This is a genomic window from Massilia sp. 01N410 (assembly GCF_056399665.1).
Genome location: NZ_JBFTRV010000027.1, coordinates 1 through 54499, shown reverse-complemented (window position 1 = coordinate 54499; position 54499 = coordinate 1). Strand labels below are relative to the sequence as shown.

At 65.4% G+C, this 54499-nt stretch carries 56 protein-coding genes and 1 pseudogene (1 of these 57 cut by a window edge); 28 read left to right on the top strand and 29 right to left on the bottom strand.

The window, feature by feature from the left end; genetic code table 11:
* Positions 1-92, top strand: partial view of a hypothetical protein gene (locus tag AC1DOP_RS25185; protein ID WP_477253991.1) — the final stretch only. The gene continues 100 nt to the left of window position 1, outside the view; only the last 92 of its 192 coding nucleotides appear in the window; its start codon lies beyond the left edge, outside the window; the stop codon is at positions 90-92.
* Between the two features lie 51 nt (positions 93-143).
* Here AC1DOP_RS25185 and AC1DOP_RS25180 read toward each other — a convergent pair whose 3' ends face one another.
* Positions 144-1049, bottom strand: coding sequence for a methyltransferase domain-containing protein (locus tag AC1DOP_RS25180; RefSeq protein WP_477253989.1), 906 nt, complete (start codon positions 1047-1049; stop codon positions 144-146).
* Between the two features lie 121 nt (positions 1050-1170).
* Here AC1DOP_RS25180 and AC1DOP_RS25175 point away from each other — a divergent pair, with 121 nt between their 5' ends.
* On the top strand, positions 1171-1953 hold the full coding sequence (locus AC1DOP_RS25175; RefSeq protein ID WP_477253987.1) for a ComF family protein: 783 nt from the start codon (positions 1171-1173) through the stop codon (positions 1951-1953).
* A gap of 32 nt (positions 1954-1985) precedes the next feature.
* Here the strand turns inward: AC1DOP_RS25175 and AC1DOP_RS25170 are convergent, their stop codons facing one another.
* Complete coding sequence (locus AC1DOP_RS25170) at positions 1986-2606, bottom strand: hypothetical protein (RefSeq protein WP_442124236.1); 621 nt, start codon at positions 2604-2606, stop codon at positions 1986-1988.
* 187 nt (positions 2607-2793) lie between these two features.
* Between AC1DOP_RS25170 and trmL the strand changes: the two genes are divergently transcribed.
* Positions 2794-3264, top strand: a complete 471-nt coding sequence (gene trmL / locus AC1DOP_RS25165; RefSeq protein ID WP_477253985.1) for a tRNA (uridine(34)/cytosine(34)/5-carboxymethylaminomethyluridine(34)-2'-O)-methyltransferase TrmL — start codon at positions 2794-2796, stop codon at positions 3262-3264.
* Between the two features lie 90 nt (positions 3265-3354).
* Positions 3355-4950 (top strand): dienelactone hydrolase family protein, encoded by a 1596-nt coding sequence (locus AC1DOP_RS25160; RefSeq protein ID WP_477253983.1) that lies wholly within the window; start codon positions 3355-3357, stop codon positions 4948-4950.
* A 16-nt stretch (positions 4951-4966) separates the two neighbouring features.
* Here AC1DOP_RS25160 and rfaE2 read toward each other — a convergent pair whose 3' ends face one another.
* Both rfaE2 and AC1DOP_RS25150 read right to left on the bottom strand, forming a co-directional pair.
* Positions 4967-5449 (bottom strand): D-glycero-beta-D-manno-heptose 1-phosphate adenylyltransferase, encoded by a 483-nt coding sequence (gene rfaE2 / locus AC1DOP_RS25155; RefSeq protein WP_477253981.1) that lies wholly within the window; start codon positions 5447-5449, stop codon positions 4967-4969.
* 56 nt (positions 5450-5505) lie between these two features.
* Positions 5506-6687, bottom strand: coding sequence for a PilT/PilU family type 4a pilus ATPase (locus tag AC1DOP_RS25150; RefSeq protein ID WP_477253979.1), 1182 nt, complete (start codon positions 6685-6687; stop codon positions 5506-5508).
* Positions 6688-6807: 120 nt separating this feature from the next.
* Here AC1DOP_RS25150 and AC1DOP_RS25145 point away from each other — a divergent pair, with 120 nt between their 5' ends.
* Complete coding sequence (locus tag AC1DOP_RS25145) at positions 6808-7755, top strand: hydrogen peroxide-inducible genes activator (protein ID WP_442124231.1); 948 nt, start codon at positions 6808-6810, stop codon at positions 7753-7755.
* Here AC1DOP_RS25145 and AC1DOP_RS25140 read toward each other — a convergent pair.
* A complete protein-coding gene (locus AC1DOP_RS25140) occupies positions 7733-8308 on the bottom strand; it encodes a hypothetical protein (RefSeq protein WP_442124230.1) in 576 nt (191 codons plus the stop codon). The genes AC1DOP_RS25145 and AC1DOP_RS25140 overlap by 23 nt on opposite strands.
* A 134-nt stretch (positions 8309-8442) precedes the next feature.
* Here AC1DOP_RS25140 and ubiA point away from each other — a divergent pair, with 134 nt between their 5' ends.
* From ubiA to AC1DOP_RS25105, 7 genes are all read left to right on the top strand, one after another.
* Positions 8443-9297, top strand: a complete 855-nt coding sequence (gene ubiA, locus AC1DOP_RS25135; protein ID WP_442124229.1) for a 4-hydroxybenzoate octaprenyltransferase — start codon at positions 8443-8445, stop codon at positions 9295-9297.
* A gap of 40 nt (positions 9298-9337) precedes the next feature.
* Positions 9338-9658: an ElaB/YgaM/YqjD family protein gene (locus AC1DOP_RS25130; RefSeq protein ID WP_442124228.1), complete on the top strand. Its 321-nt coding sequence runs from the start codon at positions 9338-9340 to the stop codon at positions 9656-9658.
* Between the two features lie 13 nt (positions 9659-9671).
* Positions 9672-10064, top strand: coding sequence for a phage holin family protein (locus AC1DOP_RS25125; protein ID WP_442124227.1), 393 nt, complete (start codon positions 9672-9674; stop codon positions 10062-10064).
* Positions 10057-10347, top strand: a complete 291-nt coding sequence (locus AC1DOP_RS25120) for a hypothetical protein (protein WP_442124226.1) — start codon at positions 10057-10059, stop codon at positions 10345-10347. Before AC1DOP_RS25125 ends, AC1DOP_RS25120 begins: the two co-directional genes overlap by 8 nt.
* 126 nt (positions 10348-10473) lie before the next feature.
* Positions 10474-10989, top strand: coding sequence for a DUF4142 domain-containing protein (locus AC1DOP_RS25115; protein ID WP_442124225.1), 516 nt, complete (start codon positions 10474-10476; stop codon positions 10987-10989).
* Complete coding sequence (locus AC1DOP_RS25110; RefSeq protein WP_442124224.1) at positions 10986-11528, top strand: cytochrome b; 543 nt, start codon at positions 10986-10988, stop codon at positions 11526-11528. Before AC1DOP_RS25115 ends, AC1DOP_RS25110 begins: the two co-directional genes overlap by 4 nt.
* Positions 11529-11697: 169 nt before the next feature.
* On the top strand, positions 11698-12858 hold the full coding sequence (locus tag AC1DOP_RS25105; protein ID WP_442124223.1) for a GGDEF domain-containing protein: 1161 nt from the start codon (positions 11698-11700) through the stop codon (positions 12856-12858).
* Positions 12859-12870: 12 nt separating this feature from the next.
* Here the strand turns inward: AC1DOP_RS25105 and AC1DOP_RS25100 are convergent, their stop codons facing one another.
* The 4 genes from AC1DOP_RS25100 to AC1DOP_RS25085 form a co-directional block, all read right to left on the bottom strand.
* Positions 12871-13590 carry a hypothetical protein gene (locus AC1DOP_RS25100; protein ID WP_442124222.1) on the bottom strand — a complete coding sequence of 240 codons (720 nt, stop codon included), beginning with the start codon at positions 13588-13590 and terminating at the stop codon, positions 12871-12873.
* A 111-nt stretch (positions 13591-13701) separates the two neighbouring features.
* Complete coding sequence (locus AC1DOP_RS25095; protein ID WP_442124221.1) at positions 13702-13896, bottom strand: DUF1059 domain-containing protein; 195 nt, start codon at positions 13894-13896, stop codon at positions 13702-13704.
* Positions 13897-13968: 72 nt separating this feature from the next.
* Positions 13969-14784, bottom strand: coding sequence for a pyrroline-5-carboxylate reductase (gene proC / locus AC1DOP_RS25090; RefSeq protein WP_442124220.1), 816 nt, complete (start codon positions 14782-14784; stop codon positions 13969-13971).
* 16 nt (positions 14785-14800) lie between these two features.
* Positions 14801-15502: a YggS family pyridoxal phosphate-dependent enzyme gene (locus AC1DOP_RS25085; protein WP_442124219.1), complete on the bottom strand. Its 702-nt coding sequence runs from the start codon at positions 15500-15502 to the stop codon at positions 14801-14803.
* Positions 15503-15665: 163 nt separating this feature from the next.
* Between AC1DOP_RS25085 and AC1DOP_RS25080 the strand changes: the two genes are divergently transcribed.
* From AC1DOP_RS25080 to AC1DOP_RS25065, 4 genes are all read left to right on the top strand, one after another.
* Positions 15666-16709, top strand: a complete 1044-nt coding sequence (locus tag AC1DOP_RS25080; protein ID WP_442124218.1) for a type IV pilus twitching motility protein PilT — start codon at positions 15666-15668, stop codon at positions 16707-16709.
* 9 nt (positions 16710-16718) lie between these two features.
* Complete coding sequence (locus AC1DOP_RS25075; RefSeq protein ID WP_477253973.1) at positions 16719-17855, top strand: PilT/PilU family type 4a pilus ATPase; 1137 nt, start codon at positions 16719-16721, stop codon at positions 17853-17855.
* A 104-nt stretch (positions 17856-17959) separates the two neighbouring features.
* Positions 17960-19774 (top strand): L-lactate permease, encoded by a 1815-nt coding sequence (locus AC1DOP_RS25070; protein ID WP_477253971.1) that lies wholly within the window; start codon positions 17960-17962, stop codon positions 19772-19774.
* A 35-nt stretch (positions 19775-19809) separates the two neighbouring features.
* Complete coding sequence (locus AC1DOP_RS25065) at positions 19810-20292, top strand: glutathione peroxidase (protein ID WP_477253969.1); 483 nt, start codon at positions 19810-19812, stop codon at positions 20290-20292.
* 207 nt (positions 20293-20499) lie between these two features.
* On the opposite strand, the gene AC1DOP_RS25060 is transcribed toward AC1DOP_RS25065, so the two are convergent.
* The 7 genes from AC1DOP_RS25060 to AC1DOP_RS25030 are packed head-to-tail and all read right to left on the bottom strand — an operon-like array spanning position 20500 to position 28152.
* Positions 20500-22566, bottom strand: coding sequence for a glycoside hydrolase family 97 protein (locus tag AC1DOP_RS25060; RefSeq protein WP_477253967.1), 2067 nt, complete (start codon positions 22564-22566; stop codon positions 20500-20502).
* A 51-nt stretch (positions 22567-22617) separates the two neighbouring features.
* On the bottom strand, positions 22618-23304 hold the full coding sequence (locus tag AC1DOP_RS25055; protein ID WP_477253965.1) for a pentapeptide repeat-containing protein: 687 nt from the start codon (positions 23302-23304) through the stop codon (positions 22618-22620).
* Between the two features lie 27 nt (positions 23305-23331).
* Positions 23332-23646 (bottom strand): hypothetical protein, encoded by a 315-nt coding sequence (locus AC1DOP_RS25050; RefSeq protein WP_477253963.1) that lies wholly within the window; start codon positions 23644-23646, stop codon positions 23332-23334.
* Between the two features lie 38 nt (positions 23647-23684).
* A complete protein-coding gene (locus AC1DOP_RS25045; RefSeq protein WP_477253961.1) occupies positions 23685-24332 on the bottom strand; it encodes an NMCC_0638 family (lipo)protein in 648 nt (215 codons plus the stop codon).
* The gene (gene glcF / locus AC1DOP_RS25040; protein ID WP_442124210.1) at positions 24329-25570 is read right to left on the bottom strand and encodes a glycolate oxidase subunit GlcF; all 1242 of its coding nucleotides are present in this window, start codon (positions 25568-25570) and stop codon (positions 24329-24331) included. Before glcF ends, AC1DOP_RS25045 begins: the two co-directional genes overlap by 4 nt.
* A gap of 6 nt (positions 25571-25576) precedes the next feature.
* The gene (gene glcE / locus AC1DOP_RS25035) at positions 25577-26647 is read right to left on the bottom strand and encodes a glycolate oxidase subunit GlcE (RefSeq protein WP_477253958.1); all 1071 of its coding nucleotides are present in this window, start codon (positions 26645-26647) and stop codon (positions 25577-25579) included.
* Between the two features lie 23 nt (positions 26648-26670).
* On the bottom strand, positions 26671-28152 hold the full coding sequence (locus AC1DOP_RS25030; protein ID WP_442124208.1) for an FAD-linked oxidase C-terminal domain-containing protein: 1482 nt from the start codon (positions 28150-28152) through the stop codon (positions 26671-26673).
* A 74-nt stretch (positions 28153-28226) separates the two neighbouring features.
* Between AC1DOP_RS25030 and AC1DOP_RS25025 the strand changes: the two genes are divergently transcribed.
* The 4 genes from AC1DOP_RS25025 to AC1DOP_RS25010 are packed head-to-tail and all read left to right on the top strand — an operon-like array spanning position 28227 to position 30641.
* The gene (locus tag AC1DOP_RS25025) at positions 28227-28781 is read left to right on the top strand and encodes a cob(I)yrinic acid a,c-diamide adenosyltransferase (protein ID WP_442124207.1); all 555 of its coding nucleotides are present in this window, start codon (positions 28227-28229) and stop codon (positions 28779-28781) included.
* A gap of 13 nt (positions 28782-28794) precedes the next feature.
* Positions 28795-29949, top strand: coding sequence for a rhomboid family intramembrane serine protease (locus AC1DOP_RS25020; RefSeq protein WP_477253956.1), 1155 nt, complete (start codon positions 28795-28797; stop codon positions 29947-29949).
* Positions 29946-30317: a hypothetical protein gene (locus tag AC1DOP_RS25015; RefSeq protein ID WP_477253954.1), complete on the top strand. Its 372-nt coding sequence runs from the start codon at positions 29946-29948 to the stop codon at positions 30315-30317. The genes AC1DOP_RS25020 and AC1DOP_RS25015 overlap by 4 nt, the downstream gene beginning before the upstream one ends.
* 12 nt (positions 30318-30329) lie before the next feature.
* Positions 30330-30641: a 2OG-Fe(II) oxygenase gene (locus AC1DOP_RS25010; RefSeq protein ID WP_477254007.1), complete on the top strand. Its 312-nt coding sequence runs from the start codon at positions 30330-30332 to the stop codon at positions 30639-30641.
* Positions 30642-30729: 88 nt separating this feature from the next.
* Here the strand turns inward: AC1DOP_RS25010 and AC1DOP_RS25005 are convergent, their stop codons facing one another.
* From AC1DOP_RS25005 to AC1DOP_RS24990, 4 genes are read right to left on the bottom strand one after another with little or no spacing between them, the layout of a single operon-like run.
* The gene (locus AC1DOP_RS25005) at positions 30730-31677 is read right to left on the bottom strand and encodes an MYG1 family protein (RefSeq protein ID WP_442124203.1); all 948 of its coding nucleotides are present in this window, start codon (positions 31675-31677) and stop codon (positions 30730-30732) included.
* 13 nt (positions 31678-31690) lie between these two features.
* Positions 31691-33562, bottom strand: coding sequence for a 1-deoxy-D-xylulose-5-phosphate synthase (gene dxs / locus AC1DOP_RS25000; RefSeq protein WP_477253951.1), 1872 nt, complete (start codon positions 33560-33562; stop codon positions 31691-31693).
* Positions 33563-34471: a polyprenyl synthetase family protein gene (locus AC1DOP_RS24995; RefSeq protein WP_477253949.1), complete on the bottom strand. Its 909-nt coding sequence runs from the start codon at positions 34469-34471 to the stop codon at positions 33563-33565.
* Positions 34468-34737 (bottom strand): exodeoxyribonuclease VII small subunit, encoded by a 270-nt coding sequence (locus tag AC1DOP_RS24990; protein WP_442124200.1) that lies wholly within the window; start codon positions 34735-34737, stop codon positions 34468-34470. Before AC1DOP_RS24990 ends, AC1DOP_RS24995 begins: the two co-directional genes overlap by 4 nt.
* A 401-nt stretch (positions 34738-35138) precedes the next feature.
* Here AC1DOP_RS24990 and AC1DOP_RS24985 point away from each other — a divergent pair, with 401 nt between their 5' ends.
* The 3 genes from AC1DOP_RS24985 to AC1DOP_RS24975 are packed head-to-tail and all read left to right on the top strand — an operon-like array spanning position 35139 to position 38046.
* Positions 35139-36254, top strand: a complete 1116-nt coding sequence (locus AC1DOP_RS24985; RefSeq protein WP_442124199.1) for an aromatic ring-hydroxylating oxygenase subunit alpha — start codon at positions 35139-35141, stop codon at positions 36252-36254.
* Positions 36254-37171, top strand: a complete 918-nt coding sequence (locus tag AC1DOP_RS24980; protein ID WP_442124198.1) for a DMT family transporter — start codon at positions 36254-36256, stop codon at positions 37169-37171. The genes AC1DOP_RS24985 and AC1DOP_RS24980 overlap by 1 nt, the downstream gene beginning before the upstream one ends.
* 11 nt (positions 37172-37182) lie before the next feature.
* Positions 37183-38046, top strand: a complete 864-nt coding sequence (locus tag AC1DOP_RS24975) for a sulfurtransferase (protein ID WP_477253946.1) — start codon at positions 37183-37185, stop codon at positions 38044-38046.
* 102 nt (positions 38047-38148) lie between these two features.
* Here the strand turns inward: AC1DOP_RS24975 and AC1DOP_RS24970 are convergent, their stop codons facing one another.
* From AC1DOP_RS24970 to polA, 4 genes are all read right to left on the bottom strand, one after another.
* The gene (locus AC1DOP_RS24970) at positions 38149-38280 is read right to left on the bottom strand and encodes a hypothetical protein (RefSeq protein ID WP_442124196.1); all 132 of its coding nucleotides are present in this window, start codon (positions 38278-38280) and stop codon (positions 38149-38151) included.
* A 96-nt stretch (positions 38281-38376) separates the two neighbouring features.
* A complete protein-coding gene (locus AC1DOP_RS24965) occupies positions 38377-39126 on the bottom strand; it encodes a ZIP family metal transporter (RefSeq protein WP_442124252.1) in 750 nt (249 codons plus the stop codon).
* 107 nt (positions 39127-39233) lie between these two features.
* Positions 39234-40046, bottom strand: a complete 813-nt coding sequence (locus AC1DOP_RS24960; RefSeq protein ID WP_442124195.1) for a dienelactone hydrolase family protein — start codon at positions 40044-40046, stop codon at positions 39234-39236.
* Between the two features lie 89 nt (positions 40047-40135).
* The gene (gene polA / locus AC1DOP_RS24955; RefSeq protein WP_477253944.1) at positions 40136-42898 is read right to left on the bottom strand and encodes a DNA polymerase I; all 2763 of its coding nucleotides are present in this window, start codon (positions 42896-42898) and stop codon (positions 40136-40138) included.
* A gap of 153 nt (positions 42899-43051) precedes the next feature.
* Here polA and AC1DOP_RS24950 point away from each other — a divergent pair, with 153 nt between their 5' ends.
* From AC1DOP_RS24950 to AC1DOP_RS24940, 3 genes are read left to right on the top strand one after another with little or no spacing between them, the layout of a single operon-like run.
* Positions 43052-43537, top strand: a complete 486-nt coding sequence (locus tag AC1DOP_RS24950) for a hypothetical protein (protein ID WP_442124193.1) — start codon at positions 43052-43054, stop codon at positions 43535-43537.
* A 51-nt stretch (positions 43538-43588) separates the two neighbouring features.
* Positions 43589-44548, top strand: a complete 960-nt coding sequence (locus tag AC1DOP_RS24945) for a homoserine kinase (protein WP_477253941.1) — start codon at positions 43589-43591, stop codon at positions 44546-44548.
* Complete coding sequence (locus AC1DOP_RS24940) at positions 44545-45318, top strand: BPSS1780 family membrane protein (protein ID WP_442124191.1); 774 nt, start codon at positions 44545-44547, stop codon at positions 45316-45318. The genes AC1DOP_RS24945 and AC1DOP_RS24940 overlap by 4 nt, the downstream gene beginning before the upstream one ends.
* A gap of 38 nt (positions 45319-45356) precedes the next feature.
* Here the strand turns inward: AC1DOP_RS24940 and AC1DOP_RS24935 are convergent, their stop codons facing one another.
* The gene (locus AC1DOP_RS24935) at positions 45357-47687 is read right to left on the bottom strand and encodes a UvrD-helicase domain-containing protein (RefSeq protein ID WP_442124190.1); all 2331 of its coding nucleotides are present in this window, start codon (positions 47685-47687) and stop codon (positions 45357-45359) included.
* Positions 47688-47892: 205 nt separating this feature from the next.
* Between AC1DOP_RS24935 and AC1DOP_RS24930 the strand changes: the two genes are divergently transcribed.
* Both AC1DOP_RS24930 and AC1DOP_RS24925 read left to right on the top strand, forming a co-directional pair.
* The gene (locus AC1DOP_RS24930; RefSeq protein ID WP_442124189.1) at positions 47893-48435 is read left to right on the top strand and encodes an SRPBCC family protein; all 543 of its coding nucleotides are present in this window, start codon (positions 47893-47895) and stop codon (positions 48433-48435) included.
* A 126-nt stretch (positions 48436-48561) separates the two neighbouring features.
* The gene (locus AC1DOP_RS24925) at positions 48562-49032 is read left to right on the top strand and encodes a hemerythrin domain-containing protein (protein ID WP_442124188.1); all 471 of its coding nucleotides are present in this window, start codon (positions 48562-48564) and stop codon (positions 49030-49032) included.
* 206 nt (positions 49033-49238) lie between these two features.
* On the opposite strand, the gene AC1DOP_RS24920 is transcribed toward AC1DOP_RS24925, so the two are convergent.
* From AC1DOP_RS24920 to AC1DOP_RS24905, 4 genes and pseudogenes are all read right to left on the bottom strand, one after another.
* Positions 49239-51338 (bottom strand): M13 family metallopeptidase, encoded by a 2100-nt coding sequence (locus AC1DOP_RS24920; protein ID WP_477253938.1) that lies wholly within the window; start codon positions 51336-51338, stop codon positions 49239-49241.
* Between the two features lie 140 nt (positions 51339-51478).
* On the bottom strand, positions 51479-51970 hold the full coding sequence (locus tag AC1DOP_RS24915) for a porin family protein (RefSeq protein ID WP_477253936.1): 492 nt from the start codon (positions 51968-51970) through the stop codon (positions 51479-51481).
* A gap of 223 nt (positions 51971-52193) precedes the next feature.
* Entirely contained in the window at positions 52194-53984 is a 1791-nt protein-coding gene (locus AC1DOP_RS24910; RefSeq protein ID WP_442124968.1) for a M56 family metallopeptidase, read from the bottom strand.
* A 269-nt stretch (positions 53985-54253) separates the two neighbouring features.
* Positions 54254-54499, bottom strand: a pseudogene (locus AC1DOP_RS24905) (S-(hydroxymethyl)glutathione dehydrogenase); the annotation flags it as partial.

Below are 54499 nucleotides of genomic sequence, written 5' to 3'. Positions count from 1 at the left end.
TTAGCGTGATGACTGCTTCAGTCGAAAAAAGTGTCATTGATTATACTGAAATCGCTAATTTTTATTCAAGGAAAATTACCTCAACCGCATGATGATGCATGATGCACTGCGGCAATTTCTCGCGCTGACTGCGGACGCGGCGCTTACTGGCGTGGCTGGAAACGCACGATCGCCTCGCCCGCCGCCGTGACTTTCGGCGCCGGCCGGAAGGCGTGGCCGTAGATGATCTCGAAGGTCAGGCCCAGTTTGCCGTCCGGACGGCGCTGGCTTTCCAGGGCATCCAGCATGCGCTGCCAGGCCGCGCGCCCGACCAGGCCGCGGCGGCGCGTGGCCAGCGGATTGCCGCCGAAGGCGCGCACGTCAAGCAGCAGGGCCTGCGCGCTGTCGTAGGTGACCGTGATCTGCTCCATGTCCATGACCGGCGTGGTGAAGCCCGCCTCCACCAGCTGGTCGCCGAAATCGTGCATGTCGACGAAGGGCAAGGTGTGCGGGGTTTCGTCCATCGCCGCAAAGGCGTTGCGCAGCTCGAGGAAGGTATCCGGGCCGAAGTTCGAGAACATCAGCAGGCCGTCCACGCGCAGCACGCGCCGCCATTCCGCGAACACGCGGTCCGGCTGCGGATGCCAGTGCAGCGCCAGGTTCGACCATACGAGGTCGACCGAGTTCGGACCAAGAGGCAGCTGGCCGAAGTCGGCGCAAACGAGATCGATGCCGCTCTTGGCCGGCAGCAAACGGCTGAGGAAGGAGCGCGGCGCCTGGCCGGCCCCGGCGGCGGCACGCAGCGTCGCCGGCACCGCGTCCACGCCCAGCACCTGGGCGGCGGGATAGGCTTTCTGCAGCGCGGCGAGATCGGCGCCGGTGCCGCAGCCGGCATCCAGCACCTGCTGCGGAGAATTCTTCACGAGCGACAGGCGCTCGAACATGCGTCCGGCGATTTCGCGGCGCAGGAAATCCGAGGGCGCCACGCGGGCGGGGTCGGCAAACAGCTGCTTGATGCGCGCCGGGTCGATCGGCGCACTCATCTTGGAGGGGGATTGGGGCGAAGCCATGGGTCAACTGCGGTCAAATTGGGACATGGCGGCAGTGTACATGATGGGGCCTGAACCGTTTGGCGACAGGCTCCTTATGCTCCGACACCCGCTGCCCCCGCTCCGCCGCTGGCCACGCGCCATGCTGGATCTGCTGCTGCCCTCGCAGTGCGCCCTGTGCGGAGGCGGCTGCGACGACGTCGTCTGCGCACCCTGCCGGGAACATTTTTGCCAACCGGCAAAAAATCGCTGCGCCCGCTGCGGCAATCCGTTAGTTACCCCGTCGTTCCCGCGCCCTACCTCGTCGTCCCCGCGCCCTACCCCGTCGTCCCCGCGAAGGCGGGGACCTCAGTTCCGCGAGCATAACGACAACAAAGAAAGCACCTGCCCCACCTGCCAGACCTACCCACCCCACTACGACGCCACCATCTTCGCCATCGACTACACCCCACCCCTGGACCACCTGGTCCTGCAACTGAAATTCAGCGCCCGCCTGCCGCTGGCCCCCTGGTTCGCCCGCATGCTGAGGGACGCCGTGCTGGCCCGCCCCGGGCACCCATTGCCCGACCTGCTGTGTCCAGTACCGCTGGGCCCAAACCGACTGGTCGAGCGCGGCTTCAACCAGGCCCTCGAAATCGCGCGGCCGCTGGCCGCCTCGCTGGGCGTGGCCCTGCAGCCGGCGCTGGCCTCACGCCGGGTCGATACGCGCGCCCAGTCCGGCGTCTCGCCGCACGAGCGCGCCGACAACATCCGCGATGCCTTCGTCATCGAAGACCCGGACCTGGCGGACGGCCGCCACGTCGGCATCGTCGACGACGTCATGACCAGCGGCAGCACGCTGGACGAGCTGGCGGCCACCTTCAAGCGCTTCGGCGCCGCGCGCGTGACCAATCTCGTGTTCGCGCGCACGCCGCCGCGCGCCTGAGGCGGCGGCGGTTGACACGGCGCGCGGACAGCTCAGGGCCCGGGGTGCGGATTGTCGGGCAGCGAAGGCAGCGCGCTCAGGTACTCGTAGACGGCGTGCAGGTCATGCGTGGTCATCTTGCCGACCGTCGGCCAGGGCATCACCTGCAGGATCTGGCCTGCCGGATCGTGGGGATTGTGGCCGGTGCGCAAGGTCTGCACGAATTCGTCGCGCGTCAGGCCCGCCGGGCGCCCCTTGCTGTCCGGCGTCAGGTTGGCGGCGGTGATGGTCGGACCGAACATGCGGCCGCCCGACATGTATTGCTCGGCATTGATGCGCTCAGGCTGGCCCTGGAAGGGATCGCCGCCGGGGGAATAGCTGGGGTGGGTGTGGCAATCGACGCAGCCCATTGTGTTGACGATATAGCTGCCCTGCCAGACCATGCCGCGCGACTTGCCCTTCAGGTTCAGGATGACGCCGGCCGGCACGATTTCCCGGCCGCGCTGGACGCGGCCGTCGTTGTCGTCCAGTGTGGGGCTGGCAGCGCTGGCGCTGGCATTGGCGTTGGCGTTACCGTTGCCGGGGCCGGCGCCGGCAAGCAGCGGCAGGGCAGCGGCCGAAGCCAGGACGATGGCCGCCCAGCGATGGCGGCGGGAAAAACCGGATCCGTTCATAGTTGCTCCTCGTGTCGAAGTACACCGTTGGGCCGAAAACGAATCCACTCAGTATAGGCAGAGCCTGTCAATACGCCAGGCGAATTCTGCCCATCGATCCTGATAGGACGACTTTGCAACGGCGATGCCGTTCTGCGCTATGCTCCCGCTTTCAAGGCATCCTGCCGTCGCCTTCAAGGAGAAGAATTTGTTTCACGTAGTACTGGTCGAACCCGAAATCCCACCGAACACCGGCAACGTCATCCGCCTGTGCGCCAACACCGGCGCCCAGCTGCACCTGATCGAGCCGCTGGGCTTCCCGCTGGACGACGCCAAGATGCGCCGCGCCGGCCTCGATTACCACGACTACGCGACCATGAAGGTGCACAAGAACTGGGACGCCTTCCTGGCGGACGCACAGCCGGACACCAGCCGCATGTTCGCCATGACCACCCACGGCTCTTCTCCCTTCGGCGACGCCGCCTTCAGGCCCGGCGACGTGTTCGTGTTCGGCGCCGAGTCGCGCGGCCTCGATCCGGCCCTGCGCGAATCCTTCCCGCCGGCCCAGCGCATCCGCCTGCCGATGATGCCGGGAAACCGCAGCCTGAACCTGTCGAACACGGTGGCGGTGGTGGTCTACGAGGCCTGGCGCCAGAACGGCTACGCGGGCGGCGCCTGAGTTCAACGCCGGGCTGGTAAATCTACCAGCTATGCCGCTCGCGGGCCAGCGTCTAGGATGAGGGCCTTTCCATTTCATCCATTTTTCGCGATGCCCAAACTTCTCGTCCTCCTGCTGCTGGCCGCATCGGGCGCCGCCGGCGCCGCGGCCAGCGCCGCTGCCGGCGGCGCTGGCCCCTTCGTCTTCTCGAACGACCCCGGGCCCTGGCCGGTCGGCGTGCAGGTCAAGTCGCAGTACGACTACAGCCGCGTCTACCGCCCCTCCTTCGACATGGTGACCGGCCAGCTTGAAACCCATGAGCGCGCGCGGCCGATCCAGGCTATCACCTGGTATCCGGCCAGCGCCAGGGGCAAGCCGCTCACCTGGCGCGACTACATGGCGACCAAGGCGACCGAAGATGCGCCCTGGCTCTCCGCCGCCGAGGTGCAGGCCGCGACCGAGACCACCATCGCCGGCAACACCGCCGGCCTGGCGCCCGCCGCGGCGAAACGCACGCTGGCGCAGCCGATGTGGGCCAGCAAGGATGCGCCCGCAGCCGCCGGCAAATTCCCGGTGGTGATCTACGCGCCCAGCTTCAGCGCCTCGGCAACCGAAAACGTCGACCTGTGCGAATACCTGGCCAGCCACGGCTACATCGTGATCGCAAGCAGTTCGATGGGGGCGCGCACCAGGGCCATGACGAGCGACCTCGAGGGCCTGGAGGCGCAGGCCGCCGACATCGCCTTCCTGATCGGCCAGGCCAGCCGGATGCCGCAGGCCGACGTGTCGCGCATCGCCGTGGCCGGTTACAGCTGGGGCGGGCTGGCGAACGTGCTGGCGGCGGCCCGCGACGACCGTATCCGCGCCCTGGTGAGCCTGGACGGTTCGGTACGCTACTGGCCCGAGTTCGTCGACGGCGGCAAGGACGCGGCCAAGTATGCGACGCCGGCGCGGCTGGCGGTGCCGATGCTGTTCGTGGCCCGTGAGCGCGACTCGCTCGAAACCCTGGCGAAGAAAAAGAAGAAGCTCGACTTCAACCTGTTGAACCAGATGACCTATGCCGACATGACCGTCGTGACGATGCATCCGATGGCGCATGCGGACTTCGCGTCGGACGGCCTGCGCTTCGTGAACGACAAGCGCTTCGGCGAGTACTCGCGCGACGAAGTCTCGATGGCGCACAGCTGGACCGCGCGCTACGTCGAACGCTTCCTCGACGCCTACCTGAAGAACGACGCGAATGCCATGGTCTTCCTCGACAAGCAGCCCTCGGCCAACCAGGCGCCCGCGCACATGATGTCGGTGGAGCGCCGCAAGGGCGCGGGCACGGCGCCGACGCTGGAGGCCTTCGTGCGCACCCTGCAGACCGGCGGCTACGAGCATGCGCAGGATGTCTACGACAGGATGCGTGCTTCCAGCCCGGAGTTCAGCCTGGAGCCGGTCTGGCTGAACGTGTACGGCTACCAGCTGCTGCGCAGCGGGCGCGTGAAGGAGTCGGTGCCGATCTTCCGCCTGGGGACGAAGCTGGCGCCGGACTGGGGCGGCATCGCCGACAGCCTGGCCGAAGCCTACGAGGCGGCCGGCGAGCACCAGCTGGCGATCGACGAATACCGCCGTGCACTGTCGCTCGATCCGTCGATCGGGCACTCCATCGAACGCCTGAAGGCGCTGGAAACGGGAGCGCCGGCGAAGGCCGCCGGCGGCTGAATCCTGGCTGCCGGGCTTATCCGCCGAACTGGCGGATTTTTGCGACCAGCCTGGTGGTCGAGCGGTCGTGCGCGAAGTCGATCGCGACCGCCTTGCCGCCCTGGGCGATGACTTCCTTCCCCTCCGGGATCTCGGTCATGACATAGTCGCCGCCCTTGGCGTAGATGTCGGGGCGGGCTTCCTGCACCACCTCGAGGGCGGTGTCCTCGTCGAACTCGACCACCAGGCTGACCGATTCCAGCGCGGCCAGCACGGCCATGCGGTCGGCCATGGTGTTGAGCGGACGGTCGTCGCCCTTGCCGAGGCGCCTCACGGAGGCGTCGGTGTTGACGGCGACCACCAGCGAAGCGCCCAGTTCGCGGGCCTGGGCCAGGTAGGTGACGTGGCCGCGGTGCAGGATGTCGAAGACGCCGTTGGTCAGCACGACGGGTTTGGGCAGGGCGGCGACGCGTTGCTGGAGGGCGGCGCGGGTGGTGAGTTTTTGTTCGAAGGTGGGCATGGGAACTTGGGGCAATAATGCTGGGGGCATTATTGCACCTTCGCGGGGACGACGTGTTAATTATCGCCCTCTTCCGGCTCTTCTTCCAGCATCATCGACAGCTCGGCCTTCGAAGTCCCACCGTCGCCGCCCGGTGCGCGGCGTTCGCCCGAGAGCTTGATCTGCAGGCGCAGGCCGTTGGCCGAGTCGGCGTTGCGGATCGCTTCGTCGTAGCCGATGTAGCCGGCGTTGTAGAGCTCGTACAGCGCCTGGTCGAAGGTGCACATGCCCAGTTCGCGCGACTTGTGCATGATTTCCTTGATGCCGTGGAAGTTCCCCTTCAGGATCATCTCGCTGATGGTCGGGGTGTTCAGCAGGATCTCGATGGCCGCCTTGCGGCCCTTGCCGTCCTCGGTACGGATCAGGCGCTGGGAGACGATGGCGCGCAGGTTCGCGGACAGGTCCATCAGCAGCTGCGGCCTTCTCTCTTCCGGGAAGAAGTTGATGATCCGGTCCATGGTCTGGTTGGCGTTGTTCGCGTGCAGCGTGCCGAGGCAGAGGTGGCCGGTTTCGGCAAAGGCGATCGCGTGTTCCATGGTCTCGGTGTCGCGGATCTCGCCGATCAGGATCACGTCCGGCGCCTGGCGCAGCGTGTTCTTCAGTGCGTTGTGCCAGGAGTGGGTGTCGACGCCGACCTCGCGGTGGGTGACCAGGCAGTTCTTGTTCTTGTGGACGTACTCGACCGGGTCCTCGACCGTGATGATGTGGCCGGCCGAGTTGGCGTTGCGGTAGTCGATCATGGCCGCCAGCGTGGTCGACTTGCCGGAGCCGGTGCCGCCGACGACCAGCACCAGGCCGCGCTTGGTCATCACGACGTCCTTCAGCACGTCCGGCAGGTCGAGCTTCTCGAAGGTCGGGATCTCGGAAGCGATCGTGCGCACCACCATGCCCACGCTCTGCTGCTGCACGAAGACGTTGACGCGGAAGCGGCACACGTTCGGCAGCGAGATCGCGAAGTTGCACTCCATCTCGGCCTCGAACTCGGCGCGCTGGCGCTCGTTCATCAGCGACAGGGCCAGGGCGCGTGTCACCTCGCCGGTCAGGCGCTGGCTGCTGAGCGGCTTCATGGCGCCCTGGTGCTTCATGCTGGGAGGGAAGTCGGCGGAGATGAAGAGATCGGATCCGCCCTGCTGCTGCATGACGGTCAGCAGCTTGTGCATATACGCCTGGGCTTCCGCCGGGCCGAAGGTGGAGGACATGGTGGCCTTTTTATTAACAGCGGGCAACATCGCCCGGAGCGGCCCATTATATCGACAGGTTTCCCGCTAAAATAGTGTTCACCTACTTAACAAGCGGCAACCGTTGTAATCCTGAAGCTCATGACCCTGACCGAACTCAAATACATCGTTGCCGTCGCGCGCGCCAGGCATTTCGGCCACGCCGCCGAGGCCTGTTTCGTTGCACAGCCAACCCTGTCCGTCGCCATCAAGAAGCTCGAGGACGAACTGGGCGTGACGCTGTTCGAACGCGGCGGCTCCGAAGTCTCGGTGACGCCGCTGGGCGCCCAGATCGTGGCCCAGGCCGAGCGTGTACTGGAACAGACCGCCGCCATCAAGGAACTGGCCAAGCAGAACAAGGATCCGCTGTCGGGCCCGCTGCGCCTGGGCGTGATCTATACCATCGGCCCCTACCTGCTGCCGCCGCTGGTGAAGAACCTGATCGACAAGGTGCCGCAGATGCCACTGGTGCTGCAGGAGAATTTCACGGTCAAGCTGCTCGACCTGCTGCGCCAGGGCGAACTCGACGCCGCCATCATGGCCCTGCCGCTGCCGGAACACGGCATGGCGGTGCAGCCGCTCTACGACGAACCCTTCGTGGTCGCGATGCCGAAGAATCACCCCTGGGCCACGCGCAAGGACATCTCCGCCGAAGACCTCAAGAGCGAGACCATGCTTCTGCTGGGCGCCGGCCACTGCTTCCGCGACCAGGTGCTGGAAGTCTGCCCGGAGATGGCCAAGTTTTCCTCGCCCAGCACCGGCAACGGCATGCAGCGCACCTTCGAAGGCTCGTCGCTGGAGACGATCCGCCACATGGTCGCCAGCGGCATCGGCCTGACCGTGCTGCCGCGCGCCTCGGTGCCGGACATGAAGGACCCGAACGGCATGCTGACCTTCGTACCCTTCCAGGATCCGGCGCCGTCGCGCCGCGTGGTGATCGTCTGGCGCAAGAGCTTCACGCGCCGCGCCGCGATCGACGCCGTGGTCAATGCCGTCGCCGAATGCGGCTTGCCGGGTGTGGAGATGGTCACGTTCCAGGACGTGGCCTGAGACGCGGCTGAACAGCGGGCACCGCAATGACGGCAGCGGCCGCCGGCGCCGGTTCGGGATGAAAGCCGGGCAGCTGGCAGGCGCCCGGCGCGGCCGGCTGGCGCGCCAGGATGTTTTCCAGCAGTTCCGTGCTGCGGCGCGGCGCGGCGGCGCCCACGGTGCAGCGCACCGGCTCCCAGGTCACGCCGGTCAGCCGGAATTCCATCGTCTGCACCTGATAGCCGTGTCCGCCCTGTTCGACGGCCACCACGACGATGTCGCCATTCACGGCGCCGAGCGCGAAGCGGCGCTGGGGCAGGCCGCCCCCCGGCACGTCGCCGGCATTGAAGCGGTCGCCGCGGTCGGCGATCCCGCCCTCCTCGCCCAGGCCCACGCCAAGCAGGGCCTGGATGCCGGCCGGCAGCTCGCGCAGCGACTGCGCCTCGGTCCAGTCGGCCGCGCCGCGATCAGCATCCCCTCGGCCGGCGCCGGCGCCCGCCCTGGCAGCCGCATCGGCCAGCGCACAACAGCCGAGCCCGATACCTGCCGCCACCACGATACTTGCGAGCTGCATCTCGTCCCCCCTTTTTTATTGTCGAAAGCCGGCATCGTAGCCCGCTCGAGCCCGTCATACCTTGTGCATAGTCGATCGTGCGCCATGAACAGGCTAAAATCCTGATCTTGCAAATTTTCAATTCAGAATCCGCGATGAACAAGCTGGCGCTCTACTTCCGCCTGATCCGTGCAGACAAGCCGATCGGCATCCTGCTGCTCCTGTGGCCGACCCTGTGGGCCTTGTGGATGGCATCCGGCGGGCGGCCCGACCCGATGGTGGTCGTCATCTTCGTGCTCGGCACGGCCCTGATGCGCTCCAGCGGCTGCGCGATCAACGATTACGCCGACCGCGACTTCGACCGCCACGTCAAGCGCACCGTCGACCGCCCGCTGACCAGCGGCCGCATCAAGGGCTGGGAAGCGCTGATGGTCGCGCTGGTGCTGGCGATCCTGTCCTTCCTGCTGATCCTGCCGCTGAATACGCTCACCAAGCAGCTCTCGGTGATCGCCGTGATCGTGGCCGGCAGCTACCCCTACTTCAAGCGCTTCTTCGCCATTCCCCAGGCCTACCTGGGCATCGCCTTCGGCTTCGGCATCCCGATGGCCTTCGCCGCCGTGCAGGACAGCGTGCCGGCGGTGGCCTGGTGGCTGCTGGTGGCGAACGTGTTCTGGGCCGTGGCCTACGACACCGAGTACGCCATGGTCGACCGCGACGACGACCTCAGGATCGGCATCCGCACCTCGGCGATCACCTTCGGCAAATACGATGTAGTCGCCGTCATGCTGTGCTATGCGGCGGCGCTGGGCATCGACCTGGTGTGCGGCTGGATGCTTGGCCTGCGCTGGTGGTTCGTGGGCGGCGTGCTGGTGGCGGCCGCGATGGCGCTGTATCACTACACCCTGATCCGCGGACGCGACCGCATGCGCTGCTTCGCCGCCTTCCGCCACAACAACTGGCTGGGCGCCGCACTGTTCGCCGGCGTCGCGCTGGATTATGCTTTAGGTTAATATTGACACTAATACACACCCACTTTCGACGAGGTTCACCATGATGGAAAAAATCCCGACCCAGACCGGCGCACGCGACCAGCTGCTGTCCGACCTGAAGACCGTCATCCATGACGCCGAAGCCTGGCTGCGCCACAGCGGCTCGCTGACCGGCGAAGAGCTGAAGGCGGCCAAGGCCAAGTTCGAACGCACCCTCGTCAAGGCCAAGGACGACATCATCCGCCTCGAAGAAGTCGTGGTCGAGAAGACCAAGGTCGCCGCCAAGGCCACCGACGAGTACGTCCAGGAAAACCCCTGGAAGTCGGTCGGCATCGCCGGCGCCGTCGGCGTCGTGATCGGCATGCTGATCGCCCGCAAGTAATCGGGCTGACCCCGTGGCGATCCTGGCGGCGGCAAGCCGTATAACCGCGACCCTGGTGGCCATGGTCGGCACGCGGCTGGAGCTGGCCGCCGTCGAATTCCAGGAAGACGCGCGCCGCCTGCTCGGCTACCTCGCGTGGGCGCTGCTGGCGGTGTTCCTGGCGGCCGGCAGCTTCATGCTGGTGGCGCTGTTCGTGATCCTGCTGTTCTGGGACGCCTACCGCCTGCAGGCGGTGGCCGGCATGGCCGTCCTGCTTGGCGCCGCTGCCTTCCTGATCGTGTCAAACGTACGCGCCAGGCTGAACGCCCAGACGCCCCTGTTCGCGGCCACGCTGGCCGAACTGCGCAAGGACGTCGAGTACGTGCGCCACACGGCCCACGCGCACGCGGAGGCCGCCAATGAATAAACCCTCCCTCGCCGCGCGCCGCGCGGAACTCGTCGAACGCTGCGCCGAGCAGCGTACCGGCCTGGCCTACGAACTACAGTCGCTGCGGCCGTCGAATGTGCTCGACCATCCGCTTGCCGGCTATGTGGCCGGCCACAAGAAACTGGTGCTGGGCGCCCTCGGCGCCGGGCTGGGCATGGCGCTGCTGCGCCGCAAGCGCCTGCTGGCGCTGGCCGCATCCGGCACCTCGGCCTGGCGCATGGCCCAGGGGGCGCTGGCGATGCTGGCGCGGCTGCGCCGGTAAACACCGTACGCAAGCCCACAGTGAATCGCAGAAACTACATTTGGTGTTGTGTCTAGTTTCAATCGGAACTCGTCGAAATACCTGTCGTGTTAGTGTTTGACTACCGAACACTCCTGCGAGGAAAACATGTCCAACGTCGTCGTTCGCCTGGCCGCAGCCGCTGCGGCGCTGTCTCTTGCCCATGTCGCCGTCGCTGCCGACCTGAGCCACAAGGATGAGAAATACATGACCAAGACCGCACATGGATTGATCTCCGAAGTCGCGATGGGTGAAATGGCCCAGAAGAATGCCGCCGATGAGCGCGTCAAGCAGTTTGGCAAGCGCATGATCGACGACCACGGCAAGGAGCTGGCGAAGCTGAAGCAACTGGCCAGCCAGAAGAAGGTGACCTTGCCCGACGACATGGATCATGGCCAGAAGAAGGAATTCGACAAGCTAGGCAAGCTGAGCGGCAAGGATTTCGACAAGGAATACGTGAAATACGAGGCCAAGGATCACAAGGAAGACGTCGAAGACCAGGGCAAGGAAATGAAGGCGACGTCGGACCCCGACCTGAAGAAATTCGCGACTGCCTCCTACGATACCGTGTCCAGGCACAAGGAAAGCATCGACGAGCTCCACCGCACACTGGGCGGAAAATGACAAGCCATGGCGCCGCAGTCTATACCCCGACGGCGAAAGCCCTGCACTGGACGATCGTCCTGCTGGTCACGATCCAGTTCGTGACGGCGCTGGCGATGCCGGATATCGGCCCGCACACGCAGCCCGACACCTGGATCGGCCTGCATTTTTCGATCGGTGTGCTGATACTTGTCGTGATGGCGGCGCGCCTGGTCCACCGTCTGATGTACCCGGTGCCGCTGGAAGCCTCACAGGCGCCAGCGTGGGAACGTGTGGTCGCCCTGTTGATACATCGGCTGTTTTACCTGATCCTGCTGACCGGTCCCTTGCTCGGCTGGGCATCGGCTTCTGCGCATCGCCTGACGGTAAGCCTGTTCGGATTGATCACGCTACCGTCGATTGCCGCACCGAAAGCACGCTGGGCGCTCACTGCGGGTGACGTGCATGCCACCGCCATGTGGGTTTTGCTGGCCCTGGTAGCCATGCATGCGGCGGCAGCGCTCTATCACCATGTCGTCCGCCACGATGCTACCTTGCGGCGCATGTTACCGGTCGAATAAGGGTTAGCCGGCGCATCGCGCAAGGTCCGCGATCGGGTCGATTCCATCCCGACGTGATAGTTTGTGATTTTTTCAATCAGGCAACCTGTTATGCTGGACAGACCGGCGACCCGTCCACCGGCGGACGGTCGCAACAAGCGTGTCTTCTAACCCAGCGCCAAGGCATGTCGTGAACACCCATCAGTCAATCAGCAAGTCGGACCTGGCTCTCGCTCGCGAAACCGGCTTTTCGGAATGTGCGATTGCGCTTCGTCGCGCACTCACCACCACGCCAGTCGGATGGCTGCTCGCCGTATGGTTCTGCTGGGGCCGTGTTCCCATCCATTCCATCGCCTTGTGGCTGGGGTGTGCTGCCGCGGTATGGGCTGGCAGTCTGGCGGTCTTGCAGCATATGATCGTCGTCGGCTCCCAGCTGGCGCTTCATCGCAATCGGCTTCGCTGGATCGCCGGGCTGGACGGCTTTGGCTGGGGTCTGCTTACCTGGTTCTTGATCGGGTATGACCCCACGCTCGACGCTACGCTGATGGCGCTGTTGTGCGGCGTCACGTCGATCAATGCACAGGTGTATGGCACCTATGTGGTGGCCTATTTCGGACAAATCGGCATCCTGTGGAGCATGGCGGTATTCGGGTTATTGCTGCTTACCAGCAGCCAGGGTGCGCTCGATTACGTTGCCGGCCTGAGCGTTTTCATCGCCCTCACCGCCTACTACACGCGCGCGATCTCACAACGCTTGATCGAAGGAATTCGCTTGCAGCACGCTAATGCCTCGCTGGCGTCGCAACTGCGCACGGCGCTCCACAAGGTCGAACTCGACGCGGCGACCGACGCGCTGACAGGGCAAGGAAACCGCCGGGCACTCGATGAAGAACTCAAGCGCCAGCTCGAGCGGCGCGCTGCCTCCGGCATAGCTTTTTCCATCCTGATGCTCGACATCGACTTCTTCAAGAATATCAACGATGAATTCGGCCACATGGTTGGCGACGATGTCTTGCGTGCTTTCGCGCAGAGGCTACGCGAATTCCTGCGTTCGGACGATTTCTGTGCGCGCTTTGGCGGCGAGGAGTTCGTCGTCGTTCTGCCGGACACGCCCTTGGCCGCAGCGCTGGAAATCGGAGAACGGATCTGTAGAGGTATTGCACATGCTCCCCTGTTGACCAAGCCGAGAGTGCAGGCAACGGTGTCGATTGGCGTAGCAACAATGGAGCCAGGACAGAACATCTGTGAACTGTTTGCCGCGGCGGATGCTGCCGTCTACCTAGCCAAGAACGGGGGGCGCAACCAGGTGCGCTCCCACATGCACATGCCGGTACAAGTCGACGGCATATGAAGCCGGCCGCTTTTACTGGACCAGGTGGCCGCCCAGCGTGTAGCTGATGCGGGCGTTGTCGGACCAGGCCTTGTCGCCCAGTTTTGCCGGATGCTTGTCCTTCGCCGACTGCACCAGGCGGCGCCCGCCGTCCTCGATCGTCACGCTATCGTAAGCGCCCTTCGGCGCCTCGACCTTCGTGGCTTCCAGCTCGTCGCAGATATTGAAGCCGAACAAGCTTGCGGCCCCGAGCGCCGCCCGGACCTTGAGTCCTTCCCCTTTCGCCATCGCCATCTGCGCCGCGCAGGCCAGGCGCAGGTCGCCCATGCGCTGGACGCCGTCCGGCAATCCAGGCGAGCGCACCTGCACCAGCGGGTGGTTGAATTCGCCTTTCGGGAAATTGCGGTTCACGACCACCATGGCGCCGTCGTCCTCGGCCAGGGTGCCGCGTGTCAGCGAGAAGCTGGTGTTGGACGCCATCGGCAAGGGAAGGCGGTGATCCGCGCCGACGATCTCGACCTGGTTGCCGCCCTGCGCGGCATCCACTTTCGGCAGGCGGAAGCTCATCGTGGCGCCCGGCGCCTGTTCGGCCGCGCGCTTTTCGAACACGCTCCGGGCCTTTTCCAGCAGGCTGAAACGCCATGCCATCGGCTTGGCTTCATCCGCATCGGTCTTATGCCCGACATTGATCGAATCGTTGGCGTGGACGCTGCCGGCGAGGGCCAGCAGGACCAGGAAAGAAGGGACGCGCATGAAAATAGCCCGGTTGCTTAGTAGATACTGAACATTAGCACGCCAGTATCCCCACCACCCGGGCGGTACGACGAACGGGCGATTTCGTGCGATGGCCGGTGCTAGCCCGGATTAATCGGGCGGCCTGCCCTCGTGCATGATCTTTTTCAGCTGCGTGCGCAATTCGGGCGTATCCGCATGCTTGTGCACGGCAACCGCATGCTGGGCAGCGGCTTCGATGAGCTCATCTTCACGGTCGGACGCGATCGTGATGCTGCAATTCATTTCGCTCGGAAACTCACGACAATCGATATATTTACGCGTCATGGCGCTCTCCTGGCTTGAGGTATTCAAGCGAAGTATAGGCCGCCCTGCACGGACATCAAGCGGAGAAGCCGCTTATCCCCTGCCCAGCTCCTCGCCCAGCTCGCGCCCGCGCGCCGCCGCCGCCTTCATGGCATCGACGATGGCCTGCTTCACGCCGGACGCTTCCATGCTGGCGATGGCCGCGTAAGTCGTGCCGCCCTTCGAGGTGACGCGCTGGCGCAGCACGTCGGCCGGCTCGCTGGACTGCGCCGCCAGCTGGGCTGCCCCGCTAAAGGTTGCCATCGCCAGCTCCCTGCCCTGCTCGGCGGACAGTCCCATCTCGACGGCCGCCTGCTGCATCGCCTCGAGGAAGAAGAAGACATAGGCCGGACCGCTGCCCGACACCGCCGTCACCGGATCGATCAGCTCTTCCGACTCCAGCCACACGGTCTTGCCGACCGCGCGCAGGATGCTGTCGGCGGCCGCCTTTTGCGCCTCGCTGACGCCGGCCATCGCCACCATCCCGGTGATGCCCTGGCCGATCAGGGCCGGCGTGTTCGGCATGGTGCGCACGATGGCGCCATAGCCGCCCAGCCAGCGCGACAGATCCGTGCCGCGGATGCCGGCCGCGATCGACAGCACCAGCGGGCGCGCATCCAGTTGCGACTGCAGGCGCAGCGCCACGTCGCGCATCTGCTGCGGCTTCACGGCCAGCACGATCACCTCGCTCGCTGCGACTTCGGCGGCGATCTCGGGCGCGGTCGTCACGCCGTACTGGGCGCGCAGCCTGTCCCGCGCTTCCGGATTGGGGTCGACCACGTGGATATCCGAGGCCTGCGCCACCTTGCCGGCCAGGCCGGCGATGAGGGCGGTGGTCATATTGCCGCCGCCGATGAAACTGATCTTCATACGATTCCTTGGAAACTTACTCGTAATGGCGTGCGCCGAAGATGGCACTGCCCACGCGCACGATGGTCGCGCCTTCCATCACCGCCGCGCGCATGTCGCCGGACATGCCCATCGACAGGGTGTCCAACTGGATGCCGGACTTGACGATGGCCTGGGCCAGCTCGCGCAGGCGCGCAAAGGGTTCCCGCTGCAGCGCCGGGTCTTCCTGAGGTTCGGGAATCGCCATCAGGCCGCGCAGGCGCAGGTTCGGCAACGCGGCGACTGCCTGCGCCAGTGCCGGCAGTTCTTCCGGCGCCACACCGCTCTTGCTGGCTTCGCCGCTGATGTTCACCTGCAGGCAGATGTTCAACGGCCCAAGTTCGGGAGGGCGCTGCTCGGACAGGCGCTGGGCGATCTTCAGGCGTTCGACCGTGTGCACCCAGGAGAAATTGGCGGCGATCGGGCGCGTCTTGTTCGACTGGATCGGACCGATGAAATGCCATTCCAGCGACGTATCCGGTAGCGCTTTTGCGACAGCCGCGATCTTGTCGATGCCTTCCTGCAGGTAGTTCTCGCCGAAAGCGCGCTGGCCGCAGGCGGCCGCTTCGAGCACGGCTTCCGCAGGGAAGGTCTTGGATACGGCCAGCAGCTGGACCGTCGAACGCGGCCTGTTTGCGGCCCGGCAGGCGGTCTCGATTGTCGCTTCGACAGCTTGCAAGTTCCCGGCGATTGTGGACATAATGGTTTTCTACAGGAAATATTTTTCGGTCTAAGCAAAGCGGCATAACGTCGTTCCCGCGAAGGCGGGAACCCAGGTTTGCATGAGTATCGTCGACGCAAACAGAACTTGGATCCCCGCCTTCGCGGGGACGACGACGATGCAGCACAAGGATTATATCTAAATGGACATCTCTGAACTCCTCGCCTTCTCGGTCAAGAACAAGGCCTCGGACCTGCACCTGTCGGCCGGCCTGCCGCCGATGATCCGCGTGCACGGCGACGTCCGCCGCATCAACCTGCCGCCGCTGGAGCACAAGGACGTGCACGGCATGATCTATGACATCATGAACGACGGCCAGCGCAAGCAGTACGAAGAGATGCTGGAGTGCGATTTCTCGTTCGCGATTCCCGGCCTGGCGCGCTTCCGCGTCAACGCCTACAACCAGGAACGCGGCGCGGCGGCCGTGATGCGTACGATTCCGTCCAAGATCCTGAGCCTGGAAGAACTGAACGCGCCGCGGATCTTCGCCGAGCTGGCCCTGAAACCGCGCGGCCTGGTGCTGGTGACCGGCCCGACCGGCTCCGGCAAATCGACCACGCTGGCGGCGATGGTCAACCACCTGAACGAGAACGAGTACGGCCACATCCTCACCATCGAGGACCCGATCGAGTTCGTCCACGATTCCAAGAAGTGCCTGATCAACCAGCGCGAAGTCGGCCCGCACACGCTGTCCTTCAACAACGCGCTGCGCTCGGCCCTGCGCGAAGACCCGGACGCGATCCTGGTCGGCGAGCTGCGCGACCTCGAGACCATCCGCCTGGCGCTGTCGGCGGCCGAAACCGGCCACCTGGTGTTCGGCACCCTGCACACCTCGTCGGCGGCCAAGACCATCGACCGTATCGTCGACGTCTTCCCGGCCGAAGAAAAGGAGATGGTCCGCGCGATGCTGTCGGAATCGCTGCAGGCCGTGATCTCGCAGACCCTCCTCAAGACCAAGGACGGCGCCGGCCGCGTGGCCGCGCACGAAATCATGATCGGCACCCCGGCGATCCGCAACCTGATCCGCGAAGCCAAGATCGCGCAGATGTATTCGGCGATCCAGACCGGCTCCAACGTCGGTATGCAGACCCTCGACCAGAACCTGACCGACCTCGTGCGCCGCAACGTGATCTCGTCCGCCGCCGCCCGCGCCGCGGCCAAGATCCCGGAAAACTTCCCGGGCTAAGGAACAGACATGGAACGCGACCAGGCCTCCAAATTCATGTTCGACCTGCTGCGCCTGATGGTCGGCAAGGGCGGCTCCGACCTCTTCATCACGGCCGGCTTCCCGCCCGCGATCAAGATCGACGGCAGGATGACGCCGGTCTCGAACCAGGCCCTGAACGGCAGCCACACGGCCGACCTGGCGCGCGCCATCATGAACGACAAGCAGGCCGCCGGCTTCGAACTGTCGAAAGAAGCGAACTTTGCGATCAGCCCCGGCGACCTGGGGCGCTTCCGCGTTTCCGCCTTCATGCAGATGGGCTGCGTGGGCATGGTGCTGCGCGTGATCACGACGACGATTCCAAAATTCGAGGACCTCGAACTGCCGGGGGTGCTGAAGGACGTGATCATGGCCAAGCGCGGCCTGGTGATCATGGTCGGCGCCACCGGTTCCGGCAAGTCGACGACGATGGCGGCGATGGTCGGCTACCGCAACGAGAACAGCTACGGCCACATCATCACCATCGAAGACCCGGTCGAATTCGTCCACCCGCACCGCAACTGCGTGATCACCCAGCGCGAAGTGGGCGTCGACACCGACAGCTTCGAGGCCGCGCTGAAGAACTCGCTGCGCCAGGCGCCGGACGTGATCCAGATCGGCGAGATCCGCGACCGCGAAACGATGGAACACGCGATCGCCTTCGCCGAAACCGGCCACCTCTGCCTGGCCACCCTGCACGCCAACAGCGCCAACCAGGCGCTGGACCGCATCATCAACTTCTTCCCGGAAGAGCGCCGCCAGCAATTATTGATGGATTTGTCGCTGAACCTGAAGGGCCTGATCTCGCAGCGCCTGATCCCGAAGAAGGAAGCCAAGGGCCGCGTGGTCGCGATCGAAATCATGCTGAACTCGCCGCTCATCTCCGACCTGATCTTCAAGGGCGAAGTCCACGAGATCAAGGAGATCATGAAGAAGTCGCGGGAACTCGGCATGCAGACCTTCGACCAGGCCCTGTTCGATCTCTACGAGGCGGACAAGATCAGCTACGAGGATGCGCTGCGCAACGCGGACTCCGTCAACGACCTGCGCCTGAACATCAAGCTCAACAGCAAGCACGCGAAGAACCGCGATTTGTCGGCGGGGACGGAGCATCTCGGCATCGTCTGAAGTGGCCGGCTGGCGACGCGCACAAAGAATGTATCTATGAAAACGCGCCAGCGCGTTCCATAATGTCATACACGTAGGCCAATCGATCATCCCGGGAGACGATCATGTGGCATCAGGTGTATGACCCCTTGGGCAACGCCGTCCTGTCGACCTTGGCGGCAGCCATCCCCGTCGCCGTGATGCTCGCGGCGCTCGCTTTCTTCCACATCAAGGCGCATATCGCCGCCCTGCTTGGCCTCGCCAGCGCACTGCTGGTGGCAATTTTCGCGTATGCAATGCCGCCGCCGACGGCGATATCGGCCGCCCTGTATGGCGCCGCCAACGGCCTGCTGCCGATCGGCTGGATCATCCTGAACGTGATCTTCCTGTACCAGCTCACCGAGCGTAAGGGCTACTTCAAGATTCTGCAGGAATCGATTACCGGCATCACCACCGACCGCCGCCTGCAATTGCTGCTGGTGGCGTTTTCCTTCGGCGCCTTCTTCGAGGGCGCGGGCGGCTTCGGCACGCCGGTGGCCGTGACCGGCGCCATGCTGATCGGCCTGGGCTTTGCGCCGCTGGCCGCCTCCGGCCTGTCCCTGATCGCCAACACGGCGCCGGTGGCTTTCGGCGCGCTCGGCTCTCCGCTGATCGCGCTGGCCGGCGTCACCGGCCTCGACCTGCTTCAACTGTCGGGCATGGTCGGCCGGCAACTGCCCTTCTTTTCGGTGCTGGTGCCGTTCTGGCTGATCTGGGCTTTCTGCGGCTTTGCCGGCATGGCCGCGATCTGGCCGGCGGCCCTGGTGGCGGGCGTGACCTTTGCCGTCCCGCAATACCTGATCTCGAACTTTCACGGCCCGTGGCTGGTCGACGTCGGCGGCTCGCTCATGTCGATGCTGTGCCTGACGCTATTCTTGAAAGTGTGGAAGCCGGCGACGCTCTGGCATGACGCCGCGGGCAAACTCAAGTCCAGTACGGAAACCGCTACCCAAGCCTATGAAGGCGCTGGTACCGGTGCTGGAGCTGGAGCTGGCGCCGGTGCAGGCATGGGAGCCTACGCCGGTGCAGGGGCGGGTGCAGGCGGCGGCGCCTATGCCGGCGCCGATCCCGATTCCGATACGAACGGCACCGGCGGCGGCGGTGCAACGGGTCGCGCGCCGCTGGTCCACAACCATCCACGCTCGGCCGTGCTGAGGGCCTGGCTGCCCTGGCTGATCCTGTCGGTGCTGGTGTTCCTGTGGGGCATACCCGAGTGGAAGAAGATGCTCGACGGTATCTCGGTCTTCAAGTACGACTGGCCGGCGCTGCACAAGGTGGTGCAGAAGATGCCGCCGGTGGCCAGCAAGCCGACTGCGGAGGCCGCCGTGTACACGCTCAACTGGCTGTCCGCCACCGGCTCCGGCATCCTCGCCGCCGCCGTCATTTCCGGCCTGGTGATGGGCTACAAGGTGCGCGAACTGTTCGCCGTCTACTGGGCCACGCTCAAGCTGATGCGCTTCTCGCTGCTGACCATCGCCGCCATGCTGGCGCTCGGCTATACCACCCGCTATTGCGGCCTCGATTCGACCCTCGGCCTGGCCTTCGCCAACACCGGCGTGCTGTATCCCTTCTTCGGCACCCTGCTCGGCTGGCTGGGCGTCGCGCTGACCGGTTCGGACACCGCCTCCAACGTGCTGTTCGGCGGCCTGCAGAAGACTTCGGCAACCCAGCTCGGCCTGAACCCGGTCCTGATGGCGGCGGCCAATTCCTCAGGGGGTGTGATGGGCAAGATGATCGATGCCCAATCCATCGTGGTGGCTTCCACGGCAACCAAGTGGTACGGCCACGAAGGCGAGATCCTGCGCTACGTGTTCTTCCACTCGATCGCGCTGGCCTGCCTGGTCGGCGTGCTGGTGACACTGCAGGCCTATGTTTATCCGTTCACTGCGCTGGTCAGGTAATATCCTCTGATCAACACTGACTACAGGAGTCCTTCGTGAATGTCTTCGATTTCCAGGCCACCTCACTCGACGGCAAGCCGGTCGACCTCGCCCAGTACCGCGGCAAGGTCCTCCTGATCGTCAACACCGCCAGCAAATGCGGCTTCACCCCGCAGTACCAGGGGCTCGAGACCGTGTACCGCGAACTGCACGGCCGCGGCCTGGAAGTGCTGGGCTTTCCCTGCAACCAGTTCGGTTCGCAGGAACCGGGTTCGGAAGAAGAGATCGGCGCCTTCTGCGAAAAGAACTATGGCGTGAGCTTCCCGATGTTCGCCAAGGTCGACGTCAACGGCGACAATGCGCATCCTTTGTTCAAGCACCTGAAGGGCGAAGCGCCGGGCGTGCTGGGCACCGAAGGCATCAAGTGGAACTTCACCAAGTTCCTGATCGGGCGCGACGGCAAGGTGGCCAAGCGCTATGCACCGCAGACCAAGCCGGAGGAGATTGCGGGGGAGATCGAGAAGCTGCTGGGGCAATGAGATTGTAAATCTGTAAGCTGACAAGTACGGCACAGGGTGGCGTTTGTTCATTTCTTTGCGTCGTTCACGTAACGTGAACAGACGAAAAAATTGAAACCTGTTTCGTTCTTGTGCCGCGCAAGCGCGACCGGATCACCGTCCACATGACCCGGCCGTTAGCATCGAGCGCCGAGACCGCAGCCACCTTGCGATATTCCTCTCTATGGTTCACCGTTTCGGCGTCAAGCGGATCGCCTGCCCGCCACCCGGCGCCAGCTTCAGCTGCAGCACGTCCTTCGCGGTCACGATACGCGTTTCAAGCACCAGGTCGAAACGATGCTCGTTGCGGTAATCGGCCGCATCGCCGTCGCGATAGATTTCGGCCACATACTGCTTGCCCGGGTCGAGGAAGGACAACGGGAAGGTCAGCGTGCGCGCCTGGCCGTCGGTGACGGCGCCGACGTACCAGTCGTCCGACTTGCGGTCCTTGCGCGCGATGCTGGCGTATTCGCCGACCGCACCGTTGATCACTTTGGTCTCGGCCCAGTCGGTCGGCACGTCGCGGATGAACTTGAAGGCGGCCGAATACCTGGCGTAGTTCTCCGGCAGGTCGGCCGCCATCACGATCGGCGAATAGATGACGACGAAGTTGGCGAGCTGCTTGGCCTGGGTCGAGTTGAACACCTTGCCGTCCGCGCCCAGCAGGCTGAGGATGCCCGGCGTGTAGTCCATCGGACCGCTCAGCATGCGGGTGAAGACCAGCTTGGCCTCGTGGTCGACCGCGTTCGGCGGATTGCCCCAGGCGTTGTATTCGACGCCGCGTGCGCCTTCGCGCGAGATCCAGTTCGGCCAGGTGCGGCGCAGGCCGGTGTCCTTCACCGGTTCGTGGGTGTCGACGGCGATCCTGTAGCGCGCGGCATCAAGCACCGCTTTCTGGAAGTGGCGCACGCCTTCCTGCGAATCGTAATGGCCGAAGTGGATCTTGCCGTCCGGGCCCTGGAACTGCATGCTGCCGGCTTCGTGCACATAGCCGGACTTCACGCTGTCCACGCCCAGCTTCGCATACAGCCGGTACGCCGCGTCCATCTGCTTTTCGTAGGCCGGCAGGTTGCCGCCGGTCTCGTGGTGGCCGATCAGGCGCACGCCCTTCTGCTTCGCATAGGCGGCCAGCGCGGGCAGGTCGAAGTCGGGATAGGACTCGGTGAAGCTGAAGTCGGCGCCGCCGTGTCCCCAGTCGCTTTCCCAGCCGCGGTTCCAGCCTTCGACCAGCACGCCGCGGAAGCCGTTCTGTGCGGCGAAGTCGATGTATTTCTTGACGTTGGCCGTGTTGGCGCCATGCTTCGGTCCCGCGTTCCAGGTCGTGTGCTGCAGGTGCATGCTCCACCAGACGCCGACGAACTTCGACGGGTGTACCCAGGACACGTCGCCCAGTTTATTCGGTTCGTTCAGGTTCAGCTCGAGGTCGGACATGTAGAGGCCGGCCGCGTCGTCGGCGATGCGCAGCGTGCGCCACGGGGTCGTGAAGGCGCCATGCCGGACCACCGCCGGGCCGGTGCTCGACGGCGCCAGCTGGGCGCGCAGCTTCTGTCCTTCGACCTTGCGCACCCACATCGAGGCGTAATCGACCAGCGCCGCCTCGTGCAGGGCGAGGTGGGTGCCGTCCGCCAGGCGCATGGTCAGCGGGGTGTTGGCGGTGCCGATTTCCGCCAGCGGCGCCTTCTGGATCTGTTCTTCGAGGCCCGGCAGCTCGCCGGCCGGGATCCACCAGGCGGTAGCCGGCTGGGCGACCGCGAATTCGGTCAGCTCGTCGAGGATCTCGGTGTCGCGCAGCTGCGGCTGGTCCGGGAATTCGTAGCGGAAGCCGACGCCGTCGTCGTAGATGCGGAATACGATGGCAAGCGCGCGGTTGGCACGGTTCTTCTGCTCGACCTCGACGCGCAGCTCACGGTAGTGGTTGCGCACGAAGCGGCGCTCGCCCCAGGGCTGCTCCCAGGTGTCGTCATGCTCGCTGACCTGCTTTGCGCGCAGGCTGAAGCCGCCCTCCAGCTTCGGTGCATTGGCCAGGTTGAAGCCCAGCCGCGACGGGCCGATGATCTCCTTGCCGCGGCGCTTGATGTCGTAACCCAGCTTGCCCATGCCGTCGATCTGCACGTCGACGCTGAGCACGTCGCCCGGCGAAGCCGCACTGGCCACCACGGCCTGCGCCCAGGCGGACTGGCCGGCCAGGCTGAGGGCGGCCGCCAGGGCCGTGGCAAACAAACGGAAATCCGGCTTGAAACGGGGACGAACGCGCATCGCTGACACCTCCACAAAAGAGATGTAATTTTACTACATCCGAGTTCGGATTCAGGCGACGTTCAGGCCCATCGCCCTTACCAGTTCGGCCGCCTGGCGCGGCGAGATGGTGGCGCCGGCGAACTGCTTGGCGTTCGAGAGCTTCAGCCCGCCGAGGTCGGCCTCGCGCAAATCCGCATGGTCGAAGCGCGTGTCCTTGATGTGGGCATCGCGCAGGCTGCCGCCTTCGAACACGGCTTCGCGGAAGTCGCAACCGGACAGGTCGGCGTCGGCAAAATCCAGGCCCGTGAGCCTGGCCTTGCGGAAGGACATGCGGCGCAGGTCGGCGCCGATCAGCAGACTATCCTCGAAGGACAGGCCGAGCTGGCCGACTTCCTCGAAGCTGGCGCCGGTCAGCTTGCAGCCGCGGTAACTGCAGGAGGCCAGCTTGGCGCGGCGCCAGCTGGTGTTGTTCAGGTCGCAGGCTTCGAAGCGCGCGTCGACCAGGTCGGCGGCCTCGAAATCGGCATGGCCGCCGCGGCAGCGCCGCCAGCGCGTGCGCGCCAGGTTGGCAGCAAAGAAGGAGGTCTCGGCCACGGCGCAGTTGGCAAAGCCGCAGTCCTGCAGGTTCAGGCGCGACAGGTCGGCCTGCTGGAAATCGCATTCTTCGAATACCAGCAGCGCTTGCTGGGCGAGCAGTGCTTCGATGCGGTCGCGGCCGATGGTTTCGCCGCTGATGGTAATGGTTTGTTTCGACATGGCCTGGTGGCTGTTTGAAGCGGTACTCTAGCGGGTCTCGACCAGCGCCGAGGCGTGGATGGTGCAGCCGCGGTGCACGTTCTCGAGGAAGCGGATCGCCTCCCCCTGCCGCGCCGTGGCCGGCAGCATGCGGCCCAGCGATTCGTCGTCGTTCAACTGGTCGATGCCGTAGGCGATCGCGCGCGAGACTTCGCGGGCCTCGCGGCCGTCGCTGTTGTAGAGCGCATCGTAGACGCCGATTTCTTCCCACAACGCGACGTAGCCGGGGCCGATCGAGTCCTGGAACGCGACCGAGGGCGCCGCATCCTCGTCCTGCGAGATCAACCGGAACACGAAACTCATGGCACCTCCGCCTTGCATAATTCGGGGCGCCGATCCTATCACGGCCTTGCGTTTCGCGTCGGACCGTCGGCAATCATCGCCACCGAACCCAGCGCCTGCAGCTCGGCCTTGGGCGATGCCGTGGTGGTGAGCATGAATTCCATCTTGCGGCGCGCGCCCGGCGGCGCCCAGGTCGAGGACACGGTGCGCATCTTGATCTTGTCCGCGCTCAGCTCGTCCCGGCTGGGGCCGCGCTTCGCCACCATCGGCTTGGGCGCATCGGCGACGATGTCCAGGAAGCCCTTCTCGATCGCGGCGGCGTTCGCACGGTGCGCGTGCAGCAGGCACAGGTTCTTCCCGGCCGGCAGGGCCAGCACGTAATTCCCCAGCTTGCCCTTGTACGGCACCGGCCAGGCGTCGCCGTCCATCCCGGCCAGGAACGGCTTGGCGTCTTCCGCCGGCAGCTTCGGCACCTTGTCGCGCAGCAGGCGGGCACGGAACTCGTCGAGGTCGCCGAAATGGCGCACGCACAGCTCGACGTAGAGGTTCAGGAAGCCGTCGGCGCCTTCGTCGGCGCCGGCGGCCTTCTTCTTGGCGGGCTTGGGCGCCGGCTTGGCGGCGTGATGGGCAGCAGGCTTGTGCGCCTGCCCTTCCCCCGCCAGGGCCGCCATCGGCAAGACCAGCAGCAAAGCTGCGAAGATCCTCATCGGCCCGGCGCCCCGGCCAGGGCGCGGTCGACCAGTTCGATCCAGTGCGTGACCGGCGTCTGCGTTCCCGACTGCAGGTGGGTGATGCAGCCGATGTTCGCGGACACGATTTCCTTTGCCCCGGTGGCTTCCAGGTTGGCGACCTTGCGGTCGCGCAGCGCATGCGCGATCTCCGGATGCAGCACCGAATAGGTGCCGGCCGAACCGCAGCACAGGTGGCTGTCCGCGCACAGCACCACGTCGACGCCGGCGGCGCGCAGCACGCCCTCGACCTTGCCGCGGATCTGCTGGCCATGCTGCAGGGTGCAGGGCGGGTGGAAGGCGATGCGTTCATTGATGCTGCCGGCCAGGCGGGCGCCGATCTCGCCTTCGAAATCCTGCATGACTTCGGACAGGTCCTTCGTCATCGCGCTGATGCGCGCCGCCTTCCCGGCATACTGCGGATCCTGGGCCAGCAGGTGGCCGTATTCCTTGACGGTGACGCCGCAGCCGGAGGCCGTCATCACGATGGCCTCGACCTTGCCGCCGTCGACGTAGGGCCACCAGGCGTCGATGTTGCGGCGCATGTCCTGCAGGCCGCCGTCCTGGTCGTTCATGTGGTAGCGCACCGCGCCGCAGCAGCCCGCCTTGGGGGCTTCGATCAGCTGCACGCCCAGCGCATCGAGCACGCGCGCGGTGGCGGCGTTGATATCGGGCGCCATCGCCGGCTGCACGCAGCCCGCCAGCGCCAGCATCTTGCGCGCATGCTCGCGCCGCGGCCAGACGCCCGCGCTGCGCGCCGGCTGCAGCTTGTCGCGCAGGCCGTGCGGCAGCAGCGGACGCGCCGCCTGGCCCGCCTTGAAGGCCGGCTTGAACAGTCTTGCGCGCGGCAGGAATTCCTTCAGCATGGTGCGTTTCACGCGGTCGCCCAGCGGACGGGCGACGCGCTCCTCGACCACCTTGCGGCCGATGTCGACCAGGCGCCCGTACTTCACGCCGGACGGGCAGGTGCTCTCGCAGTTGCGGCAGGTGAGGCAGCGGTCCAGGTGCAGCTGCGTCTTGCGGGTCGGCTGTTCGCCTTCCAGCACCTGCTTGATCAGGTAGATGCGGCCGCGCGGGCCATCGAGCTCGTCGCCCAACAGCTGGTAGGTCGGGCAGGTGGCGGTGCAGAAGCCGCAATGCACGCAGGCGCGCAGGATGGCTTCCGCCTCCTCTCCTTCGCGCGTGCCCTTGATGAAATCGGCGAGGTTCGTTTGCATGGTTCTTTAATACATCCGGCCGGGGTTGAAGATGTTCGACGGATCGAATCCGGCTTTCAGGCGTTCATGGATCTTCGCCACGGCCGGCGCCAGCGGCTGGAACACGCCGACGCTTTTATCGCCGCCGCGGAACAGGGTCGCGTGACCGCCGCAGGCCTTCACCGTGGCGCGGATGCGCTCGCTTGTCGCGGCATCGCCGTCCGCGCGCAGCCAGCGCTGCGCCCCGCCCCATTCGATCAGCTGCGGACCTCCCAGCACGATGGCGCCATAGGTGGACGGTACCGACAGCCGCCAAAGCGGCGCATCGCCGTCGAAGAAGGCATGGCGCTGCTCGCGCAGGCTGGCCCAGAAGGCCTCGCAGTCCGGCATGATGTGGCCGCCGTGTGCGGTGCCCAGCGAGCGGATGGCGGCATCGACCGCGGCCCGGGCGCCGGACAGGCGCAGCGCCAGCACGCCGTCAATCCAGCAGCTGGCCGAGATCGGCAGCGGCTGGCCGCCCCATTCGTTCAGCTTGCGGATGGCGTCGACCTCGTTCATCGCGAAGCGCAGCGTGGCTTCGCGGTAGGACAGCGGCAGCACCTTGACCGACACTTCCAGCAGCAGGCCGAGGGTGCCCAGCGAACCCGCCAGCAGGCGCGAGACGTCGTAGCCGGCCACGTTCTTCATCACCTGGCCGCCGAAGCTCAGGACGTCGCCCTTCCCGTCCAGCAGCTTCGCGCCGAGCACGAAGTCGCGCAGCGCGCCGCTGCTGGCGCGCCGCGGGCCCGAGAGGCCGGCGGCGATGGTGCCGCCCAGGGTCGCGCCTTCGCCAAAGTGCGGCGGCTCGAAGGCCAGCATCTGCTTGCGTTCGGCCAGCACGGCTTCGATTTCGGCCAGGGGCGTGCCGCAGCGCGCCGTGATCACCAGTTCGGTCGGCTCGTAATCGACGATGCCGGCATAGGCGCGCGTGTCGAGGAGCTCGCCTTCGAGGCGCTGTCCGTACCAGTCCTTGCTGCCGCCGCCGCGGATGCGCAGCGCGCCCTTGCCTGCGGCCGCGGTCCGTACCTGGTCCTGGAATCGTTCAAGAGTCTGCTGCATAGTCAGTTTCAAAAGCGTCACTTTCAAAAACGCGGCAGGTCCGCGAACGGCAGCACGCCGCCGCTGACCCGCATCTTGCCCATTTCGGCGCAGCGCTGGAGGGTCGGCACCGCCTTGTTCGGATTCAGCAGCATGGCCGGGTCGAAGGCGCGCTTGACCGTGAAGAAGGCTTCCAGCTCGTTCGCGCCGAACTGCACGCACATCGAATCGATCTTCTCGACGCCGACGCCGTGCTCGCCGGTGATGGTGCCGCCGACCTCCACGCACAGGGCCAGGATGGCGGCGCCGAAGTCTTCCGCGCGCTGCAGCTCGCCCGGCTTGTTGGCGTCGAACATGATCAGGGGGTGCATATTGCCGTCGCCGGCGTGGAACACGTTCGCGCAGCGCAGGCCGTAGGTGTCCTGCATCGCTTCGATCCGGCTCAGCACGTGGGCCAGATGCTTGCGCGGGATGGTGCCGTCCATGCAGTAATAGTCGGCCGAGATGCGGCCGGCGGCCGGGAAGGCATTCTTGCGGCCGGACCAGAAGCGCAGGCGCTCGGCCTCGTTCTGCGACACCGCGATGGCGCTGGCGCCGGCCTGCTGCAGCACTTCCGTCATGCGTTCGATTTCCTCGGCCACTTCGAGCCCGGTGCCGTCCGCCTCGCACAGCAGGATCGCGGCCGCCTCGAGGTCGTAGCCGGCCTTCACGAAGGGCTCGACCATGCGCGAGGAGGTGCGGTCCATCATCTCCAGGCCGGCCGGGATGATGCCGGCCGCGATCACGCTGGCCACCGCGTTGCCGCCCGTTACCACGTCGTCGAAGGAAGCCATGATGACCTGGGCCAGCGCCGGCTTCGGCACCAGCTTGACGGTCACTTCGGTGACGATGCCGAGCATGCCCTCCGAGCCGATGAAGACGGCCAGCAGGTCCAGGCCCGGCGAATCGAGGCCTTCGCCGCCCAGTTCGATGACATCGCCTTCCATCGTACAGACGCGCACGCGCAACACATTGTGCACCGTGAGGCCGTATTTCAGGCAGTGAACGCCGCCGGAGTTCTCGGCCACGTTGCCGCCGATGGTGCAGGCGATCTGCGAGGACGGGTCCGGCGCATAGTAGAGGCCGAAGGGCGCCGCCGCTTCCGAGATCGCCAGGTTGCGCACGCCGGGCTGGACCACGGCGGTGCGCGCATAGGGTTCGACGCGCAGGATGCGGTTCAGGCGCGCGGTCGAGATCACCACGCCGTCGGCCAGCGGCTGGGCGCCGCCGGAGAGGCCGGTGCCGGCGCCGCGCGGCACGATCGGCACCTTCAGCTCGCGGCAGACCTTCAGGATGGCCAGCACCTGCTCCTCGTTGTCGGGAAGCGTCACGATCATCGGCAGCTGGCGATAGGCCGCCAGGCCGTCGCATTCGTACGGCCGGGTATCTTCGGGGTCGTGCAGGACGCAACGCTCGGGGAGCACGGCGCGCAGGGCGCTGGCCACCTGGCGGCGGCGCTCGGGGTCGACTGGAATGGCGGGAATCATAAGCCGATTGTAAGCACTATTGCACTATTTTGGCGTATGCTCGCGCTATCTTTTTTTATAGGCAGGGCATAAGCATGGGCAATCGACTTTCGAAAATCGCGACCCGCACCGGCGACGACGGCAGCACCGGACTCGGCGACGGCAGCCGCACCGGCAAGGACAGCGCGCGCATCGCCGCGCTGGGCGACGTCGACGAACTGAATTCCTTCGTCGGCCTGCTGCTGTGCGAGGACATGCCGGCCGAGCTCAGGGAAGAGCTGATCTCGATCCAGCACGACCTGTTCGACCTCGGCGGCGAGCTGTGCATCCCGGGCTACCAGATGATCAAGGACGAGCACGTAGCGCGCCTGGACGGTCTGCTCGAGAAATACAATGCCGACCTGCCGATCCTGAAGGAGTTCATCCTGCCGGCCGGCTCGCGCGCGGCATCGACGGCCCACGTGTGCCGCACCGTATGCCGGCGCGCCGAGCGCAGCATCGTCGCGCTGTCGAAGACGGACACGATCAACGCCCAGCCGCGTCAATACGTGAACCGCCTGTCCGACCTGATGTTCGTGCTGGCGCGCGTGCTGAACCGCCACGGCGGCGGCAGCGACGTGCTGTGGCAGCACGAGCGCAAGCGCGGCTGACGGGGCGCCGCAGATGCAGGACAGCGGCAAGGCCGACGGCGTTTTCGAGGTCCGGTTCTACCGGGGCGGCGCGAACTGGCCCTCGAATCCCTTCCGGCTGCAGGGACGCGGCCAGCTGGCGATCGAGCCCGACTTCGTCTACGTGCGCGGCAGCAGCCACCGCTCGTTCCGCTTTCCGAAGAAGGAGGAGGAGCGCCTGCGCAAGGTCGACATCGTCAACGTGCGCACCGCGGGCGAGGACGTGATCTTCGACGTGGTCGGCGTCCAGGGCATGCAGGAAGTCGGCTTTTCCGCCGCCGGCCGCGATGCCGCGAAGGCCATCGCCGCGGCCCTCCCCTCGCGCTGCACGCCCGAGTTCGAGGTGGCGCATGCCGAGCGCGAGGTCTTCCATGACCGCATCGACTACTGGAGCCCGTCGACGCCGGTGATCTGGATCCTGCTGGCGGCCAACATCGGCATCTTCTTCCTGATGTGGCTGGAGCGTAAGGGCTTCGGCATGCCCTGGTTCAGGCCCCTGCCGGGCTGGGACTCGCTGGCCGCGGTGCAGGCCCACCTGCAGCTGTGGCAGCAGGGCATCCACAAGCTGATCGCGGCGCGCCAGTGGTGGCCGGATGCGCCCCCTGCCCTGCTCGCCGAGCAGCTCGTCAAATGGGGGTCGAACCTGCCGCGCAAGACCCTGGGCGAAGGCCAGTGGTGGCGCCTGCTGAGCTCCGCCTTCCTGCACGGCAGCCTGCTGCACCTGGGGATGAACATGCTGGTGCTGTGGCAGGCCGGCCAGCTGGTCGAGCGCATCTTCGGCAGCCTGCGCTTCGCCGGCCTGTATCTGCTGGCCGGCATCGGCGGCGGCCTTGGCAGCATGCTGTGGGGCCTGGTCTCCCAGCACCCCGTCAACAGCGTGGGCGCCTCGGGCGCGATCTTCGGCATCATCGGCGGCCTGTTCGCCTTCATCGGCCGCGAGCACAGCGGCGTGCCGCCGACCGTGGTGCGCGACCTGCGCGGCTCGGTCGGGCCCTTCCTGCTGTTTAATATCGGCGCCGGCTTCCTGTATCCGCACACCGACAACGCGGCCCACATCGGCGGCCTGGTGGCCGGCTGGCTGGCCGGCCACCTGCTGGCCCGCTCGCTGCACGTGCCGGCCCAGCATGCGGCCTCCCACGGAACGCCATGACAGACGATTTCATCGGCATCCACGACGGCGCCCTGAGCAGCGAGCAATGCGCCCATATCCTGCAGCGCTTCGAGGCCAGCGACAAGGTCGTGCGCGGCCGCACCGGCAACGGCGTGGACGTGGCCAGGAAGGACAGCTGGGACCTCACCCTCACCCAGTACCCGGAGTGGCATGACGTCGCCGGCCTGATGGCATCGAGCCTGCGGCGCCACCTGGCGCAGTACGTGGACCGCTACCGCGCGCTGGTGCTGGGCGCGCTGTCGCCGATGGTCGCGCATCCGGAAACCGGGCAGCCGGTCGCCCTCTCGCTCGACAACTTCGACGAATGCGGCCGCCCCCACCTGGACGCGCTGGTGCAGGCGATGTAACGCTGCGGCCCGATCAACCTGCAGAAGTACCTGCGCGCCAGTGGCGGCTACCACCACTGGCATTCCGAGATCTATCCGCAAAACGCCAGCTGCGAGACCCTGCACCGGGTGCTGCTGTTCCAGTTCTACCTGAACGACGTGGCCGAGGGTGGCGAAACCGAATTCCTGTACCAGGGCCGCAAGGTGGAAGCGCGGCAGGGCCGCCTGATCATTGCGCCGGCAGGCTTCACGCATACGCACAAGGGGCATGTGCCGCATGGCGGCGACAAGTATGTGGCGACGTCGTGGATTCTTTATCGGCGGGCGGAGGAGTTGTTCAAGTGACGTCGTTCCCGCGCAGGCGGGAACCCAAGTTTTTCGAACCGCAACGAACCTGGATCCCCGCCTTCGCGGGGACGACGTTCTTGAGTTGCTAGTCTTGCCCCGCTTCCTTCAACGCCTGCAACGCCATCGCATGAATACCGTCATACGACTTGGCAGCAGCAATGAAGCGGCCGTTGTGGCAGAAGCCGGCATCCGGCACGCCGGTGACAAGCGCCAGGTCGGCGTCGCGCAGGCCGGCCCAGGATGCCGGCAGGTCGGCGCGGGCTTCGAAGGTGTCGGCGGTGGCCGGTACCGTGTGCAGCATGTAGCGCTGCTCGCCGATGTTATGGCTGATGACGAACAGGACCTTCGGCATTTCCTTGCGCACCACCGAGCTCCAGGGCAGCGCGCTGTTCTTCAGGTAGAGCAGCCGGCCGCCTTCCAGCACCTCGGCCTTGCGCACCTGCTCCAGCGCGAGCAAGGCGCCGACGCGGTACTTGACGGCGTTCGCCATCACGTCGACGAGGAAATCCATCGCGCGGCGGAACTGGCTCAGGCGGTAGGCGTCGGCGCGCTCGCCGTAGCCCAGCCTTTCCTCGTCCAGCCAGCTCAGGTTGTAGCCGGAGATTACCGCCGACAGGCCGTAGCCGCCCGGCGCATTTTTCGCCGCGCCGACGTCCGACAGGTCCAGGTACTGCACGATGTCGGCGTCGATGGCGTAGGCGATGTGCTGGGCGGTTTCGTCGCTGAGCTGCTGGCCGGTGTGCTTCGCCGCCAGCGCGGCCACGCAACGGGCGCCGTATTCGCGCCACACCAGGCCGGCGCTCGCATACGGCACGCCGGTCTGGCGGGCGCCGCTGAAGCCCTTCTGGTGGTGGTCGAAGCGCCCCAGGGCCGGGTCCCAGATGCCGCCGACGTCGATCACGACGTCGCCGCTCTCGATGATGACCGGGTCGCGCGTGCGCACCAGTTCGGCCTCGGGATACAGCACGTAGATGACGGCAACCGCCCAGGCGTCATCCGCATGGAATTTGCCGCCGTGGGTGACGATCAGCATGATCGGTCTCTGCTCAGTTGTTGTTCACGACCAGGCGCGGCTCGCCGATCCCGAAACGTTCGCGGATCGATTTGCCGATGCCGTGCGCGTCCAGGCCGACGGAAGCCAGCAGCACGCCCGGGTCGCCCTGGTCGATGAACTTGTCCGGCAGGCCCAGGATCAGCAGCGGCTTGACGATGGCCTCGAGCGCCAATGCTTCGGCGACGGCCGAGCCGGCGCCGCCCATGGTGCAGCCCTCTTCCACCGTCACCAGGTAGTCGTGGTCCTTGGCCAGGCGCTTGACCAGCTCGACGTCGAGCGGCTTCACGAAGCGCATGTCGGCGACGGTTGCGTTCAGGCCCTCGGCCGCTTTCAGGCTCGGGGCCACCATCGAGCCGAAGGCCAGGATGGCGACGCCCTTGCCCTCGCGCTTCACGGTGCCCTTGCCGAGCTCGAGGGAGGTCAGCTCCTGCTGGATGGCGGCGCCGACGCCGGCGCCGCGCGGATAGCGCACTGCCGCCGGGCCCGGGTAGTGATAGGCCGTGGTCAGCATCTGGCGGCACTCGTTCTCGTCCGACGGCGCCATGACGACCATGTTCGGGATGCAGCGCAGATAGGCCAGGTCGTAGTTGCCGGCGTGGGTCGCACCGTCGGCGCCGACCAGGCCGGCGCGGTCGAGGGCGAAGGTCACGTCCAGGTTCTGCAGCGCCACGTCGTGGATCAGCTGGTCGTAGCCGCGCTGCAGGAAGGTCGAGTAGATCGCCAGCACCGGCTTGACGCCTTCGGTCGCCATGCCGGCGGCGAAGGTGACCGAGTGCTGTTCGGCGATGCCGACGTCGAAGTAGCGGTCCGGATACTGCTGGTGGAAGCGCACCATGCCCGAGCCTTCGCGCATCGCCGGCGTGATGCCGACCAGGCGTTTGTCGGCGGCGGCCATGTCGCACAGCCAGTTGCCGAACACTTCGGTGTAGGTGATCTTGGACGGCGCGGTGGCGGGCTTGATGCCCTCGCTCGGATTGAACTTGCCGGTACCGTGGTACAGGATAGGCTCGGCCTCGGCCAGCTTGTAGCCCTGGCCCTTCTTCGTCACCACGTGCAGGAATTGCGGGCCTTTCAGCCTGCGGATGTTTTCCAGGGTCGGGATCAGCGAGTCGAGGTCGTGGCCGTCGATCGGGCCGATGTAGTTGAAGCCGAATTCCTCGAACATCGTGGCCGGGACCACCATGCCTTTCGCGTGTTCCTCGAGCTTCTTGGCCAGTTCCAGCATCGGCGCCGGCAGCACGCTTTTTCCCACGTTCTTGGCGGCGGCGTAGAACTGGCCCGACATCAGGCGCGCCAGGTAGCGGTTCAGCGCGCCCACCGGCGGCGAGATCGACATGTCGTTGTCGTTCAGGACCACCAGCAGGTCGACGTCGTCCTCGACACCGGCATTGTTCAGGGCCTCGAAGGCCATGCCGGCCGTCATCGAGCCGTCGCCGATCACGGCGATCGCCTTGCGCTTCTCGCCCTTGATCTTGGCCGCCTGCGCCATGCCCAGCGCCGCCGAGATCGAGGTCGACGAGTGGGCGGTGCCGAAGGTGTCGTACTCGCTCTCGTCGCGCTTCGGGAAGCCGGACAGGCCGTTATGCTGGCGCAGCGTCGGCATGCGGTCGCGGCGGCCGGTCAGGACCTTGTGCGAATAGGTCTGGTGGCCGACGTCCCAGACGATGCGGTCTTCCGGCGTGTTGAACACGTAGTGCAGCGCGATCGTCAGCTCGACGGTGCCGAGGTTGGACGAGAGGTGGCCGCCGGTCTTGGACACCGAATCGAGCAGGAACTGGCGCAGTTCGGTGGCCAGCGGGGTCAGCTGGGTGCGCGGGAGCTTGCGCAGGTCCGCCGGGTCGTTGATGGTATCTAGCAGTTTCATTTAGGCCTTCCGCTGCACGATCAGGTCTGCCAGTTCGCGCAGCCGCAGTGCTTGTTCTCCGAACGGCGCCAGCGCTTCGTGCGCCTGCTGCCGCAGTTGTTCGGCCAGCGCCTTGGACGGCCCCAGCCCCAGAATCGTTACGTAAGTCGGTTTGTTCGCCGCCGCGTCCTTGCCCGCGGTCTTGCCGAGGGTGGCCGAGTCTTCGGTCGCGTCCAGCACGTCGTCCACCACCTGGAAGGCCAGGCCGATCGCGCGCGAGTATTCCTTCAATGCGTCCAGCTCCCGCGCATCGAGCTCGCGGCCGGCCAGGGCGCCCAGCAGCACCGAGACGCGCAGCATGGCGCCGGTCTTCAGCTGGTGCATGCGCTCCAGCTCTTCCAGCGTCAGGGCCAGGCCCACGCTGTCCAGGTCGATCGCCTGGCCGCCGCACATGCCGGCGGATCCGGCCGCCTCGGCCAGCAGGCGCAGCATCGTGACCAGGCGCGCCGGGGCGACCTCCTCGCTGCCGGCGAGTACTTCGAAGGCCTGGGCCTGCAGCGCGTCGCCGACCAGCAGCGCGGTCGCTTCGTCATAGGCCACGTGCACGGTCGGCTTGCCGCGGCGGAGCGCGTCGTCGTCCATGCAGGGCATGTCGTCGTGCACCAGCGAGTAGGCGTGAATCATCTCGACCGCGCAGGCGGCGCGTGCGACGGCATCTTCGCTAGCGCCGAACAGCTCACCGGCGGCATGCGCCAGCAGCGGGCGCACGCGCTTGCCGCCGCCCAGCACCGTGTAGCGCATCGCTTCGTGCAGCTTGGCCGGAATCCGGGCGGTCGCGGGCAGGAAGCGCTCGAGCGCGGCCTCGGTGCGGGTCTGCACGCCTTCCATCCAGGCGCGGAAATCGGGCTGGGCGCTCACGGTCGGGCTCATTCGGCGTCCTCGCCGTCGGCGCTGAAGGGTTTCAGCATTTCGCCTTCGAGCACCTTGACCTGCGACTCCACCTTTTCCAGCTGGGCCGCACAGTAACGCACGAGCTCGGAACCGCGGGCATAGGCAGCGACCGAGGCTTCCAAGGGCAATTGTCCGCCTTCCATCTGCGTGACGAGCTGGGCCAGTTCGGCCATCGCCTGTTCGAAAGACTCGGGAGGAACGGCGGCCGGCGCTCCAGCGCTCTCCGCGCTTGTTTTATTTGGCATAATGACTTTAATCGGTTCGGGGCTCGACTTGCCTGGCGGCAGTGCAATGGCAATGCGCGAGGCGCAACAGTCTAATCGCTTATTGTAAACAATCCTACCCCTGCGTGACGGCGCGACAGTTGCCGTTCTCTTGCAAGCAAAGACACATTTTATCGCAAAGCGCCCACCGATTCATGAAAACGATGCATTTCCGGCAATTTTTGAGCATCCACGCACCACAAGCTCGCGCGGGACCGAGACCGGATGAGCCTTTACAGGCTATAATCTCCGGTTCTGTCTCCGAAATACCGTATTCCGTTCTTTAAGGCGCAGGAAAAGCCGCAAGTTTTTCAACGCCCCAAAAAATACTGGTTCTCGGATTCTTTCTCTTCTTTGGCTGATATCTGTAAAGGGGGGTTGGGATGTCCGATCTGGCTACCCACGCCAAGCTGGCGCGCTCGTGCGCGCAGCTTCCGGTAAATGTCTACTTCGACGAAGCGCTGTTGCAGCGCGAAATGCATCACCTGTTCCAGAAGGGCCCCCGCTACGTCGGGCATGAATTGATGGTTCCCGAGAAGGGCGATTTCGCGACCCTGAAGTCGGAGAACGAGGGCCGCATGCTGGTGCGCAATGCGCAGGGCATCGAACTGCTTTCCAACGTCTGCCGTCATCGCCAGGCGCTGATGTTCAATGGCCGCGGCAATGCCAAGAATATTGTCTGCCCCCTGCACCGCTGGACTTATGACCTGAAGGGTGAACTGATCGGCGCGCCGCACTTTGCCGACACGCCCTGCCTGAACCTGTCGAAGACGCCGCTGCAGAACTGGAACGGCCTGCTGTTCGAACAGAACGGCTACAACGTGATGGACAAGCTCAAGCAGCTGTCGGTGACCAGGGACCTCGATTTCTCGGGCTATATGTTCGACCACGTCGAGGTGCACGAGTGCGACTACAACTGGAAGACCTTCATCGAGGTCTACCTGGAGGACTACCACGTCGAGCCCTTCCACCCGGGCCTGGGCAACTTCGTCAGCTGCGACGACCTGCGCTGGGAATTCGGCACCGACTACAGCGTCCAGACCGTGGGCGTGCACCGCGGCCTGCAGAAGTCCGGCTCGCCGGCCTATAAGGCATGGCAGGAACAGGTCCTGAAGTTCAACAACGGGCAGGCGCCGAAGTACGGCGCAATCTGGCTGACCCTGTATCCGAACATCATGGTCGAGTGGTATCCGAACGTGCTGGTGGTGTCGACCCTGTGGCCGATGGGCCCGCAGAAGACCCGCAACGTGGTCGAGTTCTACTATCCGGAAGAGTTCGTGCTGTTCGAACGCGGTTTCGTCGACGCCGAGCGCGCTGCCTATATGGAAACCTGCGTCGAGGACGACGAGATCGCCCTGCGCATGGATGCCGGCCGCAAGATCCTGCTGGACCGCGGCGTCAGCGAAGTCGGCCCCTACCAGTCGCCGATGGAAGACGGCATGCAGCACTTCCACGAGTGGTATCGCAGTAAATTGGAAAACGTCCCACCAGGAATTTAATGCCAGCTCTCTGGATGTTGTTCGCCAGCTTCGCGTTCGCCGCCATGGGCGCGGGCGTGAAGCTGGCCTCCCCCCTCTACTCCACCTCCGAAATCGTGATGTACCGTGGCCTGGTCGGCACCGTCATCCTGTTCCTCACGATCCATCTGCAGGGCGGCACCTTCCGCACCCTCTTCCCCCGTCAGCATCTGACGCGCAGCCTGGTCGGCGTGATCTCGCTGTGGATGTGGTTCTTCGCGATCGGCAAGCTGCCGCTCGCCACCGCCGTCACCCTCAACTACATGGCGCCGATCTGGCTCGCCACCTGGATGTTCTTCATCGGCTGGTGGCATGCGAAGGGCGAGACCGAATGGCCGCTGGTGATGGCCATCGTGATGAGCTTCGTCGGCGTGACCCTGGTGCTGCGGCCGGCGGTCGAGACCAACCAGTGGCTGGGCGGTGCGATCGGCCTGGCGTCCTCGATCGTCTCGGCGATGGCCTATATGCAGGTGCGTAACCTGGGCCAGATGGGCGAACCCGAATACCGAGTCGTGTTCTATTTTTCGTTGACCACGTGCCTAGCCGGCTTCTTCGGCACGCTGCTCGAGAACGGCCCGGCCACGCCCTTCCACACGCATACCTGGCATAGCGGCCTGCTGCTGGTGGCGATCGGGGTGCCGGCCTTGCTGGCGCAGATGGCGATGACGCGCGCCTACCGCCTCGGCAAGGTGCTGGTGGTGGCCAACCTGCAGTACACCGGCATCATCTTCTCCAGCCTGTGGGGGATGCTGCTGTGGGGCGACGTGTTCGACTGGCACGTGTGGCTGGGGATGGGTGTGATCCTGGTCTCCGGCATCGCCGCGACGTTCTACAATACGAAGCGCACGGCGCGAGGCGCCGTCGTCAAGGATACCGATCCCATCGCCAGCGAACTTTAAGGAGACCGCCCGTGTACACGACCCTGATCGAACCCGCCGCCCTGGCCGCCCACGTCAACGACGCCGACTGGGTGATCGTCGATTGCCGCCACGACCTGGTGAACCTGGCGGCCGGACGCGACGCCTATGCGGCCGGCCACCTGCCGAACGCGCTGTTCGCCGACATGGAACACGAGCTGTCCGGCGCCAGGCGGGATGCAAGCGGCGCCTTCCGCGGCCGCCATCCGCTGCCGAAAAAGGATGACTTCATCGAACTGCTGCGCAGCTGGGGCGTGAACGACAACACCCAGGTCGTGGCCTACGATGCCCACGGCGGCATGTACGCGGCGCGCCTGTGGTGGATGCTGCGCTGGATCGGCCACGAAGCCGTGGCCGTGCTGGACGGCGGCCTGCCGGCCTGGCAATCGGCCGGCCAGCCGGTCATTACCGATGCGCCGTCGGCGCCTGCCCGCGGCACCATCGCCGCGCGCGAGCCGCTGGTGACGACGGTGGACGTGAACACGGTGCTGCACAATGTGGAACATGGCGGCCGCCAGGTCGTCGACGCACGCGCACCGGACCGCTTCCGCGGCGAGAACGAGACCATCGACCCGGTCGGCGGTCACATCCCCGGCGCGAAGAACCGCTTCTTCAAGGATAACCTGCAGGCGGACGGCCGCTTCAAGGCACCGGAACAGCTGAAGACGGAACTGGACGTGGCGGTAGGCGATCCGAACAACGCCATCATGCAGTGCGGCTCCGGCGTCACGGCCTGCCACAACCTGCTGGCGCTGGAAGTGGCCGGCATGCCGGGCGCGGCGTTGTACCCGGGATCGTGGAGCGAGTGGAGCGCAGATGCTGCGCGCCCGGTTGCTACCGGCGCTCAGGGAGCCTGATAGGAGATCCGACGCGGCGCGGCCAGTGTCCACCGGCGCCAGATAATCGTAGGGTGGGCACGCCGTGCCCACCGCCGTGCTCACGCTAAGCGCTGGTGGTTTTTAGTGACCGAAATCGTAGGGCGCCGGCAGGAAGTCCGCCAGCGTAAACACGACGACCGACAGCACCAGGATGCCGAGTACATAGCCGAACCGCGACGGCTTCTCGCGCAGCGCCACAACCAGTTGATTCACCAGCCTTGCCATTGCTTCCCCCACGTAGGTAAGCACTCAGCATAGGCCGCATCGAATCGCGATGTCAATATCAGGGCGCAAGAAAGCCCTGAAACCTCAGTGTCCGTGCGTCAGAAGCAGCACGATGACCACACCCAGGCCGATCAGCAGCACCTGCGGGATCGATTCGCGCACGGTGGCGCGGCGCTGCATCTGCGGCATCAGGTCGCTCACGGCGATGTAGATGAAGCCCGACGAGGCGAACACCAGCACATAGGGAATCAGGCCGCTGGCCCGGTCCAGGGTGTAGTAGCCGAGCACGCCGCCGACCACCGCCAGCAGGCTGCACAGCAGGTTGAACACATAGGCGCGCAGGCGCGAAAAGCCGGCGTTCAGCAGCACGATGAAGTCGCCGATCTCCTGCGGGATCTCGTGGGCGATGATGGCCACCCCGGTCAGGATGCCCAGCTTGGGATCGGCCAGGAAGGCCGCCGCGATCAGGATCCCGTCCGTGAAGTTGTGCATGCCGTCGCCGATCAGGATCATCCAGCCGGCCTTGCCGGCCTGGTGGGCGTCGTGACCGTGGGCGTGGTGATGGCCGTCGCCCTCGTGATGATGCGAATGGCGCAGCAGCGCCACCTTCTCCAGCATGAAGAAGGCCAGCAGGCCGCCCAGCAGGGTCGCGAACAGCGCGCGCGGGTCGACGTGGGACTCGAAGGCTTCCGGCAGCGCGTGCAGCAGCGAGGTCGCGAGCATGATGCCGACCGACAGGCTGACCATGCGCTCGACGACTTTCGCGAGCAGGGCGAACGAGAAAACCGCGGCAGCCGTGATACTGACGACGCCGGCCACGCCGGTGGCCAGCAGGATGGAAATGAGAACGGGATCGATCGTGAAGCCTCTTGTTGTTCTTGGTGCGCCGCCGACGGGCGCAAGCCGGGCATTGTACCGTGCCCGGCCGCTGCCTGCCGGGATCAGGCCACGCCGTGCTTGCGGAACCAGGCCAGCGCGCGCGCCCAGCCGTCCTTCGCGTCCTTCTCGTTATAGCTCGGACGGTAGTCGGCATGGAAGGCGTGACCCGCATCCGGATACACCACGAACTCCGAGCCGCTCGCGCCCTCGGCCAGCGCCGCCTTCATCTTGTCGACGCTGTCGAGGGAGATGCCGGTATCCCTGGCGGCGTACAGGGCCAGTACCGGCACGGTCAAGGCAGGCGCGATGTCGACCGGGTGCTGCGGCGTGTTGGCGGTGGCGTCGCCCGTCAGGCGGCCGTACCAGGCCACGCCGGCCTTGATCTTCGGGTTATGGGCCGAATACATCCAGGTGGCCCGTCCGCCCCAGCAGAAGCCGGTGATGCCAAGCCTGTCGATGTCGCCGCCGTTCTCCGCGGCCCAGGCCACGCAGGCGTCGAGGTCGGCCATCACCTGCGCGTCCGGCGTTTTGTGGATGATGTTCTTCATCAGGGTGGGGATGTCGGCAATGGCCGACGGATCGCCCTGGCGCACGAAGAGTTCCGGCGCCAGCGCCAGGTAACCCAGCTTGGCGAAGCGGCGCGCGACGTCGGCGATGTGCTCGTGCACGCCGAAGATTTCGGAGATCACCAGGATCACCGGCAGATTCGATTTGCCCTCGGGCTGGGCGCGGTAGACCGGCACGGCCTGGCCATTCACGGTCAGCTCGACGGTGCCGGCGCTCAGGCCGGCGGTGTCGGTCTGGATCAGCGACTGGGCCGCAAGCGGTTGCGTGGCGGCGGCGAAGCGGTCGGCGTTCTTTACGAGGTCGTTCATGTGCATCCTCTGGTCGGGTAACAAAGGATGGCTATCTTAACGTAGGGTGGGCGCGGCCGGCGTGGGCACGGAGTGCTCACCCTACGTGCTTAATGCGCGGTTTCCCAGTTCGGGCCGACGCCGGTTTCGGCCACCAGCGGCACCTTCAGGGTCGCGACGCCTGCCATCAGCTCCGGCAGCTTCTGCTTGACCAGTTCCAGCTCGCCCTCCGGCACCTCCAGCACCAGTTCGTCGTGCACCTGCATGATCATGCGGGTGCCGAGTTGTTCTTTCTCGAGCCAGTCCTGCACCGCGATCATGGCCAGCTTGATCAGGTCCGCCGCCGTGCCCTGCATCGGCGCATTGATCGCCGCGCGTTCGGCGCCGGCGCGGCGCGGGCCATTCGGCGAATTGATCTCCGGGAGCCACAGGCGGCGGCCGAACACGGTCTCGACATAGCCCTTGGCCTTGGCCGACAGGCGGGTCTCGTCCATGTACTGCTTGACGCCGGCAAAGCGCTGGAAGTAGCGCTCGATGTAGTTGCTGGCGGCGCCGCGCTCGATGCCCAGGTTCTGCGCCAGACCGAATGCGCTCATGCCGTAGATCAGGCCGAAGTTGATGACCTTGGCATAGCGGCGCTGCTCGCTCTCGACGTCTTCCGGCGCCAGGTTGAAGATCTCGGCGGCGGTGGCGCGGTGGATGTCTTCGCCCGCGGCGAAGGCACGCAGCATCGCCTCGTCGCCGGAGATGTGGGCCATGATGCGCAGCTCGATCTGCGAATAGTCGGCCGACACCAGCACGCAGCCGGGCGATGCGACGAAGGCTTCGCGGATGCGGCGTCCCTCGGCGGTGCGCACCGGGATGTTCTGCAGGTTCGGATCGTTCGAGGCCAGGCGGCCCGTGATCGCCACCGCCTGCGCGTAGTTGGTGTGCACGCGGCCGGTGTTCGGGTTGACCATCTTCGGCAGCTTGTCGGTATAGGTCGACTTCAGCTTGGACAGGCCGCGGTGCTCGAGCAGGATCTTCGGCAGCGGATAGTCCTCGGCCAGCTTCTGCAGCACCTCTTCGTCGGTGGACGGGGCGCCGGTGGCGGTCTTCTTGATCACCGGGAGCTGCAGCTTGCCGAAGAAGATCTCGCCGATCTGCTTGGGCGAACCGAGGTTGAAGGGGCCGCCGGCCAGTTCATAGGCCTGCTGCTCGAGTTGCGAGATGCGTGCTGCCAGTTCGCCGGACTGTTTGGCCAGCAGCTCGGCGTCGATCAGCACGCCATTGCGCTCGATCTTCTGCAGCACCACGGAGGTCGGCAGCTCGATCTTGCGGTAGATGTAGTTCAGGCCTTCGTCGCTTTCGACGTGGCCGATCATGGTCTGGTGCAGGCGCAGCGTGATGTCCGAGTCTTCGGCCGCATACTCCGTGGCGCGGCCCAGCTCGACCTGGTCGAAGCAGATCTGGTTCACCCCTTTGCCGCACACGTCGACGAACGGAATCGTGGTGTAGCCGAGATGGCGCATCGCCATGGTGTCCATGTCGTGCGGCTTGTGCGACTCGAACACATAGGACTGCAGCAGGGTGTCATGGACGATGCCGCGGATCTTGACGCCGTGGTTCTCGAAGATGTGGGCGTCGTACTTCAGGTTCTGGCCGAGCTTGGGCTTGTCCGGGTTTTCCAGCCAGGGCTTCATGCGCGCCAGGACTTCCTCGCGGTTCAGCTGCTCGGGCACGCCGGCGTAGCGGTGCGCCAGCGGGATGTAGGCGCCCTTGCCCGCTTCCACCGACAGCGAGATGCCGACCATCTCGGCCATCATCGGGTCGAGCGAGGTGGTCTCGGTATCGACCGAGGTCAGCTCGGCCTTGTCGATCAGTTCCAGCCAGCGCTCCAGCTGCTCTTGCGTGGTGACGGTCTCGTACTCGCCCTTGATGACCGGCATGCCGGGCAAGGTCGCGCTTGCGCCTTCCGGCGAATTCAGCGGCGCCGAAGGAGAAGACCCGGGCGAGACGAACCTTCCAGGATTGCCGTTGCCGAGTTCCTTCAGCATGGTCTTGAAACCGTAGCGCTGGAAGAAGTCGCGCAGCGCGTCCTTGTCTTCCGGGCGGCCGACCAGGGTTTCCTCGATCGACACCAGGTGCTTGGCCAGGTCGCAGTCGGTCTTCACGGTGATCAGTTCGCGGCCCTTCGGCAGCCATTCCAGCGCCGCCTGCAGGTTCGCGCCCACCGCGCCGCCGATGGTGTGCGCGTTCTCGATCACGCCGTCCAGGGAGCCATGCAGGGTCAGCCACTTCACGGCCGTCTTCGGGCCGCACTTGTTCACGCCGGGGACGTTGTCGACGGTGTCGCCGATCAGGGTCAGGTAGTCGATGATGCGGTTCGGCGGCACGCCGAACTTGGCCAGCACCCCGGCTTCGTCGAGCTTCTCGTTGCTCATCGTATTGATCAGCATGACCTTGTCGTTGACCAGCTGGGCCAGGTCCTTGTCGCCGGTCGAGACCACGGTGTTCATGCCGCGCGCGGTGGCCTGGGCGGCCAGGGTGCCGATCACGTCGTCGGCCTCGACGCCTTCGACCATCAGGATCGGCCAGCCCATGTGGCGCACCACTTCGTGGATCGGCTCGATCTGTTTGCTCAGGTCTTCCGGCATCGAGGCGCGGGTGGCCTTGTACTCGGGGTAGAGGTCGTCGCGGAAGGTCTTGCCCTTGGCGTCGAACACGCAGGCGATGTAGGCGGCCGGGAAGTCGGCGCGCAGGCGGCGCAGCATATTGACCATGCCGTGCATCGCGCCGGTCGGGTGACCGTCGGGGCTGCGCAGGTCGGGCAGCGCGTGGAATGCGCGGTACAGGTAGCTGGAGCCGTCAACGAGAAGCAGGGTATTGTCCATGGAGGGTCGGAATGAGCAAATGTGCGCCATTATCGCAGAATCGGATTCCCATCCATATGGGGCCGGTTCGCTCTTTTCACATGCTTTTCACATGCATTTCACTGGTGGGCTGCGCTGTTTGTTACAATGAACCAAACGTCAAAGGTGACCACCATGCCACGCATTTCCTCCCGCCTGCCCCTTCTCGCACCTTGCCTGGGCCTGCTGCTGGCCGCGCAGGCCGGATCGGCACTGGCCCAGCAATCGTCCCAGCCGACGCCGCCGCAGTCGACGCAGAACCAGGCGCCGCCCAAGCTCGAGCGTGTCGAACCAGGCAGCGATGTGCCGGCGACCAATATCCCCTCGCGCGAGCGCACCCAGATCAAGGAAAGGCGCGACGGCGGCCAGGTCACCGAAGTCGAGGTGACCAGCAGCGGCAGCCACTATTACATGAAGCCGAACAACCCGCCGGGCAATGCGGTGCCGGGCAGCGCGAGCGGCAATTCGATCCGCGCGCCGCAATGGAAGGTGGGAGAATTCGACCTGTCGGGCAAGCGCAAGGCCCCCGCCGAAAACGGGAGCAATGCGCCGACCACCGCCGACGCACCGCCGCCGCCTCCGCTGCCGGCCAACGCGACCGCCGGACCCGAGAAGAAATGACGACCGGCCGCCTTTGTGCGGCTGCCACAGCTACCCAATAATTCGTGAACGATGGCAGTTTTCACCTCGGTCACACTGGACGACCTGAGCCAGTGGATCAAGCAGTTTCCTCTCGGTAAAGCCCTGGCGCTGAAAGGCATCGCCAGCGGCATCGAAAACAGTAACTTCTTCCTGACGACCGAGCGCGGCGAATTCGTCCTGACGATTTTCGAGAACCTCGACTTCGAGCAGCTGCCCTTCTACGTGCAGTTGATGCGCCACCTGTCGGAGCGCGGCATTCCGGTGCCGGCGCCGGTGCCGAACGACCAGGGAGAACTGGTGGTGGCGCTGCACGGCAAGCCGGCCGTCGTCGTCAGCAAGCTCGACGGCAGCTCGCAGATGGACCCGCAGCCCGTGCATTGCGCCGAAGTCGGCACCATGCTGGCGAAGATGCACCTGGCCGGCCGGGACTTCCCGCTGCGCCAGCCGAACCTGCGCGGCCTGGACTGGTGGATCGAGACCGTGCCCAAGGTCCTGCCCTTCCTCGACGCCGATGAAGCCGTCCTGCTGGAATCGGAACTGGCCTTCCAGCGCGGGTTCGCCGCCGGCCCCGTCTACGCCGGGCTGGCCCAGGGTCCGGTCCACGCCGACCTGTTCCGCAACAACGTGATGTTCGTCGGCGAGCGCCTGAGCGGCTGCTTCGACTTCTATTTTGCCGGCTGGGACAGTTGGCTGTTCGACATCGCCGTCACCGTCAACGACTGGTGCATCGACCTCGACACCGGCCGCCTCGACCAGGACCGCGTGCTGGCGCTGACCCGCGCCTACCACGCCGCCCGCCCCTTCACCGAGGCCGAAGCCCAGGCCTGGCAGCCCATGCTGCGCGCCGCGGCCCTGCGTTTCTGGCTGTCGCGCCTGTACGACCTGCACCGTCCGCGCGAAGCCGAGATGCTGACGCCGCACGATCCCACCCACTTCGAACGCGTGCTGCGCGAGCGCATTGCCGTTCCCGCCCCGGGTCTCACAGCATGAGCACACTGCCCGCACGTACCGGCTGGGATTGGCTGAAACGGGGCATGGGCCTGTTCCGCAAGCAGCCGGCCGCCCTCACCACCCTGCTGTTTGCCAGCATCCTGCTGGCGATCGGCATCAGCGCCGTGCCCATCATCGGCCCGATCATCGTGGTGGTGCTGATTCCCTCGTTCTCGATGGCCTTCATGCAGGCCTGCCTGATGATCGACAACGGCGACCGCGTGACCCCGGCCGTGCTGCTGACGGGCTTCCGCAAGCCGGTGCTGGGCGGCCTGTGCAAGGTGGGTGTGATCTATCTCGGCGTCTTCCTGGTGCTGACCCTGATCGCGCTGATGATCACGCCGGAATCGCTGCGCCAGCTGCCGGGCAACATCAAGCTGGACCCGAAGGACAAGCTGCCCTTCTCGCTCGGCGACGTCGCCGCCGTGTTCGGCCTGCTGATCCTGGAGACGGTGTCGCTGCTGACCCTGTGCTTCGCCGCCCCGCTCACCTACTGGAAGCAGATGGGACCGGGCAAGGCCACCTTCTACAGCTTCTTCGCCGTGATGCGCTCGGCGCGCGTGTTCGGCGTGCTGCTGCTGTCCTGGTTCGGCATCTTCACCCTCATCACCTTCGTGGTGGTGAACCTGTTCAGCGCGATCGCGCTGGCCCAGGTGGTGCTGATGTGGCTGATGTTCCTGTTTATCCTGTTCCTGCAGTGCGCGATCTACGCCGGCTACCGCGACATTTTCGGCAAGCCGGCCGCTGGCAAAGAGACGCAGCCGGCGTAATGCGTGGGCTCGGGGGAGCCCACCCTGCGGTCAAACGATCACCGCGCAAGCTTCTCCAGCTTGGCCACCGACAGGTCGAGCATCTTCATCCCCGCCCCGCCGAAGTTGATCAGGGCGCGCGGGCTGCCCGCCCCGCCCTCGATGTTGACGATCACGCCCTCGCCGAAGCGCGCGTGCGACACGGCTTCGCCGATGCGCCAGCCGATGCCCCCGTCGTTACTCTTGCTGCTTGAAGACTTCTGCTTGATCTGCAGGGCGATCTGGTTGTCGCTGCCGCCCTCGCGGAAGCTGGCGTCGTCCCAGGCGGTGGTCGACTTGCGGCCGGCGAACCAGTTGGTCTGCACCCGCGGCGACAGCCACTTCAGCGATTCTTCCGGCAGCTCGTCGAAGAAGCGCGACTTCATGTTGAAGCGGGTCTGGCCGTGCAGCATGCGCTGCTGGGTAAAGCTCATGTACAAACGCTTGCGCGCGCGCGTGATCGCCACGTACATCAGGCGGCGTTCCTCGTCCACGCCGTCCAGCTCGCGCGAGCTGCTCTCGTGCGGGAACAGGCCTTCTTCCAGGCCGGTGATGAACACGGCGTCGAATTCCAGGCCCTTGGCCGAGTGCACCGTCATCAATTGCATCGCATCCTGGCCGGCCTGGGCCTGGGCGTCGCCCGCTTCCAGCGAGGCGTGGGCCAGGAAGGCCGACAGCGGCGACATCACGGTGGCCAGCGGCGCATCGGCATCCAGCACCTCGACGCCGTCGGCGTTGACGATGGCCGCGCCGCTGCTGGCCAGCGCCTGCGGACCCAGGTGGGCCGGGGCGTTCACGCCGAAGCCCTCTTCCTGCACGAAGTGGGTGGCGGCGCTGACCATCTGCTCCAGGTTTTCGATGCGCTCCGCGCCTTCCTTTTCCTTCTCGTAGTAGGCCAGCAGCGTGCTGCGCTCCAGCACCACCTTCACCATTTCCGGCAGCGGCAGCTGCTGGGTCTCGAAGCGCGCGCTCTCGATCAGCTTGACGAAGTTGCCCAGCGCAGTGCCGGCCTTGCCGGTCATGTAGGGCACCGCCGCATACAGCGACACGCCATAGCTCTCGGCCGCCATTTGCAGCTGCTCGAGCGAGCGCGCGCCGATGCCGCGGGTGGGGAAATTCACCACCCGCAGGAAGGCCGAATCGTTGTGCGGATTGTCCATCAGCTGCAGGTAGGCGATCGCGTGCTTGACCTCGGCGCGCTGGAAGTAGCGCAGGCCGCCGTACACGGTATAGGGCAGGCCGGCCGCGAACAGCGCGTGCTCGATCACGCGGCTCTGCGCGTTCGAGCGGTACAGGATCGCGATCTCGCTCCTCGGCATGCCCTCGGCCATCAGGCTCTTGGCTTCGTCGATGATCCACTGCGCCTCTTCGAGGTCGCTCGATGCCTCGTAGATGCGCACCGGCTCGCCCTGCCCCGCGTCGGTGCGCAGGTTCTTGCCCAGGCGCCGCGTATTATTCGCGATCAGGAAGTTGGCGGTGTCGAGGATGTGGCCGTGCGAGCGGTAGTTCTGCTCCAGCTTGATCAGGTTCTTGACCTCGAACTCGCGCTCGAAGGCCTGCATATTGCCGACGTTGGCGCCGCGGAAGGCGTAGATGCTCTGGTCGTCGTCGCCGACCGCGAAGATCGCGCCGCCGGCCGCCTCGCCGTGGCCGGCCAGCAGTTTCAGCAGGTTGTACTGCAGGTCGTTCGTATCCTGGAACTCGTCGACCAGGATGTGGCGGAAGCGCATCTGGTAATGCTGGCGCAGCGGATGATTACGCTGCAGCAGTTCGTAGGCGCGCAGCAGCAGCTCGGCAAAATCGACCACGCCCTCGCGCTGGCACTGCTGGTCGTAGGCGTCGTAGAGCTCGACCATGCGCTTTTGCACGTGGTCGTAGGCCTCGACCTGGCTGGCGCGCAAGCCATTGTCCTTGGCGTTGTTGATGAAATACATCAGGTCCTTGGCCGGGTACTTCTCGTCATCGACATTCAGGGCCTTCAGCATGCGCTTGATCATCGACAGCTGGTCTTGCGAATCCAGGATCTGGAAGCTCTGCGGCAGCGCGGCGTCGCGGTGATGGGTGCGCAGCAGGCGGTTGCACAGGCCGTGGAAGGTACCGATCCACATGCCGCGCGTGTTCACCGGCAGCATCGCCGACAGGCGGCTCAGCATTTCCTTCGCCGCCTTGTTGGTGAAGGTTACCGCCATCAGGCCGGCCGGCGACACCTGGCCAGTCTGGATCAGCCAGGCGATCCGGGTGGTCAGCACGCGGGTCTTGCCCGAGCCGGCGCCGGCCAGGATCAGGGCGCTCTGGGACGGCAGCGTGACCGCGGCGAGCTGTTCGGGATTCAGATTGTCGAGGAGATTCATGCGGGCATTATAAACGTCGGGATGGGCCGCAGGCGTATATTGGGCACAAATTTACTGGTTATATATACAGTATCGCAACAGTTTCCACAAGGCTCGCTAGCGCCGCCCAAACGGGACTTATCGTAAGTTACGGGCAGATGTGTTCACTAGCCGGCCTGATCCGGCTGTTATTTATCGAAGCTCTACTCGTAACAAGGAGGCAACAATGCTGAATCGAGTCGTTACTGTGGCCGCGCTGGCGGTCGGCGGCATGATGCTGTCGAAAAAAATGAAAAATCGTGGTTCGAACATGGGTTCCTCGATCGTCGAGACAATCGAAGTCAACGTGCCGGTGAGCACTGCTTACAATCAGTGGACCCAGTTCGAGGACTTCCCGCAATTCATGAGCAGCGTGCACGAGATCCGCCAGCTGGACGACAAGCACCTGCACTGGAAGGCCAATGTGGCCGGCGAAGAAAAGGAATGGGATGCCGAGATCACCGAGCAGATCCCGGACAAGCGCATCGCCTGGCGCAGCGTCACCGGTGTGCCGAACGGCGGCGTGGTCACCTTCCACAAGATCTCGGATGACGTGACCCGCATCGCCCTGCAGATGGATTACCAGCCGGAAGGCCCGCTGGAAACACTGGGCGACGCCTTCGGCGCCGTGCGCATGGAAGCTCGCGGCAACCTGCAGAAGTTCAAGGAAATGCTGGAATCGCGCGGCAAGGAAACCGGCGCCTGGCGCGGCAAGATCGCGCAGCATTGATCGGGCTCCGGCCCATCCGAGCGCCGCCTGCGGGCGGCGTTTTTTTTCCGGATTGCCGGCCCTAAACGGATCGTGCCCTCGCGAAGACCGGGAGTAGGATGGCACTCCTTTTCAGGAGACCCCATCATGGACAATGTTGACCCGATCCAGGCTTTGACGCGCGACCACGACATGGTGCGCAAGCTGGCCGACACCTATCTCAACAGCAGCGACATGGACGTGAAGAAGCAGTCGGCCATCCAGTTGCTGCAAGCCATCCACACCCATTCGCGGCTGGAAGAATCGATCTTCTATCCGAACGTGCGCTGCCTCGACGACAACCTCGTACGCCACTTCGAACAGGACCACCTGAAGGTCGACGACCTGCTGGCCACCTTGCAGGGCATGCAGCCGGACGAACCGCGCACCGAAGCGCTGATGCGCGAGATGCTCAACGCGGTGCTCAGCCACATCGACGAGGAAGAGCAGCAGCTGTTCCCGCGGCTGCAGCGGTCGAATGTCGATATGTCGGACATTGGTTTGCAGATGCAGTCGTTCGAGGCGAATCTGATTCACATGCAGGCGCAGGCCAGCGATCAGGGGACGCGGCGGCGTTGAGGCCACGCATACCTGAACGTCGCCCCCGCGCACTTGATCGTCGCCCCCACGCACTTGATCGTCGCCCCCACGCACTTGATCGTCGCCCCCGCGCAGGCGGGGGTCCAAGTTTGCCTGAGCTGACGTAACGCACGCAGGACTTGGGTCCCCGCCTTCGCGGGGACGACGTGGTTAATGCGCGGGGACGACGTTGTTTTAGTGCACGGTCACCACACCCTGCACCGCTTCTCCTTCACCATCGGCTGCCCCGGCTTGCAGTGGAAAGCCTCCTGGAACTGCGGCATGTTCACCACCAGGCCGTTCACGCGGAAGCGGCCCGGCGAGTGCGGGTCGGTCAGGGCTTTTACGCGCAGGTTTTCCGGGCGGTCGTTTTCGCAGGCCCATTGGGCGTTACCGACGAAGAAGCGCTGTTCCGGGCTCAAGCCGTCGCGCAGGGGCTGGGCCTGTTGCGGCATGCTGGCCATCTCCTCCTTCCACGCCATCCAGCCCAGGATCAGGCCGCCCAGGTCGGCGATGTCCTCGCCCAGGGTCAGCTTGCTGTTGATCTTGATGTCGTCCACCACCGTGTACTGCGCGTACTGGTCGACGATGCACTGGGCGCGCTCTTCGTATTCCTTGGCGTCCTTCTTCGTCCACCAGTCCTTCAGGTTGCCCTTGGCGTCGAACTGGCGGCCTTCGTCGTCGAAGGCGTGGGTCAGCTCGTGGCCGATGGTGCCGCCGGTGTTGCCGTAGTTCGGCGCATCGTCCATCTTCGGGTCGAACAGCGGCGGCTGCAGCACGCCGGCCGGGAAGTTGATGTCGTTCATCTGCGGATCGAAATAGGCGTTCACCGTCGGCGGGGTCATCGACCATTCGCCGCGGTCGAGCGGCTTGCCGATCTTGGCCAGCTGGCGCCGCGATTCGAACATATTGCCGCGCTCGACGTTGCCGGCGAAGTCGCCCGGCTTCACCTCATAGCTGCCGTAGTCGCGCCACTTGTCCGGATAGCCGATCTTGTTGACGATCGCGGCCAGCTTTTCCTGGGCGCGCTTCTTGGTTTCGGGGCTCATCCAGTCGAGCGATTCGATGTCCTTCTTCATCGCCTCTTCGACCTGGCGGGTCATGTGCAGGGACTTGGCCTTCAGCTCGGGCGAGAAGGCGCGGCTGACGAATTCCTGGCCCAGCGCTTCGCCGAGCTGGCGGTCGACCAGGCCCACGCAGCGTTTCCAGCGCGGCGGCTGTTGCTGGACGCCGCGCAGGGTCTTGCTGAAGAAGTCGAAGTGTTCCTGGTCGAAGCGGGACGCCAGCGCCGGCGACAGATTGCGCGCCACGTGCCACTGCAGATAGGTGCGGGTGGCGTCGATGTCGCTGCTCTTCCACATCTTCGCCAGCGCCTTGAAGAAGGCCGGTTCGGTGACGTTGAAGGTGTTCTGCTTGCCCTGCCCGATCTCGCCCAGGTAGGTGTGCCAGTCGAAGCCCGGGGTCAGGGCCTGCAGCCCCCTGGCGTCGAGCTTGTGGAACAGCTTGTAGGGGTCGCGCTTGTCGACGCGCGACAGCGAGGCCCTGGCGAGTTCGGTCTCCATCGCCATCACGCGCTCGGCCTTGCGCTGCGCCAGCTCCGGCGCGTCGCCCAGCAGCTTGAAGGTGTTGGCGATATGGAGGATGTACTTGGCGCGCACCTCCTTCGACTTGTCGTCGGTCTTGAGGTAGGAATCGCGGTCAGGCAGGCCCAGGCCGCCGGCGCTGGCGAAGGCGATCACGCGGGTCGAATCGCCGAAGTCCTGGCTCGATCCGAAACCGAAGTAGAGGCCCTGGTCGGCCAGCGCCAGGTGCAGGCGCGCCAGCACGCGCGGCAAGTCCTTGTTGGAACGCAGCGCCGCGATCTGGTCGAAATAGGGTTTCAGCGGTTCGGCGCCGCGCGCCTCGATGGTGCGCTCGTCCATGCAGGCGCCGAAGTAGTCGCCGATCTTCTGCTGGTTGGCGTTGCGGCCGTCCTGGCGCTTCGACAGGTCTTCGAGGATGCCCCACAGGAAGCGCTGGTTGTCCTGGGCCAGCTTGCCGTAGACCGACCAGCGCGCCTGGTCGGCGGGGATCGGATTGTTCTTCATCCAGCCGCCGCAGGCGTACTGGTAGAAGTCGACGCAGGGATCGGCGCTGCGATCCATCGAATTCACGTCCAGCCCGGGCGTGTACGGGAATTCCTTGGCCGGACGTTCGGCCGTCGTCGGTGCGGCGGTGGCGGGTGCGGTTGCCGGCGTATTCTGGGCATGTGCCAGCGCAGCGGCGCCGGCAAGGGATAAAACGACAGCTAAACGTGCTGGGCGCATGGCATGGACTTTAAAAAATATAAACGTCCGTATGCTGCCATACCGCTCCCGAAAAATAAATGGCACACGTTCCGAAAATCGAAACATGTGCCACTTGTTTTAATAAGCGGACGATGAATTACCGCTTATTCCCCTCTCAATTAAAACTTGAAGACGACGCCGACGCCGTAATTGGTCGAATCGCTGGACGGCTTCTGCACTTCGAAACGGCCCGAAATGGTCGGGGTGAAGCTGTAGCTCAGGCCGGCACCGTACATGACGCCGCTGGTGTCGTCGCCATAGGACCGGCCGCCGTAGCTGGCTTCACCGCGCAGTTGGTTGTAGCCCAGGCGGCCATAGACCTCGACCTGGTTGCCCAGCGGGTAGGAACCGACCACCGACACGTGGGTCTGCTTGGCTTTGACGTTGACGCCCAGCACATCCCAGCTGCCCAGCTGGCGATAGCCCAGCTCGATGGCAAAATTCTGGTTGAAGCCATAGCCGAGGAAGCCGCCGACGCTGGCCTTGTTGTCGCTGAGGCCATCGAGCTTGGTCGAGCCAAGGTCCAGGCCGCCATAATAAGCGGTCGGTGCAGCGAAAGCGGAAGATGCCGCGAAGGCCATTGCCGCAGCGGCAGCGATTTTCTTGAACATGTTAATTCCTATCTCTTGGTGATTATTATTGAATAGCACCGGAAAACATTTTTCCAGTTACTGAAAAGAAATTATACATGTCGTCTTTTGCGTCGCACAATACGGTGTAATTACTGCATTAAAATCCTTCTATATGCACATTTAATCGAATACATATACATATAAATAAGACCGGAAATGAAATCCATCTCCGGTCCTTTTTATATGCATGCAAGGATCGGATTCAACCCTGCCCCGGCGCCTGCTGCGCCAGTCCCCTGGCCATCGCATCGCGGATCAGGCTGCGCATGGTCTTGTCGGCGGCCTTGCTCTCCTGGTCCATCTGCTTGCCGAGCGCATCCATCTTCTTGCCCAGCGCGTCCATCGGCTTGCCGGCCTCGTTCATGCGCTTGCCGGCGGCGTCCATGCTGGCCTGGGCGCGGCGCTGCCCTTCGCTCTCATGCGCGGCGCGCATCTGCTCGCCCAGTGCGTTCATCTGCCGGCCGAGCGTGTTCATCCTGTCGTTCAGGCGGTCGCGCTCGCTGTCGCTGCCGGCCTTGCCGATCTGCTGGCCGAGGCTGGACATCTGCCGCCCCAGCTCGTTCATCTTGCGCTCCAGCTCGCGCACCCGCCCCTCGTCGGGCTGCATGCCGGCGGCGGCCTGCTCCATCTCCTTGCCGATGGCTTCCATGGCCTTGCCGTGCTTGTCCATTTCCTTGCCGTAGGCGTCCATCTGCTCGCCCAGCCGGTTGACCGGTTCCCAGGCCGCGTGCGCCCTGGCCAGCGTGTCGCGGTCCTGCACGATCCAGGTCTTGCCGCCGTCGCGGAACCACAGGAATTCGCCCTGGATGCTGCGCTTGAGCTGCTTGATCGACGGCCAGTCGGCGCTGTTGCCGGTCATATTGAAACCGTTGTCGCCCTCGCCCACCAGCGCATACGGCGCGTCGCGGCTATCCTGCTGCGTCACGTGCACACTCGATTTTTGCTGGACCGGCGCGGCCGCCGGCGTGGTGCCGGCATGGGCGTGGATGGCGGCCGTCAGGGCCAGGCCGAGGGCCGGCAGTGCCAGCTTCCAGTTGAAGGGTTCGGCATGCGGGCGAACCAGGCGTTTGATGCGAGACATGAGCGTTCCTCTTATTCCAAATGCCCCAGGGGCGAGTTGCGGGGTGGAGAGCTGGAACAGGTCCAGCTCGGATAATGCAAGCGCGAGACGCCGCGGTTCGCCCAGCGCGCTTGCGGCCAAATCGTCGGCGATCAGTTCCCGCTCGATCCGGATGCGGTGCGACAGCCACCACACGGCCGGGTGATAGAACAGCAGGATCTCGATCGCACTCTGTACCAGGTTGACCAGGTAGTCGTGGCGCCGCACATGGGCCAGCTCGTGCGCCAGCAGGGCCTCGAGCAGCTGCGGCGCCATGCCGGTGGCCAGCGAGGCCGGGACCAGCACCAGCGGGACTAGAGCCCCTGCCGTCACCGGACTGGCGAGGTCGTCCACCAGTCCGAGGATGACCTTGCGGACTATCCCCAGCCGCGGCGCCAGGCGGTCCAGCACGGCCTGCCACTCCGCGTCCAGCCGGTAGGCGCCGGGACGGCTGCGCCGGCGCACCCAGGCCAGGCCCAGCAGCAGGCGCACGGCCATCAACGCGGCCCCGGCCGACCAGCACAGGATCACCAGCGGCAGGCGCGGCTGCAGCGCCTCGCGCCAGTCCGCCAGTCGCCACCCGGCCGGCAGGTCGGCGCCATGGAGAGGACCGGCCGCCGCCTGCCCGGCGCCGGACGGCAGCGTTTGCAGCAGCGCGGACGGCAGCACAAGAATGCTGTCTGCGCCCTGCCCCGCCACGCGCGCCAGCATGCCGGCCAGCGGCAGCGCCGCGCACAGCAGCAGCGCGCTGCAGGCGACCAGGTAGCGCCACTGCGGACGCGCCCTGCTCAGCAGGCCCAGCAGCACGGCGGCGGCGCAGCCGACCAGCGCGCCCTGCCAGACGAAGTCCAGCAATGCCCAGGCCAGGCCGGACATCCAGGCCGCGGCGTTCATCGCGTTTCCTTCCAGTGATGCAGGCTCATGCGGGTTCCTTTCGACGGATTCAGAATAGGTCAGCTAGAAAAATTTGTCTAGAACTTTTTTTCTAGTTTTGGGCGCGTGATTGATGAGGGCAGGATAGGATCAGGTGGGAAGGAGAGCCAGCGTTCTGCGACAGGCTGCAGAATTGGCGGAGCAGGCGGAAAAAAGAAGGCCGGCTTGGTGCCGGCCTGACTTGCCCCCCGCCTTCGCGGGGGTGACGGTTCATACTGCGCGTGCCAGTGTCAGTACACCACCACCGAACGAATCGACTCGCCCTTCTTCATCAGCTCGAAGCCTTCGTTGATCTGGTCGAGGCGCAGGTGGTGGGTGATCAGGTCGTCGATGTTGATCTTGTTTTCCATGTACCAGTCGACGATGCGGGGCACGTCGGTGCGGCCGCGGGCGCCGCCGAAGGCCGAGCCTTTCCAGACGCGGCCGGTGACCAGCTGGAACGGACGGGTCGAAATCTCCTTGCCCGCTTCGGCCAC

Bases quoted from the DNA above. Each gene is read 5' to 3' on its own strand.
- AC1DOP_RS24920 (WP_477253938.1), bottom strand. From the start codon at position 51,338: ATGCGCCCAGCACGTTTAGCTGTCGTTTTATCCCTTGCCGGCGCCGCT.
- AC1DOP_RS25130 (WP_442124228.1), top strand. From the start codon at position 9,338: ATGATGGAAAAAATCCCGACCCAGACCGGCGCACGCGACCAGCTGCTG.
- AC1DOP_RS24910 (WP_442124968.1), bottom strand. From the start codon at position 53,984: ATGAACGCCGCGGCCTGGATGTCCGGCCTGGCCTGGGCATTGCTGGAC.
- AC1DOP_RS25005 (WP_442124203.1), bottom strand. From the start codon at position 31,677: ATGCTGATCGTCACCCACGGCGGCAAATTCCATGCGGATGACGCCTGG.
- AC1DOP_RS25075 (WP_477253973.1), top strand. From the start codon at position 16,719: ATGGAACGCGACCAGGCCTCCAAATTCATGTTCGACCTGCTGCGCCTG.
- AC1DOP_RS25160 (WP_477253983.1), top strand. From the start codon at position 3,355: ATGCCCAAACTTCTCGTCCTCCTGCTGCTGGCCGCATCGGGCGCCGCC.
- AC1DOP_RS25085 (WP_442124219.1), bottom strand. From the start codon at position 15,502: ATGTCCACAATCGCCGGGAACTTGCAAGCTGTCGAAGCGACAATCGAG.
- AC1DOP_RS25060 (WP_477253967.1), bottom strand. From the start codon at position 22,566: ATGCGCGTTCGTCCCCGTTTCAAGCCGGATTTCCGTTTGTTTGCCACG.
- AC1DOP_RS25150 (WP_477253979.1), bottom strand. From the start codon at position 6,687: ATGTCCTCCACCTTCGGCCCGGCGGAAGCCCAGGCGTATATGCACAAG.
- AC1DOP_RS25175 (WP_477253987.1), top strand. From the start codon at position 1,171: ATGCTGGATCTGCTGCTGCCCTCGCAGTGCGCCCTGTGCGGAGGCGGC.
- AC1DOP_RS25110 (WP_442124224.1), top strand. From the start codon at position 10,986: ATGACAAGCCATGGCGCCGCAGTCTATACCCCGACGGCGAAAGCCCTG.
- AC1DOP_RS25045 (WP_477253961.1), bottom strand. From the start codon at position 24,332: ATGAGGATCTTCGCAGCTTTGCTGCTGGTCTTGCCGATGGCGGCCCTG.
- glcE (WP_477253958.1), bottom strand. From the start codon at position 26,647: ATGCAGCAGACTCTTGAACGATTCCAGGACCAGGTACGGACCGCGGCC.
- AC1DOP_RS24950 (WP_442124193.1), top strand. From the start codon at position 43,052: ATGCCACGCATTTCCTCCCGCCTGCCCCTTCTCGCACCTTGCCTGGGC.
- AC1DOP_RS25015 (WP_477253954.1), top strand. From the start codon at position 29,946: ATGACAGACGATTTCATCGGCATCCACGACGGCGCCCTGAGCAGCGAG.
- polA (WP_477253944.1), bottom strand. From the start codon at position 42,898: ATGGACAATACCCTGCTTCTCGTTGACGGCTCCAGCTACCTGTACCGC.
- AC1DOP_RS25020 (WP_477253956.1), top strand. From the start codon at position 28,795: ATGCAGGACAGCGGCAAGGCCGACGGCGTTTTCGAGGTCCGGTTCTAC.
- AC1DOP_RS24925 (WP_442124188.1), top strand. From the start codon at position 48,562: ATGGACAATGTTGACCCGATCCAGGCTTTGACGCGCGACCACGACATG.
- AC1DOP_RS24945 (WP_477253941.1), top strand. From the start codon at position 43,589: ATGGCAGTTTTCACCTCGGTCACACTGGACGACCTGAGCCAGTGGATC.
- AC1DOP_RS24940 (WP_442124191.1), top strand. From the start codon at position 44,545: ATGAGCACACTGCCCGCACGTACCGGCTGGGATTGGCTGAAACGGGGC.
- AC1DOP_RS25170 (WP_442124236.1), bottom strand. From the start codon at position 2,606: ATGAACGGATCCGGTTTTTCCCGCCGCCATCGCTGGGCGGCCATCGTC.
- AC1DOP_RS25070 (WP_477253971.1), top strand. From the start codon at position 17,960: ATGTGGCATCAGGTGTATGACCCCTTGGGCAACGCCGTCCTGTCGACC.
- AC1DOP_RS25080 (WP_442124218.1), top strand. From the start codon at position 15,666: ATGGACATCTCTGAACTCCTCGCCTTCTCGGTCAAGAACAAGGCCTCG.
- AC1DOP_RS25050 (WP_477253963.1), bottom strand. From the start codon at position 23,646: ATGAGTTTCGTGTTCCGGTTGATCTCGCAGGACGAGGATGCGGCGCCC.
- AC1DOP_RS25115 (WP_442124225.1), top strand. From the start codon at position 10,474: ATGTCCAACGTCGTCGTTCGCCTGGCCGCAGCCGCTGCGGCGCTGTCT.
- AC1DOP_RS24915 (WP_477253936.1), bottom strand. From the start codon at position 51,970: ATGTTCAAGAAAATCGCTGCCGCTGCGGCAATGGCCTTCGCGGCATCT.
- rfaE2 (WP_477253981.1), bottom strand. From the start codon at position 5,449: ATGCCCACCTTCGAACAAAAACTCACCACCCGCGCCGCCCTCCAGCAA.
- AC1DOP_RS24990 (WP_442124200.1), bottom strand. From the start codon at position 34,737: ATGCCAAATAAAACAAGCGCGGAGAGCGCTGGAGCGCCGGCCGCCGTT.
- AC1DOP_RS24985 (WP_442124199.1), top strand. From the start codon at position 35,139: ATGTCCGATCTGGCTACCCACGCCAAGCTGGCGCGCTCGTGCGCGCAG.
- AC1DOP_RS25140 (WP_442124230.1), bottom strand. From the start codon at position 8,308: ATGCAGCTCGCAAGTATCGTGGTGGCGGCAGGTATCGGGCTCGGCTGT.
- dxs (WP_477253951.1), bottom strand. From the start codon at position 33,562: ATGAAACTGCTAGATACCATCAACGACCCGGCGGACCTGCGCAAGCTC.
- AC1DOP_RS25180 (WP_477253989.1), bottom strand. From the start codon at position 1,049: ATGGCTTCGCCCCAATCCCCCTCCAAGATGAGTGCGCCGATCGACCCG.
- AC1DOP_RS25120 (WP_442124226.1), top strand. From the start codon at position 10,057: ATGAATAAACCCTCCCTCGCCGCGCGCCGCGCGGAACTCGTCGAACGC.
- proC (WP_442124220.1), bottom strand. From the start codon at position 14,784: ATGAAGATCAGTTTCATCGGCGGCGGCAATATGACCACCGCCCTCATC.
- AC1DOP_RS24960 (WP_442124195.1), bottom strand. From the start codon at position 40,046: ATGAACGACCTCGTAAAGAACGCCGACCGCTTCGCCGCCGCCACGCAA.
- AC1DOP_RS25030 (WP_442124208.1), bottom strand. From the start codon at position 28,152: ATGATTCCCGCCATTCCAGTCGACCCCGAGCGCCGCCGCCAGGTGGCC.
- AC1DOP_RS25095 (WP_442124221.1), bottom strand. From the start codon at position 13,896: ATGACGCGTAAATATATCGATTGTCGTGAGTTTCCGAGCGAAATGAAT.
- AC1DOP_RS24995 (WP_477253949.1), bottom strand. From the start codon at position 34,471: ATGAGCCCGACCGTGAGCGCCCAGCCCGATTTCCGCGCCTGGATGGAA.
- AC1DOP_RS24930 (WP_442124189.1), top strand. From the start codon at position 47,893: ATGCTGAATCGAGTCGTTACTGTGGCCGCGCTGGCGGTCGGCGGCATG.
- AC1DOP_RS25055 (WP_477253965.1), bottom strand. From the start codon at position 23,304: ATGTCGAAACAAACCATTACCATCAGCGGCGAAACCATCGGCCGCGAC.
- AC1DOP_RS25100 (WP_442124222.1), bottom strand. From the start codon at position 13,590: ATGCGCGTCCCTTCTTTCCTGGTCCTGCTGGCCCTCGCCGGCAGCGTC.
- AC1DOP_RS25025 (WP_442124207.1), top strand. From the start codon at position 28,227: ATGGGCAATCGACTTTCGAAAATCGCGACCCGCACCGGCGACGACGGC.
- AC1DOP_RS24935 (WP_442124190.1), bottom strand. From the start codon at position 47,687: ATGAATCTCCTCGACAATCTGAATCCCGAACAGCTCGCCGCGGTCACG.
- glcF (WP_442124210.1), bottom strand. From the start codon at position 25,570: ATGCAAACGAACCTCGCCGATTTCATCAAGGGCACGCGCGAAGGAGAG.
- ubiA (WP_442124229.1), top strand. From the start codon at position 8,443: ATGAACAAGCTGGCGCTCTACTTCCGCCTGATCCGTGCAGACAAGCCG.
- AC1DOP_RS25145 (WP_442124231.1), top strand. From the start codon at position 6,808: ATGACCCTGACCGAACTCAAATACATCGTTGCCGTCGCGCGCGCCAGG.
- AC1DOP_RS24980 (WP_442124198.1), top strand. From the start codon at position 36,254: ATGCCAGCTCTCTGGATGTTGTTCGCCAGCTTCGCGTTCGCCGCCATG.